Source organism: Bradyrhizobium sp. SZCCHNGR1005 (assembly GCF_032489995.1).
Classification (GTDB): domain Bacteria; phylum Pseudomonadota; class Alphaproteobacteria; order Rhizobiales; family Xanthobacteraceae; genus Bradyrhizobium.
The window spans coordinates 1-56966 of record NZ_JAUEZC010000012.1 but is presented as its reverse complement, the minus strand read 5'-3'; the positions used below and the strand labels follow the sequence as shown (position 1 = coordinate 56966).

Annotated in this window: 50 protein-coding genes, 1 tRNA gene and 1 pseudogene (1 of these 52 running past the window's edge); 15 read left to right on the top strand and 37 right to left on the bottom strand. The window is 64.1% G+C overall.

Annotated elements, in window-relative coordinates:
- A protein-coding gene (parC, locus tag QXZ85_RS31350; protein ID WP_315703356.1) for a DNA topoisomerase IV subunit A crosses the window boundary here: on the bottom strand, positions 1–2086 show its 5' portion. It extends 167 nt beyond the left edge of the window; only the first 2086 of its 2253 coding nucleotides appear in the window; it begins with the start codon at positions 2084–2086; the stop codon falls past the left edge of the window.
- A 590-nt stretch (positions 2087–2676) separates the two neighbouring features.
- Between parC and QXZ85_RS31345 the strand changes: the two genes are divergently transcribed.
- Both QXZ85_RS31345 and QXZ85_RS31340 read left to right on the top strand, forming a co-directional pair.
- The gene (locus QXZ85_RS31345; protein WP_315703355.1) at positions 2677–3507 is read left to right on the top strand and encodes an alpha/beta hydrolase; all 831 of its coding nucleotides are present in this window, start codon (positions 2677–2679) and stop codon (positions 3505–3507) included.
- A gap of 1072 nt (positions 3508–4579) precedes the next feature.
- Positions 4580–4798: a hypothetical protein gene (locus tag QXZ85_RS31340; RefSeq protein ID WP_315703354.1), complete on the top strand. Its 219-nt coding sequence runs from the start codon at positions 4580–4582 to the stop codon at positions 4796–4798.
- A 55-nt stretch (positions 4799–4853) separates the two neighbouring features.
- Here the strand turns inward: QXZ85_RS31340 and QXZ85_RS31335 are convergent, their stop codons facing one another.
- The 12 genes from QXZ85_RS31335 to rpoZ all read right to left on the bottom strand — a co-directional run bounded on the left by QXZ85_RS31335 (position 4854) and on the right by rpoZ (position 15396).
- Positions 4854–5477 (bottom strand): glutathione S-transferase family protein, encoded by a 624-nt coding sequence (locus QXZ85_RS31335; RefSeq protein WP_315703353.1) that lies wholly within the window; start codon positions 5475–5477, stop codon positions 4854–4856.
- A 126-nt stretch (positions 5478–5603) separates the two neighbouring features.
- Positions 5604–6014 (bottom strand): ACT domain-containing protein, encoded by a 411-nt coding sequence (locus QXZ85_RS31330; RefSeq protein WP_315703352.1) that lies wholly within the window; start codon positions 6012–6014, stop codon positions 5604–5606.
- Between the two features lie 25 nt (positions 6015–6039).
- Positions 6040–7026, bottom strand: coding sequence for a glutathione S-transferase family protein (locus QXZ85_RS31325; RefSeq protein ID WP_315729003.1), 987 nt, complete (start codon positions 7024–7026; stop codon positions 6040–6042).
- 34 nt (positions 7027–7060) lie between these two features.
- Positions 7061–7807: a DNA repair protein RecO gene (gene recO / locus QXZ85_RS31320; protein WP_315703350.1), complete on the bottom strand. Its 747-nt coding sequence runs from the start codon at positions 7805–7807 to the stop codon at positions 7061–7063.
- Positions 7808–8019: 212 nt separating this feature from the next.
- Positions 8020–8400, bottom strand: coding sequence for a hypothetical protein (locus tag QXZ85_RS31315; RefSeq protein ID WP_315703349.1), 381 nt, complete (start codon positions 8398–8400; stop codon positions 8020–8022).
- A 2-nt stretch (positions 8401–8402) separates the two neighbouring features.
- Positions 8403–9335: a GTPase Era gene (gene era, locus QXZ85_RS31310; protein WP_315703348.1), complete on the bottom strand. Its 933-nt coding sequence runs from the start codon at positions 9333–9335 to the stop codon at positions 8403–8405.
- Entirely contained in the window at positions 9325–10176 is an 852-nt protein-coding gene (gene rnc, locus QXZ85_RS31305; RefSeq protein WP_315703347.1) for a ribonuclease III, read from the bottom strand. Before rnc ends, era begins: the two co-directional genes overlap by 11 nt.
- Positions 10173–10931, bottom strand: coding sequence for a signal peptidase I (lepB, locus tag QXZ85_RS31300; protein ID WP_315703346.1), 759 nt, complete (start codon positions 10929–10931; stop codon positions 10173–10175). The genes rnc and lepB overlap by 4 nt, the downstream gene beginning before the upstream one ends.
- 309 nt (positions 10932–11240) lie before the next feature.
- Positions 11241–11660, bottom strand: coding sequence for a holo-ACP synthase (acpS, locus tag QXZ85_RS31295; protein WP_315744338.1), 420 nt, complete (start codon positions 11658–11660; stop codon positions 11241–11243).
- A 12-nt stretch (positions 11661–11672) separates the two neighbouring features.
- A complete protein-coding gene (locus QXZ85_RS31290) occupies positions 11673–12425 on the bottom strand; it encodes a pyridoxine 5'-phosphate synthase (RefSeq protein ID WP_315769137.1) in 753 nt (250 codons plus the stop codon).
- Between the two features lie 84 nt (positions 12426–12509).
- Positions 12510–14786 (bottom strand): bifunctional (p)ppGpp synthetase/guanosine-3',5'-bis(diphosphate) 3'-pyrophosphohydrolase, encoded by a 2277-nt coding sequence (locus QXZ85_RS31285; RefSeq protein ID WP_315703343.1) that lies wholly within the window; start codon positions 14784–14786, stop codon positions 12510–12512.
- Between the two features lie 217 nt (positions 14787–15003).
- The gene (rpoZ, locus tag QXZ85_RS31280) at positions 15004–15396 is read right to left on the bottom strand and encodes a DNA-directed RNA polymerase subunit omega (protein ID WP_315703342.1); all 393 of its coding nucleotides are present in this window, start codon (positions 15394–15396) and stop codon (positions 15004–15006) included.
- A 363-nt stretch (positions 15397–15759) separates the two neighbouring features.
- On the opposite strand from rpoZ, the gene QXZ85_RS31275 reads away from it, so the two are divergent.
- Together QXZ85_RS31275 and QXZ85_RS31270 are read left to right on the top strand one after the other, a co-directional pair.
- Entirely contained in the window at positions 15760–16392 is a 633-nt protein-coding gene (locus QXZ85_RS31275; RefSeq protein WP_315703341.1) for an NYN domain-containing protein, read from the top strand.
- Positions 16373–17065 (top strand): uracil-DNA glycosylase, encoded by a 693-nt coding sequence (locus QXZ85_RS31270; RefSeq protein ID WP_315769135.1) that lies wholly within the window; start codon positions 16373–16375, stop codon positions 17063–17065. Before QXZ85_RS31275 ends, QXZ85_RS31270 begins: the two co-directional genes overlap by 20 nt.
- 58 nt (positions 17066–17123) lie before the next feature.
- Here the strand turns inward: QXZ85_RS31270 and QXZ85_RS31265 are convergent, their stop codons facing one another.
- Genes QXZ85_RS31265 through dapA form a run of 4 tightly spaced genes read right to left on the bottom strand, consistent with a single transcriptional unit; the run spans position 17124 to position 19552 of the window.
- Positions 17124–17699 (bottom strand): peroxiredoxin, encoded by a 576-nt coding sequence (locus tag QXZ85_RS31265; RefSeq protein ID WP_315766598.1) that lies wholly within the window; start codon positions 17697–17699, stop codon positions 17124–17126.
- A gap of 22 nt (positions 17700–17721) precedes the next feature.
- Positions 17722–18195: an SsrA-binding protein SmpB gene (gene smpB, locus QXZ85_RS31260; RefSeq protein WP_315703338.1), complete on the bottom strand. Its 474-nt coding sequence runs from the start codon at positions 18193–18195 to the stop codon at positions 17722–17724.
- A gap of 1 nt (position 18196) precedes the next feature.
- Positions 18197–18613, bottom strand: coding sequence for a large conductance mechanosensitive channel protein MscL (gene mscL / locus QXZ85_RS31255; protein ID WP_315744344.1), 417 nt, complete (start codon positions 18611–18613; stop codon positions 18197–18199).
- Positions 18614–18661: 48 nt separating this feature from the next.
- Positions 18662–19552, bottom strand: a complete 891-nt coding sequence (dapA, locus tag QXZ85_RS31250) for a 4-hydroxy-tetrahydrodipicolinate synthase (RefSeq protein ID WP_315769133.1) — start codon at positions 19550–19552, stop codon at positions 18662–18664.
- Positions 19553–19870: 318 nt separating this feature from the next.
- On the opposite strand from dapA, the gene QXZ85_RS31245 reads away from it, so the two are divergent.
- Positions 19871–22153, top strand: coding sequence for a lytic transglycosylase domain-containing protein (locus tag QXZ85_RS31245; RefSeq protein WP_315769132.1), 2283 nt, complete (start codon positions 19871–19873; stop codon positions 22151–22153).
- Positions 22154–22312: 159 nt separating this feature from the next.
- Here the strand turns inward: QXZ85_RS31245 and QXZ85_RS31240 are convergent, their stop codons facing one another.
- Together QXZ85_RS31240 and QXZ85_RS31235 are read right to left on the bottom strand one after the other, a co-directional pair.
- Positions 22313–23857: a porin gene (locus tag QXZ85_RS31240; protein ID WP_315703334.1), complete on the bottom strand. Its 1545-nt coding sequence runs from the start codon at positions 23855–23857 to the stop codon at positions 22313–22315.
- Positions 23858–24580: 723 nt separating this feature from the next.
- Positions 24581–26095 (bottom strand): porin, encoded by a 1515-nt coding sequence (locus QXZ85_RS31235; RefSeq protein WP_316175494.1) that lies wholly within the window; start codon positions 26093–26095, stop codon positions 24581–24583.
- A gap of 382 nt (positions 26096–26477) precedes the next feature.
- On the opposite strand from QXZ85_RS31235, the gene QXZ85_RS31230 reads away from it, so the two are divergent.
- Complete coding sequence (locus tag QXZ85_RS31230; protein ID WP_316175496.1) at positions 26478–27014, top strand: MarR family winged helix-turn-helix transcriptional regulator; 537 nt, start codon at positions 26478–26480, stop codon at positions 27012–27014.
- Between the two features lie 27 nt (positions 27015–27041).
- On the opposite strand, the gene QXZ85_RS31225 is transcribed toward QXZ85_RS31230, so the two are convergent.
- The 4 genes from QXZ85_RS31225 to QXZ85_RS31210 all read right to left on the bottom strand — a co-directional run bounded on the left by QXZ85_RS31225 (position 27042) and on the right by QXZ85_RS31210 (position 33104).
- Positions 27042–27821 (bottom strand): hypothetical protein, encoded by a 780-nt coding sequence (locus QXZ85_RS31225; protein WP_316175498.1) that lies wholly within the window; start codon positions 27819–27821, stop codon positions 27042–27044.
- Positions 27822–28696: 875 nt separating this feature from the next.
- A complete protein-coding gene (locus QXZ85_RS31220; protein WP_316175500.1) occupies positions 28697–29497 on the bottom strand; it encodes a Crp/Fnr family transcriptional regulator in 801 nt (266 codons plus the stop codon).
- 288 nt (positions 29498–29785) lie between these two features.
- Positions 29786–31276, bottom strand: a complete 1491-nt coding sequence (locus QXZ85_RS31215; protein WP_316175503.1) for a porin — start codon at positions 31274–31276, stop codon at positions 29786–29788.
- Positions 31277–32033: 757 nt separating this feature from the next.
- On the bottom strand, positions 32034–33104 hold the full coding sequence (locus tag QXZ85_RS31210) for an alpha/beta fold hydrolase (RefSeq protein WP_410052836.1): 1071 nt from the start codon (positions 33102–33104) through the stop codon (positions 32034–32036).
- 81 nt (positions 33105–33185) lie between these two features.
- Here QXZ85_RS31210 and QXZ85_RS33885 point away from each other — a divergent pair.
- Positions 33186–33941: pseudogene (locus QXZ85_RS33885) on the top strand (LysR substrate-binding domain-containing protein); the annotation flags it as partial.
- A 283-nt stretch (positions 33942–34224) separates the two neighbouring features.
- On the opposite strand, the gene QXZ85_RS31200 reads toward QXZ85_RS33885, so the two are convergent.
- The 3 genes from QXZ85_RS31200 to QXZ85_RS31190 all read right to left on the bottom strand — a co-directional run bounded on the left by QXZ85_RS31200 (position 34225) and on the right by QXZ85_RS31190 (position 37136).
- Positions 34225–34318 (bottom strand) — tRNA-Ser (locus QXZ85_RS31200).
- 217 nt (positions 34319–34535) lie between these two features.
- The gene (locus QXZ85_RS31195; protein ID WP_315703327.1) at positions 34536–35603 is read right to left on the bottom strand and encodes an aldo/keto reductase; all 1068 of its coding nucleotides are present in this window, start codon (positions 35601–35603) and stop codon (positions 34536–34538) included.
- Positions 35604–35678: 75 nt separating this feature from the next.
- A complete protein-coding gene (locus tag QXZ85_RS31190; protein WP_315769214.1) occupies positions 35679–37136 on the bottom strand; it encodes a PLP-dependent aminotransferase family protein in 1458 nt (485 codons plus the stop codon).
- Between the two features lie 122 nt (positions 37137–37258).
- On the opposite strand from QXZ85_RS31190, the gene QXZ85_RS31185 reads away from it, so the two are divergent.
- Entirely contained in the window at positions 37259–38119 is an 861-nt protein-coding gene (locus QXZ85_RS31185) for a DMT family transporter (protein ID WP_315703326.1), read from the top strand.
- A gap of 37 nt (positions 38120–38156) precedes the next feature.
- Here QXZ85_RS31185 and QXZ85_RS31180 read toward each other — a convergent pair whose 3' ends face one another.
- The 8 genes from QXZ85_RS31180 to QXZ85_RS31145 form a co-directional block, all read right to left on the bottom strand.
- Positions 38157–38498 (bottom strand): hypothetical protein, encoded by a 342-nt coding sequence (locus tag QXZ85_RS31180; RefSeq protein WP_315703325.1) that lies wholly within the window; start codon positions 38496–38498, stop codon positions 38157–38159.
- 87 nt (positions 38499–38585) lie between these two features.
- Complete coding sequence (locus QXZ85_RS31175) at positions 38586–38852, bottom strand: hypothetical protein (RefSeq protein WP_315703324.1); 267 nt, start codon at positions 38850–38852, stop codon at positions 38586–38588.
- A gap of 1314 nt (positions 38853–40166) precedes the next feature.
- The gene (gatB, locus tag QXZ85_RS31170) at positions 40167–41645 is read right to left on the bottom strand and encodes an Asp-tRNA(Asn)/Glu-tRNA(Gln) amidotransferase subunit GatB (RefSeq protein WP_316175507.1); all 1479 of its coding nucleotides are present in this window, start codon (positions 41643–41645) and stop codon (positions 40167–40169) included.
- Positions 41642–41941 (bottom strand): hypothetical protein, encoded by a 300-nt coding sequence (locus QXZ85_RS31165; protein ID WP_409977509.1) that lies wholly within the window; start codon positions 41939–41941, stop codon positions 41642–41644. Before QXZ85_RS31165 ends, gatB begins: the two co-directional genes overlap by 4 nt.
- Positions 41938–43413: an Asp-tRNA(Asn)/Glu-tRNA(Gln) amidotransferase subunit GatA gene (gene gatA, locus QXZ85_RS31160; RefSeq protein ID WP_316175509.1), complete on the bottom strand. Its 1476-nt coding sequence runs from the start codon at positions 43411–43413 to the stop codon at positions 41938–41940. The genes QXZ85_RS31165 and gatA overlap by 4 nt, the downstream gene beginning before the upstream one ends.
- The gene (locus QXZ85_RS31155) at positions 43410–43637 is read right to left on the bottom strand and encodes a hypothetical protein (RefSeq protein ID WP_315703320.1); all 228 of its coding nucleotides are present in this window, start codon (positions 43635–43637) and stop codon (positions 43410–43412) included. The genes gatA and QXZ85_RS31155 overlap by 4 nt, the downstream gene beginning before the upstream one ends.
- A gap of 33 nt (positions 43638–43670) precedes the next feature.
- The gene (gene gatC / locus QXZ85_RS31150) at positions 43671–43958 is read right to left on the bottom strand and encodes an Asp-tRNA(Asn)/Glu-tRNA(Gln) amidotransferase subunit GatC (RefSeq protein WP_315703319.1); all 288 of its coding nucleotides are present in this window, start codon (positions 43956–43958) and stop codon (positions 43671–43673) included.
- A 113-nt stretch (positions 43959–44071) separates the two neighbouring features.
- Positions 44072–45148, bottom strand: coding sequence for a nitronate monooxygenase family protein (locus QXZ85_RS31145; RefSeq protein ID WP_315806612.1), 1077 nt, complete (start codon positions 45146–45148; stop codon positions 44072–44074).
- Between the two features lie 152 nt (positions 45149–45300).
- Between QXZ85_RS31145 and QXZ85_RS31140 the strand changes: the two genes are divergently transcribed.
- Both QXZ85_RS31140 and QXZ85_RS31135 read left to right on the top strand, forming a co-directional pair.
- Positions 45301–46191 carry a LysR family transcriptional regulator gene (locus QXZ85_RS31140; RefSeq protein WP_315744355.1) on the top strand — a complete coding sequence of 297 codons (891 nt, stop codon included), beginning with the start codon at positions 45301–45303 and terminating at the stop codon, positions 46189–46191.
- 220 nt (positions 46192–46411) lie between these two features.
- Positions 46412–47359 carry a cyclase family protein gene (locus QXZ85_RS31135; RefSeq protein WP_315703316.1) on the top strand — a complete coding sequence of 316 codons (948 nt, stop codon included), beginning with the start codon at positions 46412–46414 and terminating at the stop codon, positions 47357–47359.
- Positions 47360–47408: 49 nt separating this feature from the next.
- Here the strand turns inward: QXZ85_RS31135 and QXZ85_RS31130 are convergent, their stop codons facing one another.
- Positions 47409–48986, bottom strand: coding sequence for an ATP-binding cassette domain-containing protein (locus QXZ85_RS31130; protein WP_315703315.1), 1578 nt, complete (start codon positions 48984–48986; stop codon positions 47409–47411).
- A 170-nt stretch (positions 48987–49156) separates the two neighbouring features.
- Here QXZ85_RS31130 and ruvX point away from each other — a divergent pair, with 170 nt between their 5' ends.
- Complete coding sequence (ruvX, locus tag QXZ85_RS31125) at positions 49157–49642, top strand: Holliday junction resolvase RuvX (protein WP_315703314.1); 486 nt, start codon at positions 49157–49159, stop codon at positions 49640–49642.
- 9 nt (positions 49643–49651) lie between these two features.
- Here ruvX and QXZ85_RS31120 read toward each other — a convergent pair whose 3' ends face one another.
- Together QXZ85_RS31120 and QXZ85_RS31115 are read right to left on the bottom strand one after the other, a co-directional pair.
- Positions 49652–50431, bottom strand: a complete 780-nt coding sequence (locus QXZ85_RS31120; protein WP_315703313.1) for a type II CAAX endopeptidase family protein — start codon at positions 50429–50431, stop codon at positions 49652–49654.
- A gap of 23 nt (positions 50432–50454) precedes the next feature.
- Positions 50455–52098, bottom strand: coding sequence for an acyl-CoA dehydrogenase family protein (locus QXZ85_RS31115; RefSeq protein WP_315769115.1), 1644 nt, complete (start codon positions 52096–52098; stop codon positions 50455–50457).
- A gap of 374 nt (positions 52099–52472) precedes the next feature.
- Between QXZ85_RS31115 and QXZ85_RS31110 the strand changes: the two genes are divergently transcribed.
- The 4 genes from QXZ85_RS31110 (at position 52473) to QXZ85_RS31095 (ending at position 56892) form a co-directional block, all read left to right on the top strand.
- A complete protein-coding gene (locus QXZ85_RS31110) occupies positions 52473–53426 on the top strand; it encodes an aspartate carbamoyltransferase catalytic subunit (RefSeq protein WP_315703311.1) in 954 nt (317 codons plus the stop codon).
- A 22-nt stretch (positions 53427–53448) separates the two neighbouring features.
- Positions 53449–54750, top strand: coding sequence for a dihydroorotase (locus QXZ85_RS31105; RefSeq protein ID WP_315730188.1), 1302 nt, complete (start codon positions 53449–53451; stop codon positions 54748–54750).
- A gap of 44 nt (positions 54751–54794) precedes the next feature.
- Positions 54795–55394: a glycerol-3-phosphate 1-O-acyltransferase PlsY gene (plsY, locus tag QXZ85_RS31100; protein WP_315730187.1), complete on the top strand. Its 600-nt coding sequence runs from the start codon at positions 54795–54797 to the stop codon at positions 55392–55394.
- A gap of 133 nt (positions 55395–55527) precedes the next feature.
- Positions 55528–56892, top strand: coding sequence for a patatin-like phospholipase family protein (locus QXZ85_RS31095; RefSeq protein ID WP_315769113.1), 1365 nt, complete (start codon positions 55528–55530; stop codon positions 56890–56892).
- Positions 56893–56966 lie beyond the last annotated feature (74 nt).

Sequence of the window (56966 nt, the reverse complement as noted above, 5' to 3'; positions counted from 1 at the left end):
CGTCGGACAGCTGCGCGCTGGTGTATTTCTGCAACCGGACGCCGCGGCCGCGCGCCATCTCCGGCACCTGATCGAGCGGGAAGATCACCATCTTGTGGTTGGTGCCGATGACGGCGACCTGGTCGCCGGCGACCGTGGTGATCGCGCGCGCCTCCGCCGGCGCCGTCACGTTCAACACCTGCTTGCCCTTGCGGGTGGTGCCGACGCAATCCTCCTCGGTGACGACGAAGCCCTGGCCATCGGAGCTCGCCACCAGGAATTTGCGGCCGCCCTTGTTGACGAACATCGACACGATCGAGGCGTCCTGATCGAGATCGATGAACATGCGGATCGGCTCGCCATGCCCGCGGCCGCCCGGCAGCTTGGCGACATCGAGTGAGTAGAATTTGCCGCTGCTCGCAAACAGCAGCAGTTTCGAGGTGCTTTCGGCGAAAAAGGATTGGCCGAGCTGGTCGTCGGTTTTGAAGGCGAGATTGGAGAGATCCTCCACATGGCCCTTGAGGGTGCGCACCCAGCCCTTTTCCGACACCACGACCGTCACCGGCTCGCGCTCGACGAAAGCCTCCTCGATCGCGGCGAGATCATGCTCGGGCGCGTCGGCGAAATTGGTGCGGCGCTTGCCGAGTGGGGTCTTCGGCCCGAACATCTCGCGCACCGTCTTCACCTGCTCACCGACCTTGGCCCATTGCTCGGTCTCGGATGCCAGCAGCGAGTTGATGCCCTTCAGCTCCTTGCGAAGCTCCTTGTCCTCGGTGCGGATCTCCATTTCCTCGAGCTTGCGCAAGCTGCGCAGGCGCATGTTGAGGATGGCCTCGGCCTGCACCTCGCTGAGCTTGAAGGTCTTCATCAGCACCGGCTTCGGCTCGTCCTCGGTGCGGATGATCCGGATCACCTCGTCGATGTTGAGATAGGCGATCAGGTAGCCGCCGAGGATCTCCAGCCGGTTCTCGATCTGCTTCTTGCGGTAGTTCGAGCGCCGCAGCAGCACGTCGCGCAAATGGTCGAGCCATTCGCGCAGGCATTCGGCCAGGCCCACCACCTTGGGGATGCGGCCCTTCACCAGCACGTTGAGGTTCAGTGGGATCTTGCTCTCGAGATCGGTGAGCCGGAACAGCGATTCCATCATCAGCGCCGGGTCGACGTTCTTCGACTTCGGCTCGATGACGAGCCGGACGTCCTCAGCCGACTCGTCCCTGACGTCGCCGACCAGCGGCAGCTTCTTCTCGTTGAGCAGCTCGGCGATCTTCTCGACCAGGCGCGACTTCTGCACGAGATACGGAATCTCGGTGATGACGACGATCCAGGTGCCGCGGTTGCCCTCTTCCTGGGTCCACTTGGCGCGGACGCGGAACGAGCCGCGGCCGGTGGTGTAGGCCTCGATGATCGACTCCTTGGAATCGATCACGGTGCCGCCGGTGGGGAAGTCCGGGCCCTTGACCCAGCGCAGCAGCGCGCGCGACTTGGCCTCGGGCTTCTCGATCAGATGCAGCGCGGCGTCGCAAAGCTCGGCGGCATTATGCGGCGGGATCGAGGTCGCCATGCCGACCGCGATGCCCTGCGCGCCGTTGGCGAGCAGGTTCGGGAAGCCGCCGGGCAGGACCACCGGCTCCTTGGACTGGCCATCATAATTCGGACGAAACTCGACCCCGTCCTCGTCGATGCCCTCGAGCAGAAGCCGCGCGACATCGGTCATCCGCGCTTCGGTGTAGCGGTAGGCCGCGGGGTTATCGCCGTCGATATTGCCGAAATTGCCCTGGCCGTCGACCAGCGGATAGCGCGAGGAGAAATCCTGGGCGAGACGGACCATCGCGTCGTAGATCGCCTGGTCGCCATGCGGATGGAACGAACCCATCACGTCGCCGACGATTTTGGCCGACTTCTTGAACGCGGTCCCCGGATCGAGCCGCAAGAGCCGCATCCCATAGAGGATGCGGCGGTGCACCGGCTTCAGTCCGTCGCGCGCGTCGGGCAGCGCGCGGTGCATGATGGTCGAGAGCGCATAGGCGAGATAGCGCTCTTCCAGCGCCTCGCGCAGCGGCACTTCATGGATGTCGGCCGGTTCCGGCGGAATCAGTTTCTTGCCCATTAGCTCTACGTTTTCAGTGGGTTAGCTCGTCGAATGAGCCTTTTTGATCAACCTTGGATCACGCTTTAGGCGATCGGACGGCGCGGTGCAATGTCGCGCGCCCGGGTCCTTGGGAACTCAAAAAGCCCCGCTGACGCCGCCTCTGGCCCGCGTGGGCCGTTTGATGCCCCGAATCAGTGCGCGCCCAAATTGCTGGGATCGCGGGCCAGTGTCCACCCCGTCCATTGCCGGACCCGTGACGCGCTGGTCCATCGGCGGACGCGAATGCGCCTCCGGGACGGGAATCGCTTGACCCCGCTGCTCAAGATTTGCTCTCGGCACCACGGCCCTGCATCCCGAACGGGCACGTCCCCGGCGTGTCGCACACTGAATGATCGCGGCGGCCAGGAATGCATGACGGGCATCATTTGAATCGATCGTGATCGATTGATTGCGGCATGGCGCCACGATCACGCGTCTGTTGCTGAGAACGTCACCGACCTCAGCTAAGCTGACGACTTCGTCGTTGCCGATCGCGATCGCAGAGGCGACGGCGATGCCACTCCGCTCCTTTAAAGCGGCAGTCAAACAAGCAAGAAAGGCAAGTCCCCATGAGTTCAGGATTCGTGACGACATCGGACGGCACGCAGATTTTCTACAAGGATTGGGGCACCGGCCAGCCCATCGTGTTTCACCATGGCTGGCCGCTCTCGGCCGACGACTGGGACGCGCAGATGCTGTTCTTCCTGGAGAAGGGCTTTCGCGTCATCGCCCATGATCGCCGTGGCCATGGCCGCTCCAGCCAGACCGAGCATGGCAATGAGATGGATACCTATGCGGCCGACGTCGCGGCACTTGCCGCAAAGCTCGACCTGAAGGATGCGGTTCATGTCGGTCACTCCACCGGCGGCGGCGAGGTCGCGCGTTACGTGGCGCGGCACGGCAAGGGCCGGGTCGCCAAGGCCGCTTTGCTCGGCGCGGTGCCGCCGATCATGGTGAAGACCGAGAAGAACCCGGGCGGGCTGCCGATCGAGGTGTTCAATGGCTTCCGCGCGGCGCTCGCCGCGAACCGCGCCCAGTTCTTCCTCGATATCCCGACCGGACCGTTCTACGGCTTCAACCGTGACGGCGCGAAAGTCTCGGAAGGCGTGATCCGCAACTGGTGGCGCCAGGGCATGATGGGCGGCACGAAAGCGCATTACGACTGCATCAAGGCCTTCTCGGAGACCGACTTCACCGAGGACCTCAAGGCGATCGACGTGCCGGTGCTCTTGATGCATGGCGAGGACGACCAGATCGTGCCGATCGACGATTCCGCGCGCATCGGCATCAAGCTCCTCAAGCATGGCACGCTGAAGACCTATCCGGGCTTCCCGCACGGCATGGCCACCACCCATGCCGACGTGATCAACGCGGACTTGCTGGCGTTCATCAAAGGATAGGCCGCGGTTCGCGGCTGCCGTCATTGCGAGCGAAGCGACGTGTCCCGCCGAAACCCGAAAGGCGTAGGCAGAAGCAATCCAGCGTCGATATAGTACTGGATTGCTTCGTCGCCTTCGGCGCCTCGCAATGGCGGCCACAATTGACACGCTCTCCGTCGTCATTCCGGGCGCCCGTAAGGGCGAGCCCGGAAGCCATAACCATGATCGTGAGTATAGATTCCGGGCTCGTGCTTTGCGCGCCCCGGAATGACACTGAGTGTCTTCCACCACCATTGGAACGTAACTCATCGTTCTCGCGGCGCGTCATGCGTCCGAGCTTTGCCAGTTGATCACCCTCTTCTGAACAGAGGGCGCGGGGAAGGCCGGATGTCGGTTGACACCCGCGGCCCGCCTGCAACAAAGAAAGCAGGCGGCAGTCACCACAGGTTCAACCGGATCATCCGGCCTTCCCTGCGCGGCGGGTTACGGCTTATACGAGCTCTCCCCGGTGTCCGGGCTTGTTAGCCACCGTCGCCGCTCGGATCATCACCCGAGCAACTTAGCGCCAGCGTCGGGGCGCCAGGACCACTCGATTTCGTCGTCCTGCCGATGTTGTTCGTCCGCCGCTGATAGCGCGCTGCAACGCCGACAGGCCACCGCATCCCGCACCCAACGTTCGTGACGATCGCGAAGCGTCCCTCTTATCGAGGCGGGACGCGAGAAGGATTGCACAATTTCTGGAAAAGCGAAACATGAATTTTCATCGCGATGGACGTGGCATCACCGATCGCATTGAAGCAGTTGGCGAAATAAGCCGTTACGCGCAGGCGATCTTGCGCCATCTGAGGCGCCATTGTGAACGCGGATGCGTGGCGATCGAACGCAAGGGCTGGGTGTCGGGCAAATCACGTCGGCGCCGCCGATCGCGCAGTGGCGCGCGGAACCCGCACCGTGCTTCCGGGTTTTCATCGATAGATCGTATTGCGTCATCGTCATCGACGGGCCGAGACAACCTTCGTTGCCGTCTCTCCCGTGTTTTGGCCGCGCCGGCGGAATCCGTTGCGGCTCATGCAGCATTTTTGGACGTCGTATCATGCAGGATTTTTCCGACGCAGCTTTTTCGCCGGAGGTGGTCGCGCTGATGACGCAGGCGCTGGACGCCGCGATCGCGGCCTTGCCGGAGCCAGTCAGTTCGACCCATGTCACGCTGCTCGCGGAAGCGGTGCTGCGCGCCGCCAAGGCCGGCGAGCGCAGCGTGACCGCAATGCAGCGTCTGGCGCTGCTCGAGCTGCAGATCATGCCGCGGGTATAGGCCGACTCTCGGCGGGCGTCTCGCCGAGAGATCCGCTTGTCCGATTCTGCATGTCTCAGGCTGCGGCCGATTGCAGCTCCGGCCAGGGTTCGGCCCAGGCCGGCAGGCGCATCAGCCCGTCGAGCCAGCTGACAATGTTGGGAAACGCCTCGAGCGGCATCTCCGCCTCGCGCCAATCGGTCGCCATCGATGCCAAGGCGAAATCGGCAATGGTGAGCCGATCGCAGGCGACATAAGAGCGCGACTTCAAGTGACCGTCGAGCACGGCTGCAAACGTCTTCAGGTTGGCCACCTTGTCGATCAGCGCCGCGCGGTCGGGCGTGCCGAGGCCGAACGTCCGCTTGACGATGTGCTCAAAGTAGAATGGCCCCACCGCGGGCGCCCAGTGACAATCGTTCCAGGAGAGCCAGCGCAGCACCTCGACCTGCTGCTGCGGATTGCGGGCCGGCCACATGTCGCAGCTTTCCCTGATGCAGAGATGGGCCATGATCGCGTTGGACTCCCATAGCACGAGATCGCCGTCGACCAGCACCGGGGCCTTCATGTTGGGATTGAGCGCAGCAAACTCCGGCGTCTTCAGCCCGCCCCTGATGTCGATGAACTCCGCCTGCACGCCGAGATGCTTGACCAGCGCCAGCACGCGGCGCGGCGCCTGAGCCTTGATCCAGTAGATTTTCATGCCGGTTCTCCATCCGTGATGTCTCCAAGACGAACGGGGGCGGACCGGATCGACAGCCTTCCGGGAAAAATTTTCCGGCGGCCCCATGAGCTGCGCTTCCGCAACGGAACGACGCGAACCGCCCACTCAGCTGGAGCTCGCCTGCGCGGACATCTCCTGCAGAAGATGCAGTGCCTCCTCGGCGCTGGCCTCCGGCACGAACAGATGGTCGTGATGGAAGGCCGAGACGGCGTTGGCGCTGATGCCGGCCTGCGCCAGGCGGGTGGTGACGGCAGCGAGGAATCCCACAGCATCGAGCGCGGAATGCACGTCGAGCGTGATCAGGCGCGAGGCGAACTGCGCGGGCAGCCCTACCCGTTCAGCCTCCTCCCGCAGGACGACCAGGGTGAGACCTTCCCGTTCACGGAACCAGAGCCGTGGTGCCAACGCGCTCGGAATGTCAGCATCGCTCGGAAGCGCGCAGAACACGAAAACGCCGTCCTGCAGCTGCGGCGACATGGTCCGTAGCAGCCTGTCCAGATCACGCTCGCCCGACATTCCATCCTCTTCGCCGGCTTCCGCCTCAGGACCGAGACAGGCGCTCCCGCCCGTGCGGCAAGGTGAAATCCTGCAGCGGCCCGGCCGGCACGATGCCGGTCGGATTGATGCTGCGGTGGCTCTCGTAATAATGCCGCTTGATATGCTCGAAGTTCACGGTGTCAGCGATGCCGGGCCATTGGTAGAGATCGCGCGTGTAGGCCGAAAGATGCGGATAATCGGCGATGCGGCGGAGGTTGCATTTGAAGTGGCCGACATAGACTGCGTCGAAGCGGATCAGGGTCGTGAACAGCCTGATGTCCGCCTCCGTCAATCGGTCGCCGAGCAGGAAGCGCCGGGTCGAGAGCCTGTCCTCCAGCCAGTCGAGCGTGGCGAACAAGGGAGCGATCGCTTCGTCGTAAGCGCCTTGCGTGGTCGCGAAGCCGCATTTGTAGACGCCGTTATTGAGCGTGTCGTAGATTCGCGCGTTGATCGCATCGATCTCGCCGCGCAGGGCCTGCGGGTAGTAGTCGCCCGGCGTGGCCCCGAGGCCGTCGAACGCCGAGTTCAGCATCCGGATGATCTCGGCGGATTCGTTGTTGACGATGGTGCGCCTCTGCTTGTCCCAGAGCACGGGCACCGTGACCCGGCCCGAATAATGCGGATCGGCCGCGGTGTAGACCTGATGCAGGAACTGCGCGTGGTTGATGCTGTCCTGCACGACGCCGGGGCCGTCGGCAAAGGTCCAGCCCTGCTCCGCCATCAGCCAGTTGACCACCGAGACCGAGATCAGCTCGTTGAGCCCCTTCAAGGCGCGCATGATCAGGGTGCGGTGCGCCCACGGACACGCCAGGCTGACATAGAGGTGATAGCGTCCGGCTTCCGCCTTGAAACCGCCTGCGCCGGTTGGGCCGGCGCTGCCGTCCGCGGTGATGAAGTTGCGGAAGATCGAGTCCTTGCGCACGAAACGGCCGCCGGTCGCCCCGGTGTCGTACCAGACATCGTGCCATTGGCCGTCGACGAGCAATCCCATATTCATTCTCCACTGAGCCGCGGCTCACGCTTGGTTACGCCTGGGCGAGCCGCGCCCTGGCCCGCGTCACGGCGTTGATGAAGCCCTCGCGCGCGTCGGAATGGCCCTGCCCACGCGGCTCCAGCACATGGCGCAACAGGAACAGGCCGGTCAGACGGAAACCGTCGCGCAGGTCCTGATCGGTCCAGTCATGCGTCTCCTCGTGCTCGCGCAGGAATGGCGGCAATGGCAGCAGCCGGTCGCGCCAGGGCTCGCCCGCCGCGCGCGACACCGCCCCACCCGACTTCGGCGAGACGTAGATCAGTTCCGTGGTCTCGCCCGTGGCGGCGCAGGTCTCAAGATCGAGACCGAAGCCAAGCTCGGCCAGGATCGCAAGCTCGAACCGGACGATATGGGCCGCAGCGCCGCCGGCATCCTCGAAATCATCCAGGGTGTGCTCGAGCCTGAGATAAATGTCCTGGTGCGGATCGCGCTCGGGCAACAGCCGCGCCAGCGCGGCCAGATGGGTGACGCCGTAGGCACCGTGCGAGGCCGACATCAGGCCGGCGGCGCGCAAGATCAGCCCGTCGATCGCGTACATGCCGAGATGCTCATCGAGCCGGGCCCGCCAGACCGCGCGCACGCTGTTGCCGGGCTGCAGCACGGGGCGCATGCGAGCGCCGCTCGCGCCGCGCACCAGCCCGAGATGGCGGCCGTGCTCGCGCGTCAACAGCTCGACCACGGCGGCGGATTCGCCGTGCCGACGCACGCCCAGCACGATGCCATCATCGGTCCATTCCATCGGGCTCGTCGTCTCCACACACCTTGCGCGTCGCAACTACGAGGATCCACGTACAATCGGCGAACTTCGTAGGGTGGGCAAAGGCGCGCTCACGACGGCTCCTCCGCCTTGGTCTACGCCGACGCGCCGTGCCCACCGTGAGGGTAGCATGGCGGAAGATGGTGGGCACGCTTCGCTTTGCCCACCCTACCCTCAATCACTCCAGCGCCGTCTCACGCATTGAACCAGCCGCGGGCATCGCCGGTGAAGGAGTAATAGAGCCCGACCGTGGTCAGCGCGCAGGAGATGATCTCGAGGCCGGCATCCAGCGTCATGCCCTTCTCGCCGATGAAGATCACCAGCGAATAGGCCGACAGCAGCAGCGCCGCCAGCAGCACCCAGCGCGGCCAGTTCTTACGCTGCTGCGCCGCCAGATAAACGAAATAGACCATGAGCAGGATGACGGCGCCGTTGAAGATGCTCTGCGCCATGATCATGCCATCGGTGATCTCGGTCGTCGGTGTCCGGTCCTGCACCGCCACCGACAACGCATCCAGCATCAGCGAGATGTACAACAGGATCTCAAACCAGAGCACGTTCCGGGGCAGGTTCATCGTCATTCCTTGGGGAAGTCGAGCCCCATCTCGCGGTAGCGGTCGGGATCGTCGCCCCAATTCTCGCGCACCTTGACGAACAGGAACAGATGCACCGGCACGCCGGTGATGTCGGCGATCTCCTCGCGCGCCTTCGCCCCGATCGACTTGATGGTGGCGCCGCCCTTGCCCAGCACGATCTTGCGCTGACTTTCCCGCTCCACGAAGATCGTCTGCTCGATCCGGATCGAGCCGTCCTTGCGCTCGGTCCAGCTATCGGTCTCGACGGTCGACTGATAGGGCAGCTCCTGATGCAGATGGCTGTAGATCTTCTCGCGCGTGATCTCGGCGGCGAGGTGGCGCATCGGCGCGTCCGACATCTGGTCTTCGGGATAGTGGAATGGCCCGGGCGGCACCATTGCGGCGAGCGTCTGCCGGAGGTCGTCGACGCCATCGCCGGACAGCGCCGAGATCATGAAGGTGCGCGCGAAAGCCAGCCGCTCGTTGGCCGCGGCCGCCAGCGCCAGCAGCTTCTCCCGCGGCACCAGATCGACCTTGTTGAGGACCAGGATCTTCTGATGCGCGACGCCTTCGGCCTTGGCCAGGATCGCCTCGGCCTCGTCGTCGAGGCCCTTCTTGGCGTCGAGCAGCACACAGACGAGATCGGCGTCATGGGCGCCGCTCCAGGCGGTCGTCACCATCGCGCGGTCGAGCCGCCGCTTGGGCGCGAAGATACCGGGCGTATCGACCAGGATGATCTGCGAACGGCCTTCGATGACGATGCCGCGGATCAGCGCCCGCGTGGTCTGCACCTTGCGCGAGACGATCGTGACCTTGGAGCCGACCAGCGCATTGACCAGGGTCGACTTGCCGACATTGGGAGCGCCGATCAGCGCGACGAAGCCGCAGCGGGTGTCGGCCGGCGGGGCGCCGTCTGCCTTCGGATCATCCATCATTGCTGCCGCCGCTGACGCCTTCGCGCGCAATCATCACGGACGCCGCAACCTTCTCGGCGGCGCGCTTCGAGCCGCCGACGCCCTCGGCCGACTCCAGGCCCGGCAGGTCGACGGCGACGCGGAACTGCGGATCGTGATGCGGGCCGGTGCGCTCGACCTCGCGATAGACCGGTGTCGGCAGCCCCTTGCCCTGCGCCCATTCCTGCAGGACGGTCTTGGGATCGCGCAAGGGCCGCCGCGGCTTGTGCATCCGCTCGGTCCAGTTGCGCTCGACGAAAGCCGACGCTGCCGCATAGCCGCCGTCGAGGAAGATCGCGCCGATCACGGCTTCGCAGACGTCGCCCAGCACGGATTTGCGCAAGCGCGCACTGGCGCCGGCGCCGACCGCGCCGAGCTTGATGTCATCGAGCAGGCCGAGCGACTTCGCGACGTCGGCGCAGCTCTCCTTGCGCACGAGATCGGCGAGCCGCTTCGACAGCTCGCCCTCGTCCGCGTTCGGAAAGGCGCGATACAGCATGTCCGACACGATCAGGCCGAGCACGTGATCGCCGAGGAATTCGAGCCGTTGATAGCTGTCGCCGCGCTTCTTGGAGGATTTCAGTGCGGAGACGTGGGTAAAGGCGGTCGCCAGCAGCGAGGCATCCTTGAACTGATGACCGATGCGCGCCTCGATCGCGGCGGCGGCCGCTTTCTCGGTCGCCTTTGCGCCCTTGGTGCCGGCGCGACTGCGCTTTGCCTTCGGCGCCTCGCGCGCCGTCATGCCCGCAGGACCGGGATCGGACTCGAGGCTTGGCGCGGCGGCCGCTTGTGTTGTCTGGATGTCGGCTTTGTCGTCAATCATCGTACGATTTTGAACAGGCGATTCCAACGCACCGCCAGCGGCCAGCGCCAAAACGCCCAGGCATGTTCGCCTTCAGCAACGGAGAAAAAGATCATCTGGGCGCGACCGACGATGTTCTCGTACGGCACGTAGCCCACCGCCGAGAGCACGCGGCTGTCGGTCGAATTGTCGCGGTTGTCGCCCATCATGAAGAAATGGCCGGGCGGCACGGTATAGACCGCAGTATTGTCGTAAAAACCATTGTCGACGCAATCCAGCGTTTCGTAGCTGACGCCGTTCGGCAAAGTCTCCTTCCAGCGCTTGACCCGCGCCGTCGCGTCGGAGCCGCAGGGATCCTCGCCGATGAAGTCGCTGAGCCGCTCGCGCTGCACCGGCCTGTCGTTGATGTAGAGCAGCCCGTCGCGCATCTGGATGTGGTCGCCGGGCAGCCCGATCACGCGTTTGATGTAGTCGGTGGTGTCGTCCTTCGGCAGCCGAAACACGACGATGTCACCGCGACTGGGCTCGGAGCCGAAGATGCGGCCCGAGAACAGCGGCGGCGACAGCGGAATCGAATAGTGGCTGTAGCCATAGGAATATTTCGAGACGAACAGGTAGTCACCCACCAGCAACGTCGCCTTCATCGATCCCGAGGGGATGTTGAACGGCTGAAACAGGAAGGTTCTGATGACCAGCGCGATCAGCAGCGCATGAACAACGACGCGAACGGTTTCGCCGAGGCCGCTCTCAGTCTTGGTGCCGGATGTCACGCTCATCGCTCTTTCATTGTCCCTCTGACGAATCGCTTCGTGATTCGCCCGCGCCGCGGCAGAACACCCCGCCGCGAACAGCTGATCGGTTCGCGGCTTTGAGGATTCTGTCCTGATTCTGGTGATTAAGGCCAATTCCGGCCGGAACCTGAATTCGCCCTTGGCTAAGCCTCAAACCTACCCGCTCGATCTGCGCTGGTTTTAGACGTTTGTTCTCGCGCGCGCAATCAATCGCCCGATCAAAACCAACTAAGCCACTGGCAGATATGACATTTTAGTTTTTGATCAGTTTTACCGGAGATTGAGCCGAGCGCCTCAGGATGTGTCGGGGCGGTCGGCCGAAATTATGACGAAGGCCTGGGCGAGCGGCCAATCATCGGTGATGGACAGGTCGATTCGCGCCTCATAGCCCTGCGGCGTCAGCGCCTCCAGCCGGGCCAGCGCCCCGCCGGTCAGCTGCATCGTCGGCCGGCCGCCGGGCAGATTGACGACCCCCATGTCGCACCACCAGACCCCGCGCCGAATCCCGGTGCCGAGCGCTTTGGAACAAGCCTCCTTGGCCGCGAAGCGCTTGGCGTAGGTTGCAACCACCATTTTTTCGTTCTTGGCGCGCCGCTCGGCCTTGGCGCGCTCGGCTTCGGTGAAGACGCGGTCCAGGAACCGCTCACCATGGCGCTCGATGACCTTGGCGACACGCCTGATATCGATCAGGTCGGAACCGATGCCGATGATCATTGGCTTGCCCCGTTACAGGCCGCGGCCGCGGTCCATGGCCGCCCGCATCGCCCTGATGGTGTCGCCGAGGCCGACGAACAGCGCTTCGCCGATCATGAAGTAGCCGATATTCAGCTCGACGATCTCCGGCAGCGAGGCGATCTTTTCCGCCGTATCGTAATCCAGGCCATGGCCGCCATGGACTTCGAGCCCGGCCGAATAGGCCAAGGCGGCGCCCTTCACGATTCGCTGCCATTCGGCCTCGGCCTTCTCCCGGTTGCCTTCCGCCACCGCATCGCACCAGGTCCCGGTATGGATCTCGATCACCGGTGCGCGCAGTTTCGCCGCCGTCTCGATCTGCTTGGGATCGGCGGCAATGAACAGCGAGACCCGGATGCCGGCGTCGTTCAGGCGGGCGATGGCCGGCGCCAGGGCGTCGTGCTGGCCAACCACGTCGAGGCCCCCCTCAGTGGTCAGCTCCTGGCGCCGCTCCGGCACCAGGCAGCAGGCATGCGGCCGGGTGGCAAGCGCGATTCGCAGCATCTCGTCCGTCGCAGCCATCTCGAAATTGAGCGGCTTGTCGATCTCGGCTTTCAGCCGCGCCATGTCCTCGTCGCGGATGTGCCGGCGATCCTCCCGCAGATGCGCGGTGATGCCGTCCGCACCTGCCTCGATCGCCAGTTTGGCGGCACGCACCGGGTCCGGATTGCTGCCGCCCCTGGCGTTGCGCAAGGTGGCGACGTGGTCGACATTGACGCCGAGACGCAGCTTCGGGGCTTTGGACATGGCGGACTCGCAAGACTTCGAAAGACAACGGCCGAGGCAGCTCTAACCCATCGCGGCGCAGAACGCTGCGCCAAAACCCACAGATCAGCCATTCACCCGGTCGACCCTGGCCACGATGGTCTTGGCGCGCAACTGGTTGATGATGGCGGACAGATGCTTGAGGTCGTAGACCTCGAGATCGATCGTGAGCTCGGTGAAGTCGGGCGAGCGACGGCTCATGCTGATGTTGTCGATGTTGCCGTCGTGCTCGGCGATCACGGTCGCGACCTGGGCGAGGCTGCCGGGTTCGTTGACATTCTCGACCCGGATCCGCGCCGGGAAGCGCCGCGGCGAGGTTTCATCCACGTCCCAGCGCACATCCAGCCAACGCTCCGGCTCTTCCTCGAAATCCTTCAGCGCGGGCGACTGGATCGGGTAGATGGTGATGCCCTCGCCCGGGGTCACGATGCCGACGATTCGGTCGCCGGGCACCGCGCCGCCATTGGGCGCGAACTTGACCGGCAGGCCGGAATTGATGCCGCGAATCGGAATTGCCGAAGGCGCGCGCGCCGGCTCGGCCGCCGGCTTGCCAGTTGGGCCTTTCTTGGCGCCGTAGCGCACCACGCGCTCTTCCTTGTAGTCCGGATACATCGCGCGGGCGACATCGGAGGCCTTGATCTCGCCGCGTCCGACCGCCGCCATCACCTCCTCGATCGAGGCGCGCGCCAGCCGCGGCAGCGCGCCCTTGAGCTTGTCGTCGGCATATTCGAGCTTGGCTCGCTCGAACAGGCGGTCGACGATGCGCCGGCCGAGCCCGGCATATTGGTCGCGCATCGCGGTCCGGGTGGCGCGGCGAATCGCTGCACGGGCCTTGCCGGTGATCGCGAGCGATTCCCAGGCCGACGGCGGCGCCGATTGCGCCTCCGAGGTCAGCACCTCGACCTCGTCGCCGTTCTGCAACTCGGACGAGAGCGGCGCGAACTTGCCGTTGATCTTGCAGCCGACCGCGCTGTTGCCGACATCGGTATGCACGGCATAGGCGAAATCGATCACGTTGGCGTGGCGCGGCAGCGCGATCAGCTTGCCCTTCGGGGTGAAGCAGAACACCTGGTCGTGAAACAGCTCGAGCTTGGTGTGCTCGAGGAACTCCTCCGGATTGGCGCTCTCCGACAAGATACCGATGGTATGGCGCAGCCATGCAAATGCGTTTGATTCGCGCTTCAGGAGTTCGGTCGGCGAACCGATGCCGTCTTTGTAGAAGGCATGTGCGGCGATGCCCAGTTCGGCGATCTGGTCCATCTCCTCGGTGCGAATCTGCAGCTCGACGCGCTGCTTGCCGGGACCGATCACCGTGGTGTGGATGGAGCGGTAATCGTTCTGCTTCGGAGTCGAAATGTAGTCCTTGAAGCGCCCCGGCACGACCGGCCAGGTCGTATGCACGATACCCAGCGCACGATAGCAGGATGCGAGATCGGGCATGACGACGCGGAAGCCGAAAATGTCGGACAGCTGCTCGAAGCCGACCGACTTGCGCTCCATCTTGGTCCAGATCGAGAATGGCTTCTTGCGGCGGCCGATGACCCGCGCCGTCAGCCCGTTCTCGCGAAATTTCTTGGCAAGCTGAGCCTCGATCTCGCCGATCAGGTTGCGGTTGCGGTCGGCCAGCGCGTCCAGCCGTTGCATCACGACATTGTAGGCATCGGGATCGAGGGTGCGGAAGGACAGGTTCTCCAGCTCCTCGCGCATCTCCTGCATACCCATGCGGCCGGCGAGCGGCGCGTAGATGTCGAGCGTTTCCTCGGCGATTCGCCGCCGCGAGGCCTCCGGCACGAATTCCAGGGTGCGCATGTTATGCAACCTGTCAGCGAGTTTTACCAGAAGCACACGCACGTCGTCGGCGATCGCCAGGAGCAGCTTGCGCAGGTTCTCCGCCTGCTTGGCCTCCCGCGAGACCAATTCCAGGCGCTTGAGCTTGGTGAGCCCCTCCACCAGCGCGCCGATCTTGGGGCCGAACAAATGATCGATCTCGGCGCGGGTCGCCTCGGTATCCTCGATGGTGTCGTGCAGCAGCGCAGCGACGATCGTCGCATCGTCGAGCTTGAGGTCGGTCAGGATCGCCGCCACTTCGAGCGGATGGGTGAAATACGGATCGCCGGAGGCGCGGGTCTGCGAGCCGTGCGCCTTCATCGCGTAGACATAGGCGCGGTTCAGCAGATCTTCGTCGGTATCGGGATTATACGACCTGACACGCTCGACAAGGTCATATTGCCGCATCATCCGGGAGCGCGGCTTGTGCGATTTCGGTGCGGCGGCCACGGTCGCCAGCGTGGCCGAATCGGCCGCCGCCTGCATCTGTGGTGGACTCGGGCGCGAAGCCGCCATGGGAGAAACCTTCGACCACGTCGTGGATTGGGAGCTGGGCTGGCGAGCCATCTCGGCGCCCTCGCCACAACATATGGTAACCACGAAAGCACGATCAAATGCAAAGGCCGCAAATGTTAAGGCCCGGACATGGTCCGGGCCTTAACATTCCGAAAAGGTGGTTTACACATCTGCAGCGTCGCGTGATCTCCGCCCGCGATCGCCTGCCGCGCGGATTTTATTCGTCCTCTTCGGGCTGCTGCTCCGGCGGAGCCAGCCCCTCGAGACCCTTGAGAAGCTCTTCCTCGGTCATCCGCTCGACCGCCACCTCGGTGTCGTCGGCATCGACGCTGGCGCCCGCCGAACCGATCAGCGGCACGGTGTCCGGCTCCGGCTCGTCGACCTCGACGAACTTCTGCAGCGAGTGGACCAGCTCTTCTTTCAAATCCTCGGGGGAAATCGTCGTATCCGCAATCTCCCGGAGTGCGACAACAGGATTCTTGTCATTATCCCGGTCAATCGTAAGCTGTGACCCCGACGAAATCATACGGGCGCGATGCGCCGCGAGCAGGACGAGGTCGAATCGATTGTCCACCTTGTCGATGCAATCTTCCACAGTGACGCGCGCCATCGATTGTCGCTCCGGTCTTTTGTGTGCTTAATGGGCTGATTATCTAGGGCTAGTTATAGAGACTGACCGGTTTCCGCAAGGCCGATCTGGCGTCCAGTCTCCGTATCGAGCTAAAAGTACCGGATTCCGGACCCCTGCCGGGCCTCCGGATCGCTGGAATGCAGCTTTTGGCCAACAAAACGCTTCATTGCCTCGTCAGAAGTGCGGCTTTGTTGCCCTGACTACTCCTATTGCGGGAGCGTCACTACCGGACGAGTCCGCTCGAGCATCGGCAATGCCTTGGAGTAGTGCCTTGGATATGGAATGCGCGGCCTTTCGAGAGCGGCGCCAAGAACAGAAATCTAACTGAACGCGAGAAACTGAATGTCATCTTCGACCAACAAGATTGCGCTCTTCATTGACGGCGCCAACCTTTATGCAACCGCCAAGACGCTCGGTTTCGATATCGACTATAAACGCCTGCTCAAGGAGTTTCAGAGCCGCGGCACGCTGCTGCGCGCCTTCTACTATACCGCCATCATCGAAGATCAGGAGTACTCGTCGATTCGCCCGCTGATCGATTGGCTCGACTACAACGGCTACACCGTCGTCACCAAGGCGACGAAGGAGTTCATCGACGCAAGCGGCCGGCGCAAGGTGAAGGGCAACATGGATATCGAGCTTGCCGTCGATGCCATGGAACTCGCCGAGCACATCGACCAGATGGTGCTGTTTTCCGGCGACGGTGACTTCCGCTCGCTGGTCGAAGCGATGCAGCGCCGCGGCGTTCGGGTCACCGTGATCTCGACCATCTCCAGCCAGCCGCCGATGATCGCCGACGAACTACGCCGTCAGGCCGACGTCTTCACCGATCTCGTCGAATTGCAATCCAAGCTCGGCCGCGACCCCTCCGAGCGCCCCGCTCCGCGCGAGCCTCGCCACCATGCCCCGCAATTCCTGCAGCGGACGAGCCCCGTGGCGCCGCGTAACACGAGCGATGACGATTTCGAGGATTAAGGGCGCGCCCGCAAGCCGCGCCGAGGCCGCACCAGGCGCCCTCCCCCCGAGCAATCCCGACCACGACTGCCCACTCTGCCCGCGCCTTGCGGAATTCCGCAACGCCCAGCGCGCACGAGAGCCGTCCTGGTTCAACGCGCCGGTGCCGTCGTTCGGCGATGCCGACGCGCGGCTCCTGATCGTCGGTCTCGCGCCGGGATTGCAAGGGGCCAACCGCACCGGCCGCCCCTTCACCGGGGATTATGCCGGCGATCTGCTGTACGGCACCCTGCTGCAGTACGGTTTCGCCCGGGGCCACTATCAGGCGCGGCCCGATGACGGATTGACGTTGATCGACTGCCGAATCAGCAATGCCGTGCGCTGCGTGCCGCCGCAGAACAAGCCGCTGCCGGCCGAAATCAATCAGTGCCGGACCTTTCTCAACGCGACGATTGCGACGATGCCGCGCCTGCGCGGTATCGTCGCGCTTGGTCGCATCGCGCATGATACGCTGTTAAAGACACTCGGCATGCGAGCCGCGGCGGCCCCGTTCGCGCACGGCGCGGTGCATCAGGCCGGTTCCCTCAAGCTCTACGACAGCTATCACTGCTCGCGTTACAACACGAACACCGGCGTGCTCACGACCGAGATGTTTCACGCCGTGTTCGGACGGGTGCGGGCCGATCTGGGCTGATGCACACTGCAGGCGCGCAGGGGGCGCGACGCTGGAGTAAGAATTCCGAACCGGTAGGTTAGACCGGGTTGCCCTTGAGCCAGTCCAGCACATCGGCTGCATTCCGGTCCGGCGGAAAGACCGGATAGAACACGTGGGTGATGCGCGCATCATCCACGATCAAGGCCAGCCGCTTGATCATGGTGAGCCCCGCGATCTCCATCGTCGGCAAGTGCAGCGCCTCGGTCAATTCGAGCTTCTCGTCCGACAGCACCGGAAACGGCAGGTGCAGGCGCGAAGCCATCTCGGTTTGGTAGGCGTTGCTTTGGGTCGAAAGGCCAAATACGGAAGCGGCACCCGCGGCCTTGAGCTCGCCGAACAGATCGCGGAACGCGCAGGCGTGCGGCGTGCAGCCGCGCGCCCCCGGGATCATGTCCCAATCCTCGACCAGCGACACCTTGCCGGGCTCACCGGTGCGCGGATAGGCGAAGATGACGACGCGCCCCGGCAGTTCCGACAGCGTGACCAGGGTGTCGTCGGTCGCGCGCAGGCTGACCGGGGGAACCTGCATTCCCTCAAGGTGGTCAGCGGCCCCATCATCGGTCGGCGCCGGAATCTTGCTCCAGTCGACTTCTAGCAGGTTCTTCTGATTCATAGGACTCCGTCCTGCCGATCGCTTACCCGCGGGCACGCAAGAGACGGCCCTTCTCGCGGCCCCAATCGCGCTTCTTCTCGCTCTCGCGCTTGTCATGCAGCTTCTTGCCCTTGGCCACCGCCAGCAAGAGCTTGGCGCGCCCGCGCTCGTTGAAATAGAGCTTCAGCGGGATCAGCGTCATGCCCTCGCGGTCGACCGCGCCCAGCAGCTTGTTGATCTGCTTGCGATGCAGCAGGAGCTTGCGCGGCCGCTTCGGCTCGTGATTGAAGCGGTTGGCCTGCAGATATTCGGGAATATTGGCATTGATCAGCCAGATCTCGCCGTCACGGCTATCGGCATAGGACTCCGCAATGGTCGACTTCCCGCTGCGGATCGACTTCACCTCGGTGCCGGTCAGCGCAAGCCCCGCTTCGACAGTGTCCTCGATCGCATAATTGAACCGCGCCTTGCGGTTCTCGGCGACGACCTTGATGGCGCGTTCGTTCTTCTCTGCCACGTCAGGCCTTCTTCAGGAGGTCGCGAATTTCGGTCAGCAGCTCGACCTCGCGCGACGGTTTCGGCGCAGCTGCCGGCTGGGTCTCCTGCAGCCGCTTCAACTGATTTATGAAGCGGATCACGATGAACAGCACGAAGGCGATGATGATGAAGTTCAAAGTAAGGGTGATAAAATTGCCGTAAGCCAGCACCGCGCCTTGCTTCTTCGCATCGGCAAGATTGGTGGCGCTGACCGATTTGGAGAGCGGGATGAAGTAGTTCGAGAAGTCGAGACCGCCGGTGACGGCACCGATGATCGGCATGATGACGTCGCCCACCAGCGAACTGACGATGCCCCCGAAGGCCGCGCCGATGATGACGCCGACCGCGAGGTCGACGACATTGCCCTTCATCGCGAAGTCACGGAACTCCTTCAACATGCCGATTCCCCTCGATTTGGCGCCACGCGACGCCACCAACGACCGAGCTCAGTTGATCAGGCCCGCATGCACCATCGCCTCGCGCACCGCGCGGCGGGTCGGCTCGGAGACCGGCACCATGGGGAGCCGCAACTTCTCCTCGATCTTGCCGAGCAGCGACAGCGCATATTTGATCGGCGCCGGGTTGGACTCAATGAAAAGGTTGGTGTGCAACGGCATCAGCTTATCATGGATCTTCAGGGCGGTCGCGACGTCGCCCTTCTGCCAGGCGGCATGGAAGTCCGAGCAAAGGCGGGGGGCCACGTTGGAGGTCACCGAGATGCACCCGTGCCCGCCATGCGCCATATAGCCGAGCACGGTGGCGTCCTCGCCGGAAAGCTGGTTGAACTCCTCGCCCATCGCCGCGCGCTGCTGCGACACCCGCACCATGCTTGCCGTGGCGTCCTTCACGCCGGCGATATTCTTCAGATCAAACAGCCGCTTCATGGTGTCGACCGACATGTCGATGACCGAACGCGGCGGGATGTTGTAGATGATGATCGGAATGCCGATCGCATCGTTGATCGCCTTGAAGTGCTGATAGAGGCCTTCCTGGGTCGGCTTGTTGTAGTAGGGCGTCACCACCAGCACGGCGTCGGCGCCCGCCGTTTCCGCATGCTGGGCGAGCTCGATTGCCTCCTTGGTCGAGTTGGACCCCGCGCCGGCGATGACCGGCACCCGTCCCTTCGCCTCGGCGATGCACCATTCCACCACCTGCTTGTGCTCGTCATGGCTGAGCGTCGGGCTCTCCCCGGTGGTGCCGACCGGCACCAGGCCATTGGTGCCCTCGTCGATCTGCCAGCTCACGAGCTTGCGAAACGCGGCTTCATCGAGGGAACCGTTCTTGAACGGCGTCACCAGCGCGGTGAAAGAGCCCCGGAAATTCGTCTTGGCCGCCATAACACTCCCTCCCCAACGCTGGTTGTGGTCTTCCCACGGAAAAGGCACTCATACCGGGTCCGAGAACGCCGCGGAAGGGCCGCCACCCGCTGAGATGCCTTCTCAACAGGCACCCGCCTTTTCCCGGTCGTGATTTTGCCGTGCTCCTGGCGCAGAGTGCAATTGTGAGCGGTACATTTAGTGTTTGTTCACCTTTTCGATAGACCAAGACCAGTACCGTCGATTTGAAGGTGGTCGCGCGAGGCACAGCCCGCCCCCAGAAATGTCAGGTCGAGACGGTAGGAGTGGGGTCGAAGTCATCCGCCGCAAAGGAACGCCGTGCCCTATTTTGCCCGTGCAGCCGCATTGCGATCGACCGCCCTGGTGACCAGCCTGACGCTTCTGTTCGGCTTGGTTGCCTTCGACGGCGCGTCCGGGGCGAGCGACAAGGCCGCCCTATCCAAAGTTCCCCTGCCAAAGGCACGGCCGATCGCGCCGAGTGCAGCCCCCAAGGCCGCCGCGGCCGGTACTGGAACCAAGGGCAAGACGGAGGCAAAGGCCGAGCCCAAAACGACCACGGTCACGGTCGCGAACCACAAAGCGGGAAAGGACGCGCTTTCAGCGTCCGCAAGCATCCCCCCAGCGCCGCGCCAGCACGCCGCCCTGCCCCCGCCGCGCAAGCCGATAACACCCGCTGCCGTGGCCGCGACGTCGTCGACCTCGCAGTCGGACCGGGACGCGCTCGAGAACGTGATCGAGCTGGTCCGCAAGCACAAGCCGGACGATGCGACCCAGGTCGAAGCGGCGATCTCCGATCCGGTCGCGCGCAAGCTCGCCGAATGGATCGTCCTGCGCAGCGACAACAACAACGCCAGCGCCGAGCGCTACCGCGCCTTCATTACGGCCAATCCGAGTTGGCCGTCGCAGACGTTCCTGCGAAGGCGGCTCGAAGCCGCACTGTGGGACGACAAGCGCGAGGACGCCGTCGTCTGGTCCTGGTTCGAGAACGAATCGCCGTTGTCCGCCAAGGGCCGGTTTACGCTGGCGCGTGTGCTGCTCAACCGCGGCGACCGAGCCAATGCGGAGCGGCTGGTGCGCGAGGCCTGGCGCAACGACGCGATGTCGGAGGAAACCGAGAACAACGTGCTCGATCAGTTCGGCGCGCTGTTGTCCGGCGGCGACCACAAGGCGCGGATGGACACGCTGCTCTATGGCAGCGAGCACGAAGCGGCGCTGCGGGCGGCGAAACGGCTCGGCACGGGCTACGTGGCCCTGGCCAAAGCGCGAATCGCAACCTACCGCAAGGCGCCGAACAGTCGCGCTCTGCTCGAGGCGGTGCCGCACGAGCTGCACGGCGATACCGGCTACCTCTTCAGCAAGATCCAGCTCCTGCGCCGCGAAGAGAAATTCGAAGACGCCGCCCAGCTGATGCTGAGCGCACCGAAGGATCCGGGCCGCCTCTATAATCTGGACGAGTGGTGGATCGAACGGCGCCTTCTGGCGCGCAAGATGATCGACGCCGGCGGGTATCGCACCGCCTATCTGATCGCACGCGATGCGGCGCTGCCCACCCGCGACATCTACAAGACCGAGCAGGAGTTCACGGCGGGCTGGATCGCGCTGCGCTTCCTCAACGATCCCGCGACCGCTGCACAGCATTTTGCCCGCATCGGCATCGGCAGCGTCAACCCGACCACGCTCGCCCGTGCCGGCTATTGGCAGGGCCGCGCCGCCGAGGCGATGGGGCGCATGCAGGAGGCGCGCGCGGCTTATGCCGCGGCGGCGGAGCAATCGACCAGCTATTACGGCCAACTCGCGCGGGCCAAGCTCGGATTGCCGCAGCTTGCGCTTAATCCTACCCCCAGCGGCCGGGGCCGCGGTATCGAGCGGCTCGAAATCGTGCGCGCCGTGCAGCTGCTCTACGACCTCGACGAGGGCGAGTTCGCCATCCCGATCTTTGCCGATCTGGGCGACAATGGTGATCCCGATGCGCTGGTGGGGCTTGGCGAGATCGCAGCACGGCAAAGCGATGCCCGCGCCATGCTCCTGGTCGGCAAGGCCGCGCTCAATCGCGGGCTGCCGTTCGATCATTACGCCTATCCGGTCAATGGCGTCCCTGCGTTTCGCTCGATCGGCCCCGAAGTTGAGCAGAGCGTGATCTTCTCGATCGCGCGCCAGGAGAGCGCATTCAATCCAGCCGTGGTGTCGCCGGCCCAGGCCTACGGGCTGATGCAGGTGACGCCGGAGGCCGGACGCTATGTCTGCAAGCGCGCCGGCGTCGGCTTCGACCTCACGCGGATGAAGACCGACCCGGTCTACAACGCACAGCTTGGCGCAGCTGAGCTGGGCGGCCTGCTGGAGGATTATCGCGGCTCCTACATCATGACCTTTGCCGCCTACAATGCCGGTCGCGGCAGCGTGAAGAAGTGGGTCGAACGCTACGGCGATCCACGCGATCCCAAGGTCGACGCGATCGACTGGGTCGAACTGATTCCGTTCTCGGAGACCCGCAACTACGTGCAGCGGGTGATGGAGAACCTGCAGGTCTACCGCGCCCGTTTCGGCGGCGGCTCAAGGCTGCAGATCGAGGCCGACCTGCATCGCGGCGCGATCGTGGAATAAAATAAGCGAATAGCGAATAGCGAATAGCGAATAGCGAATAGCGAATAGCGAATAGCGAATAGCGAATAGCGAATAGCGAATAGCGAATAGCGAATAGGATGATGGAAGATGGGGTTCTTCCGTCAAGCCTATTCGCCACTCCCTACTGGCTACTCGCCTCTAGAAGTTGCGCTGAGCGCGCATCAGGAGCGAGACCGAGTCCTGGTCCTTCAGCTGGTAAACGGCGGCCGGTTTGGCAATCGCGCCAACAGCGGGAGCCGTCGCATTTCCCGTGAACTTCTGATCCAAGCGGGTCCAAGCCACGTCGGCCGAGAAGGTCAGGTTCTTCACCGGCGTCCAGCGGGTGATCACACCCAGCGTGGAGATGTTGAAGTCCGGATTGCAGTTCGCCGGTGTGATGCCCAGCGCGACGATGCCGGCCCCGTTGCAGATCAGTCCCTTGGCGGTGGCGTTATACTTGACGGCACTCCAGGATCCGTAGACCGCCGTATTCCAATAGGGATCCCAGTTGTGGGTGAAGGCGCCGCGGAAGCCATAAGTCGTCGTCAGCTGCTGCTGGGTGCCGACGCCGAACACGGAATCGGACACGCCGGCGAAGCCGAGACTCTGGAAGGCGCCGGCGACGTTGCTGCCGCCGTACATTGCGTAGTTGATCGGCGCCAGGCTCTGGAAATTGTAGCGGCTCGCACCGTTGGTGTAGACGCCTTGAATGTTCAGGGTATCGCCAGGGCCTGTCGGGATGTTCTTGATCGACAGGGCCAATTGACCGGCAAAGCCCCATTTGTCGGCCGGATGGCCCGTGGTCTGATTCGCACCGTAGTAGGCGGCATGATTGTCGTGCGCCGCAACGGACGCCTGGAACAGACCCCAGGCCTGGTCGACGCGGACCGCACCGACGATGTCGGGTGCGACGTTGCCGCCGAAATCGCTGGCACCGTATGCACCGGTCAGGACACCAGCAGCCGTCTGCAGCGAGGTATTCCATATGTTGGACTGCGAATACGCCGTCGCATCCTGGGCCGAGATCGAAGCCGTGATACCCTGCCCGAAGTCCGCCGTATAGGAGAACTGGTTGACGCCGGTGACGGTGCCGCTGCCTCCGGTCAGACCATCGAAGTTGTTGCCGGGATAATTGGTCCAGGGCGCGTCGAACTGCGACACGGCCTTACCCATCGTGAATCCGGCGAACTGAATGAACGCGTAGAAGACTCCGAGCGTGCCGCCTGCGATAGCGCCCGCATTGGCATTGTTCGGCGCAGTGGCGCCAGTAGCGCCGAGCTGCGAATAGACCGTGGCTCCGGGGGTGGTGCCGCTACCGGTGTAGCTGTCCGTCGTCCATTGAAACACGGCATCGAAATAGGTTCGCACCACACCGTATTCGGTGGCGGTGCGGGTGTCGATGTTCAGGTCGGCACGCGAACGAGTCGTATAGTAGTTGCTCAGCCGGTTATTTGCGCCGCCGGGACCGTTGGTCGCGTTCTGAAAGACGGCGTTAGTGCCGAATGCAGCTTCGGCGCGCAGATAGCCGCCGAGCTTGACGCAGGTGTCGGTGCCGGGGATGTAGTAGAAGCCAGCGCCGTACAAAGAGCAGACCTTCACATACTCCACCGGTTTTGCCTTGATCGGCAGATCGGCCGCCTGTGCTCCCCCCACCGCGAGCAACACCGCCGTCGAGCCAAGAATAAGGCTCTTCCCCATATTCATTCCAACCTCCAAACTGCTCTCTTGCTCAGGACCCTTGATCACGATCCGAAGTTTCTCTGCCCACAGTGCCAACCCGATCACCCGGAGACACGGTGACCGCCATTAGAGGTGCAGTCGCAACAATGATGGGGCGCCTTTCGTGTTTTATCGGACCATTATCGTGACGAGCCCCAACGGTGCTCGGGTTGCGCTTCGGACACGCACACGGTCTCGCCCGGCGTGAGACTTCAATAATCCTCGGATTTGTCGCCGTTGATCCCGATCGCCCGCTTTGCGCCAAATAGGTGTGGCCGCGACGAAACAGCGCGTCTCATCCCGCGACGAGCGTGATCGGCCCTTTAAGGCTGCTCGCGGCACGAGGCTCTCGTTGCCGGACATAGTTCAAAGCTGCTGCGACAAGGAGTTGGCGAGCAGAACGCCCCGGCTCGCCGCGGGCGTGACAAAGGTTTGGCCCGCCCCGCCACATGCTGGGCTTGGCTGCCACGAGGTCAACGCGAAAGCAAAATCAGATCAGCACGGACCGTCCACGAGCTCTCCGCAATGTTGGACGATTTGGCAGCGACGCTCTCCAGTGAGATTTCGAGTTCGCTGACCGGAAGAGACAGCGCGCAATCGGAGAGAACAGTGGCCGTCGCTGCGATACCCTCGAAGCGATCAACGCAAACAAAAGCCTCCGGCAGTTTCCTGCCGGAGGCTTCTTGGATCGTTGTCAGGCGACCGGGATTACCAGTTGCGCTGAGCGCGGAGCAGCAAGCTGACGCTGCTCTGGTCCTTCAGCTCGTAAGTCGCACCAGGCTTGGCGACAGCTGCCACGCCGGCCGCATTCACAATGGCGCCCGAGTACTTCTGGTCAAGGAACGTCGCGGCAAGGTCAGCCGAGAAGGTCAGGTTCTTGACCGGGGTCCAGCGAGTGATCAAACCGACCGTACCGAGGTTGAAGTTCGGGTTGCAGGTGGAGCCTGCGGTCAGGAAGGGCCTGATGCCCGCACAGACCAGGTCCACGCCCGTCCCGCCATACCTCAACTGCGCATACGAACCGTAGATCGCAGTGTTCCAGTAGGCATTCCAGTTGTGGGTGTAACCACCGCGGAAGCCCCAGGTCGTGACCGACTGCTGCGAGGTGCCGGGCCCGTAGACCGTATCAGCAACCGAAGCAAAGCCGATGCTCTGATACGCGCCGGCAAGGTTAGTGCCGCCGAACATCGCAAAGGCGGTCGGAACGAGGCTCTGGAAGTTGTAGCGCGTCGCAGCATCCGTGTACGTGGCCTGCAGGTTGATCGTGTCGCCCGGACCGGTCGGGATGTTCTTGATCGACAAGGCCAAAGAAGCAGCCCAGCCCCACTTGTCCGACGGATGACCGGTCGGCTCAGTGGCGCCGTAGTAGGCCGCGTGGTTGTCATGCGCCGCGAACGATGCCTGGAACAGACCCCAAGCCTGATCGACACGAAGCGCTGCGACCAGATCAGGCGAGCGCGTGCCACCGATGGCGGAACCACCATAGACGCCGCTCATGACGTTTGCAGCCGTGAATGGGACTGCGGTGTTCCAAACGTTGGTGGTCTGGTAGGCTGTCGAGTCCTGCGCCGAGAACGACGCCGTAATGCCTTGACCGAAGTCGGCGGTGTAGCTGAACTGGTTGATGCCAGTGACCGTGCCGCCGCCGCCGGTGAGACCGTCGAAGTTGTTGCCGGGATAATTGGTCCAGGGCGCGTCGAACTGCGACACGGCCTTACCCATCGTGAAGCCGGCGAACTGGATGAAGGCATAGTAGACGCCGAGCGTACCGCCGGCGACGCCGTCGTTGTTCGGAGTACCTGCTGCCGGGTAGGCCGTGGCGCCGGTGCCGGTGCTCGAGTAAGTACCCGTGGTCCAGCTGAACGTCGCATCGAAGAAGGTACGGACCACGCCATATTCGGTCGCGGTGCGGGTGTCGATGTTCAGATCTTCACGCGAGCGGGCGGTGTAGTAGTTGCTCAAGCGGTTCTGTGCACCGGCGGCACCGTTCACCGCATTGTTATAAACGCTGTTGCTGGCAATGGCCGTCTCGACGCGCAGATAGCCACCGAGCTTGATGCAGGTATCGGTGCCGGGAATGTAGTAGAAACCCGCACCATACAGGGAGCAAACCTTCACATACTCGACCGCTTTGGCCTTGATCGGAAGGTCGGCCGCCTGAGCCCCACCCATGGCGACCAGAGCCGCCGCTGAGCCGAGGATAAGGCTCTTAACCGTCTTCATGCTAAACCTCCAAGTTGCTCTCTGAGAAAGAGCCGGACCAAGATCCCCCAGGACGCTCCGGCCTTTCCCATCCCGAAAAACCGCTTCAGCCGCCTCGCGCCATCGGACACACCCGCATCACGCGAGGGACTTCAGCGAAACATCTGTCGCGGGACGATCGAGTACCCCCCACCGTCGTCAGGAACTATGCCTTCGCTCATTCCGTAATCAAAATAGTTTATGAGATCAGCTAATTGAATGAGCGGATGATGTGTCCTGGCCGCAACACCTGCCCAGACATGGTGCAGTGCATGGCAGGCCAGCGCGCGGCTCCTAGATAAGTGATTTCGCTATGGATTTGTTTAAACTAGGGTTGTGAGCGAAAATTGGATGATTGCGAGCTATGGCGCCCATCAGGAAACCCAAAGGCGAGACGCCAACTACGGCTCCCCTGTCATCTCTCGTAACAGCCGACGAGAATCAGGATGCGGTTCGCCGATTCACCTGGGAAATCGCTTCCATCAGCGTGCATCTGGAGGAGCTTCGCTACTTCTGGGCCAAGGCACTCGGCGTCAGCGGGCCGCAATGGATGATTCTGATGGCGATCGCCGACCTTAATCAGGGCGACGGTATTCCGGTCAACGCCGTCGCCAAAATGCTGCATGTCGATCCTTCCTTCGTCACCACCCAGTCGAAGCTTCTGGAGAAGAAAGGCTTCATGCGCAGGAAGTCAGCGCAGGAAGATGCGCGTGTGGTCAGGATGTCGCTCACCGAAAAGACTTACGGGCAACTCGCCACCCTGGCCGCCCAGCAGGACGAGATTCACCGCTTCATTTTCGAGGAGTTCGAGGAGCGGGACCTGGGGGCCTTCACCGACAAGCTCGCCGCACTCAAGCAACGAATCGAAAAAGCCTGCATGAAGCTGGCATTGGGTCTCTAACCGGACCAGCTTACCACTTCCGCGCAATCAGCTTTGCAGGCACTTGCAATCGCGAAGACGTGCTGCAATCCAATCGAACGCGAACTCATTGGCAACCGCCGCAAACTCGGCGCTGCCGGACTCGCCGGAGAAGATCTTGAGCGTGACGTCCGGGTGCTCGCGTTTCATCTGCGCGACCAAATCGGTGGCATGATCGGGGCGCAGCCAGCCTCGGTTTGGCAGCGCGATCAGGACGGGACACATGATGTGGCGCGTCACCCTGCTCGCCCCCATGCTCAGCGCAATTGCGCTTCCGCCCGGCATACACCGACGCGTGACAAACGCCCGCTCATGCATGTCCCATAGCCCGGCGTCGCAGACAGCCGCCGCATAGCGCTGGTCCAGCGCGATCCCGCGCGCGACGAAGGAGGATCCCCAATCGTCGGCCAGGATGGCGATCCGCGCGTCGTCAACATCATCGCGGGAGGCGACATAATCCATCGCGCTGCCGACCGCGGATTCGAGATCGCGGCTGCCCACCAGCTCCTCGAACCGACCACCTGGGTCGGCGCCGAGCAGATCGACGACCAGAAGGGAGAGGCCACGATCGATGGCGTAGCCGGCATGCTTCAACAGCGCCGGCTCCTTGCGGCGCCCCGGTTCAACGAAACAGACGACCGTTGCCGCCTTTCCGGATTCCCCTCTCGCCGGAAGAAAATAGCCCTGGAGCGGATAATCCACACGCCAGGGAATCGTGACGACCGCGCCCTTTGGGTCGCTAGCGCGCAGAAAAGCCTCAGCACAGGCCCGCAAGCGCGCGAGCACCACCTGGTGCCGATCGCTCGAGCTGTCGAAGGGAAAGGCCGCAGCTTCGTAGTAGTTGATTGCGCGGAGCCAGCCGCTACGGGCGGCTTCGCCGCAGCAATCGGCGGACGTCTCCGCGATCAAACGCGCCTGATCGCCGATCCGCATCCATTCGCGGTACCAGGAATCGTCGTCAGCGATATCGATGCGGCCCGCCGCCGCCATGCATTCGGCGATATCATCGCCATCACCGGGCAGGCTCCCCAAGAGCCGCGCGAACTCGTCGGAAAGATACTCCCTCCCCGGCCAGAGGCTCCACGCACGCCTCAAGATGTTTTCCGACCTCATAGAAGATCACTTTCCCGCTCGGCGGTTCCCCACGTCATAATTCTATATTTTGACGCAGAGTGACCGACGGGAGAATTTCCCGTCAAGATAACGGACCGCCCTTTGTTGGTACGATATCAGACAGAGGGCTGTAGCAATGGACGGCTCGGACTGGACGCTCTCAGCACGACCGATCGCTCATATGCAAACGAGGTCTCAAAAATAGACGTAAAAAATCAACGCTTTAAATCAACGCTTTCAAGAAAGCCAACAAGCTCTCCTGCGAGAGTCGCGCATTACTCAGACGGAGAAACCTCCAGCGGGGCATCGCCGGAGGTTTCGGAGATCTAACATCAGAGAGACTCGCCTCTCTAACGGTCCGCTCTTCGGTGAGCCACGATACCACAGCAAATTAGCTTATCAACTCATATGTCTTCAATATCTTTTTGAAGGTGATTGCGGTTTTTTCTTCCACCACCTTCGCGCAACCATCAGAGGGCTACAGCAGAGAGCGGATCTTGGCGACAGCCAGCGCTTCCAACGTCACTTGGATCAGCTTCGCTTCGCGCAGTTTAATCCGGTTCAATCTTGGTGAGACCGCGACTCGCTTGGAGCGAGTGCTCGTGCCGGGGCATGTCGGTAAAGAGCCGAAAGCGGTCCCGGACAAAGCGATGACAGTCGCAGCCACATCGCCTCAATCCATCCAGATCCAGGATTCGCAGCGCGCCACGCGTTCGCGCCACAATCCCCTGGGCTTCAAGTTCCGCAAGAGCAACGGAGACGCCCGGCCGCCGGACTCCCAAGGCATCCGCGAGCAAACCGTGGGTCACCGGCAGCACGTCTGTCTCGACCAAATCATGCGCAAGCAGCAGCCATCGCGCGAGCCGCTCGGACAGTTCGTGCTTGGCGTTGCACATTGCGATCTGCGCCTTCAGCGCCATCAGCACCTGTACATATCTCAGCAGATGCTCCTTGATGGACGGTCGCTCCGCCATCACCGCACGGAGTTTCTCGGCCTCGATTCCAAGCGCCAGCCCCGGCACCAGCACGACCGTGCGCTGGATCGCGATCATCGTCCCGAGCACGACCGAGACGCCGATGAAGCCGCAACGTCCGATGCTGGCGACTTCGACCGCGCCATCCTTTGGGCTGCGGATCACCCGGGAGATCAGACCGCTCTCGATGAAATAGACCGCATTCGGACAGCGGAAGGCGTCATACACGACGTCGTTGCGCCGCAGCGGCACGGCGTAGAGATGAGGACGGAGCAGCGCAAAATCCGGTTCCGGAAGAGTAGCCAGAATCCAATTCCGAACCTTGTGCGCTGACTGCGATGGCGAAGCGGATGACGTCGCCGGAGCCAATTCGAACATCGTCCTCCCAAATCCGCCTGTCTGCAAACACACGCGGCCGCGTTTTTAGACTCCCATCCTGCAAGGCCTCGCGCGCGAGGTAAAGAACAAAAAGCCTGGCGCGCCAACAGTGTTGCTTGTCTTCGCCGACCGATTTTTGGTTCGCCGCGCATGAAACACAACCAACACAACGCTGTTAGTCGAACCAACGACTTTGACGAGCGCAACGAGGCTCGCCACCCGCGCCGCAAAAAAAGCCCCCGGCAGTCGCCTGCCGGGGGCTCTTGATCGCGTGATTAAAGGATCAGATCAGAAGTTGCGCTGAGCGCGCAGCAGCAGGCTGATCGAGTTCTGGTCCTTCAACTCGTAGAGGCCAGCCGGCTTGGCAACGCCGGCGACAGCCGGAGCGGTGGCAAAACCGGAGTACTTCTGGTCGATGTTGGTCCAGACCAAGTCACCCGAGAAGGTCAGGTTCTTGACCGGGGTCCAGCGGGTGATGATACCCAGCGAGGAGATATTGAAGTCCGGATTGCAATTCGCCCGCGCGATGCCCAGCGCGACGATGCCGGGGCCAAAGCAGATCAGATCCTTGGCGGTGGAGCTGTAGCTCACAGCGGCCCACGAACCGTAGATCGCCGTGTTCCAGTACGGGTTCCAGTTGTGGGTGTAGGCACCACGGAAACCGTAAGTCGTCGTCAGCTCCTGGCTGGTGCCGTTGCCGAACACCGAGTCAGCCAAGCCAGCGATACCGAGGCTCTGATAGGCGAGCGCATTGCCGCTGCTGCCGTAAACGGCCATGGCGGTCGGCACGAGGCTCTGTGCGTTGTAACGGCTCGCGCCGTTGGTGTAGACGCCCTGGACGTTGATGGTGTCGCCAGGCCCGGTCGGGATGTTCTTGATCGACAGAGACAGCTGACCAGCCCAGCCCCACTTGTCGCTGGGATGACCGGTCGGCTCGGTTGCGCCGTAATAAGCAGCGTGGTTGTCATGCGCAGCGAACGACGCCTGGAACAGACCCCAGGCCTGATCGACACGAACCGAAGCGATCAGGTCGGGCGAACGCGTCCCGCCGTAATCGTTGGCGCCGTAGGCACCGGTGAGAACGCCGCCGGGGGTCGACAGAGACGTGTTCCAGATGTTGGTCTGGTAGTACGCAGTCTGGTCTTCTGCCGAGAACGATGCCGTGATGCCCTGACCGAAATCAGCGGTGTAGGCGAACTGGTTGACACCGGTGACAGTGCCGCTGCCGCCCCACAGGCCGTCGAAGTTGTTGCCCGGATAGTTGGTCCAGGGCGCGTCGAACTGCGACACGGCCTTACCCATCGTGAATCCGGCGAACTGGATGAAGGCGTAGTAGACGCCGAGCGAACCGCCGGCGACGCCGTCACCAGCATAGGTCGACGGCGAAGAGCCCGTCGTGTTGCCGGTGGTCCAGGTGAAGGTGGCATCGAAATAGGTGCGGACCACGCCGTATTCGGTGGCCGTGCGCGTGTCGATGTTCAGGTCTTCGCGCGAGCGGCTGTAATAGTAGTTGCTCAGGCGATTGTTGGCGCCGGAGGCGCTGGAGAGCGCACTGCTGTACTCGCCACCGCTACGCATCGAGGTCTCAGCGCGCAGATAGCCGCCGAGCTTGATGCAGGTGTCGGTGCCGGGGATGTAGTAGAAGCCGGCGCCGTAGAGGGAGCAAACCTTCACATACTCGACCGCCTTGGCCTTGATCGGAAGGTCAGCTGCCTGAGCCCCAGCAACGGCAAGCAGAGTCGCCGCCGAGCCCAGGGCAAGGCTCTTGATCACGTTCATAATGTTAAACCTCCAAGTTGCTCAGTCAGGGAAGGTTCCGCCTCCGCTGGGTGTGAGACACCCTTGGATTTCGTACCCCGATCCCCTTCGACCCGTCGCTCAGCCGCATCGCGCACTCGGACACCCGCGTGAACGCGAGGAACTTGAGCGAACGACCTAAACGGGACGACGCAGGGATGCCCCCCTCCGTCGCATCGCCAGAATTACCGAACCCCATTGCACACGCAACAAAGGAACCGCCACAGTGAAGGCAATGCGGCTCGTTTTTGAAATGGTGTTGCACAAATAGCACTCGGCCGTTTCCGCGAGGGCTCCTGACAAGATTTTGTTTTCCTTAGTTTTTCTTTCACTTCGGCAGAGCGACCGAAGTCCTTGTGGCCCGACCGTGCTCTTTGGGTCGATCCGCCACCGCGCGCGTCTCGCCGCTCTCACGTTCCTTTTTTGGCGAGAATCGTCCGCCGCCCGCCACACCTTGGTTGGATTCGAAACCTCGCAGCCAGCGCGCCCGTGCCGCAGCGCAGCAAGACGAGGACCGACGCAAGCTGCGATCGGCGAAGCGCGATCGCACACACCAATTCAGATTTTAGCTAGTCGAGCATCGTCACCGCGCCGACGCGGTCGCGTTTGGCGCTAAGGACTTCTGCTACACTCGTTTTTCCGAATCCTGCCCCGAGCGACAATGGTACGTCGCGGCGGAAGCGATGCAGCTGGGCCGACACCGCCCCTCGTCAACGTCGGAATGGGCGGCGCCTTTCGATCAAGAACGGTCTCGGAGAAAGGCGATCGCGTCGGACAACAACCTGTCGCGCCCGCGCTCCGGCCGGTCGAGATGGACGTAATGGGTCGCTCCCTGCAGCGTTTCCGCCTTCACCGACCGGGCTTGGGTCAGATCGCGACGGAGATTCTCAAGGTCCTCCGGCCGGCTCCAGAAATCATGGTCGGACCGCAGGACCAGCACCCGCGCAGTGATCGCGGAGGCGTTCCACAGCTTTCGCCCGGACGCGAGTTCGAAGGAATCCGCGATCGCCCCCATTGGCGCGCGGAACGATGGCGGCTCGCGTTGCGCGCTCGTGGGATCGGAGGCGAGCGCAGCAGCCTGATAGGCCCGCAGGACCGCCGGGTCGCGCCACGCCGGCTTGTCGGCAAGCGGAATCGAGGCGTCCCATGACGGTGTGAGAGAGGCCGCCGTGCTGAATCCGAAGGCCCCGACCTTGGTCCCATCAAGGCGCGACGGGTCGGCGGAATCGGTGAGCGGACCGCCCGGCCCCAGCGTCGGGTGGCCGACATGCCCGCCATACAGGCTGTTGAGGATGACGAGGTGACTTACGGCGTCCGGATGAAGGCTTGCGAACATTCCCGCCCAATGGCCGCCCGTCGCCCATCCGAGCAGGGCGACTTGATGCGCGCCGGTTCGCCTTTGAACATCTTGCACGACCGCCGCGATGTCGCGCACGACCTCGCCGGAACGGACGAGAGGCGGCCGGCCGGCCGGATCACCCTCCTGCCCCGTCCGCGTCGAGCCGCCGTAACCACGCACGTCCATAATGAAGACATCCAGCCCTGCGGCGGCAAAATCGGCGGCGAGCGATCCATGCGGCGCGTCCAGATCGAACGAGGCGATGCCGGGCACGCGCGCACCGTGGACGAGGATCAGAGGCGGCCCCGCCGGCGCCGCGTCGGACGATGCGACCTCGCGCACCGCGAGAGTTATCCCGGCATCGCTAGCGACCTTGAAATCGTTTCTTCTCACTTCAATGCCTCCAGCCTCGATTGGACCGGCCGTGCCCAGCGCGCAACAGACGACAGCCAGAAAGCAGATCCGACGCATGCCGCACCTCATCAAACCAATTCCCGACCTAACTGGTCTTCCAAATTGATCCGATCTACATCCTGGATCATATTGTTTGATATGGCAGACATATCGAACGTCGAATTCCGCCACCTTCGCCATTTCATTGCGGTGGCTGAAGAGCTGCATTTCCGGCGTGCCGCGACCCGCCTCGGCATGACCCAGCCACCCCTGTCGCAATCGATCGCCGGGCTGGAAGCTGCGCTCGGCGTCGAGCTCTTCGATCGCTCGCGCCGCCAGGTCAGCCTCACCGAGGCAGGGCACGCATTCCTTGGCGAAGCTCGCCTCATCCTCGATGCGATCGGGCGGGCAGCCGCGAAGGCGCGCGCCGCGGCCGACGGACATTCCGGCATCCTGCGCCTCACCCATGTCGGCACCGCGAGCTATGCCTTGCTGCCGCGCCTGATCGCTTCCTATCGCGCGCTTTTTCCGCGGGTCGCGATCGACATCACCGAACGCACGACCGCGTCACAGATCGAAGCGCTGTCGCGCGGGGAAGCGGACATCGGCCTGGTGCGGATGCCGGTGCCGGAAGCCCCCGACCTGCGTTTCGAAATCATCGACAGCGAGCCGTTCCTGGTCGCCCTGCCCGACGGACATCCACTCTCGCCGCGCGACGTCATCGGCCTCGGCGAACTGGCAAGCGAACCCTTCGTCATGTTTCCTGCGCGCGAGGCGCCGGCCTTCTACGCCCGGATCATCTCCGCCTGCGAGGAGGAAGGGTTCGTGATGAATGTCGCGCAGGAGGCGACCGAGATGCATACGCTCGTCAGCATGGTCGCGGCCCGGCTCGGCATTGCGTTGGTGCCCGCCTCGCTTCGCCACCTGCATCAGCCCGGCGTGGTCTACCGCCGCTGCGATCCCGCCCCCGCCTCACTGCGCGCCGACATGGCCCTGGGCAGATCCGTCGTCGGTCGTCACGGCTTTTCTCGAGGTCGCCCGGACGGCGCGTGGCGCTCAAGGCCATCCATGACTAAAGGCCGGAATCGGTCGCCTTCGACCATCCAAAGCGCCAGTGGCAGGGTGATGCAATACCGCGCGATTCACCCGGAACTCGACCTACAGCGGGGGTCAAGAGGACCTTGGTCGGACGGGGAGCTGGCGGAGACGGAGGGATTCGAACCCTCGATAGGGCTTTACAACCCTATAACGGTTTAGCAAACCGCCGCCTTCAGCCACTCGGCCACGTCTCCGGCTGCGGTCGGTATGCCCGACCCCGCGCCGCGCCGCAAGCGGCAGATTGTGGACGAAATCGATTTCCTCGATCTCCCAATCGGTCCGAGCGCGCCGGAGCATGGCCGTCAGGGCGGCGAGCCGCACAACCCGCCGCATGGCAGGTGCAACCAAGAACCGAGGGTCGGAAATCCTCCGGGACGCAGCGCCGCACCGAAACGGAGCCCGATATTCCGTCTACATGCCGACCGTTCGGCGATGACCTTCAAGATAGATGCGCTCCGATGGGCTCGGCCGATCCATGCCCCACATGGCGCGGTGCCAGAATGGATAGAGCGGCCAGGGCCGGCCAGCCGCCTCGATATGCGCCGCCTGGTCCGGCGAAAGCTTAAGGTCGAAGGATGCGAGATTGTCGGCGAGTTGCTCGGCGGTGCGCGCCCCCAGCACGATCGAGTTGACGCCGGAACGGCCGCGCAGCCAGGCCAGCGTCACTTGCGGAATCGAGCGCCCGGTTTCGGCCGCCACCTGCTCGACCACTTTAAGCACACGGGCGAAACGATCCCAGTCGGAGACGAACGGCTCCTTCCAACCCTCTGCCCCCTGGCGCGTGCCTTGCGGCGCCGAGCCGTCCGCCTTCACCTTGCCGCCGAACAGCCCCTGGCCGAGCGGGCTCCAGATCATCGCGCCAATGCCGAGATCTTCACCCGCCGGGATCAATTCATATTCGGCCTCGCGCGCCTCCGGGGTGTAGTAGATCTGATGCGCGACCGGCGGCACGAAGCCCGGCTCTTTCGCGATCATGGCCGTCTTGGCCAGCGCCCAGCCGCTGTAGTTGGAGACACCCCAATAGCGGATCTTGCCAGCCTTCACGAAGCTCGACATCGTCTCGACCGTCTCCTCGATCGGGGTGACGCCGTCCCACTGATGGATGAAATAAAGGTCGAGCCAGTCGGTCTTGAGCCGCGACAGTGATCCATCGAGCTGGCGCGTGAGATGAACGCGTGAGGCGCCGCCGCCATTGGGCCCCTCCTCGACTTCGGAACGGCCCTTGCTGAACAGCAGCACCTTGTCGCGCCGGCCGGTCAAGGCCTCGCCAAGCACCCTTTCGGCATCGCCCTTCGAATAGAGATTGGCGGTATCGAACGCATTGATGCCGGCGTCGAGCGCCATGTCCAACAGGCGCCTCGCGTTCGCAACGTCGACATTGCGCAAGGCTTCGAAGCCATGGGTGCCTGCAAAGGTCAGCGTGCCCAAGATGTAGCGCGAGACCTTCATGCCGGAACGACCGAGGGGAACATAATCCATAGCGAGACCTTCCGCTGCTCGTGTTGACCGGGACATCCAATGCACGAGCGAATGCCGAGTTCGTTGAATTGTCACTCAACGAAAACTTGAGCGCAGGTCAGCCGGCTCAGGTTCCGTGCCTGTCACAGCGGGTCGCTTCCCCATCGCCCGGCGCATGACGTCCCAGACGCGCGGATCGCCGCATTGCGCGACGTTGAAGCGCAGGAAGGCTGCGGCGGTCTGCGACACGCTGAAGACATTGCCGGGCGCAAGCAGCACGTCCTCCGTGAGCGCGGCCTTTGCCAGGGCGGCGGAGTCATATCCATCGGGCAAACGGCACCAGAGGTGGAAACCGCCGCGCGGCGTGAGCCAGGGCTCGATGCCGAACGCGTGCAGCAGGCGCGTGGTCTCACGCTGCGCGCGCGCAAGCTTCCGCCGCAGCTCCTCCATGTGCTTGCGGTAGCCTCCGCCGGCCAGCACATCGGCGACGACAGCCGTTGCGACCGGGCTCGGACCGCCGAAGCTGGTGGCAAGCTGAAGATCGATGAGCCCTTCGATCCAATCGGCCCGCGCGGCGATATAGCCGCACCGCAGCGAGGCAGAGAGCGTCTTGGAGAAGCTGCCGATCCGGATCACCCGGTTCAGCCCATCGAGCGCCGCAAGGCGCGGCGAAGACTCCGGCTCGAAATCCGCGAAGATATCGTCCTCGACGATGGTGAGATCGTGCGCGGCCGCCGCGATCAGAAGCCGATGAGCGGTCGGCAACGATAGCGTTGCGCCGGTCGGGTTATGCAGCGCGGAATTGGTGACGTAGAGCCGTGGCCGCTCTGCGGTGAGGATCGCTTCGAAACGCGCGAGGTCGGGCCCCGATGCCGTGTAGGGCACGCCGACGATCGTCACTTGATGCGCGCGCAACAGCGCCCTGAAATTGAAATAGCAGGGGTCGTCGACCAACACCGTATCGCCCGGACGAAGCAGGAAGCGGCAGATCAGATCGATCGCCTGCGTGCCCGAGCCGGTCAGCAGCAACTGGTTGGCCGAAACGTCGAGCCCCTCTTCAGCGAAGCGGGCCAGCAGCAAGCGGCGGAGCGGAAGCGAGCCACGCGTGCCGCCGTAGTCGAGGAGCAGCGCATCCTCGGCACGCGCGAGGGTGCGAAGGCCTCGGCGCAAGAGCGCACCCGGCATCCACTCTGGCGGCAGCCAGCCGCAGCCGGGCTTGAGAACCGCAGGCTCCGCCTCGAGCGACTGACGCGAGACCCAGAACGGATCGACGGCGCGATCGCGACGCCACTCTGTTTCGGCAAGCTGCAGCGGCAGCGTAGCCGCCGTCGCTGACACGTAGAAGCCGGAGCCGCGGCGGGCGCGGATCAATCCTTCCGCGGCCAGGCGCTCGTAAGCCTCCACTACGGTCGAGGGCGCGACGCCCATGGTCGCGGCGAAGCGGCGGACCGACGGCAGCCGATCGCCGGCCGCCAATGTGCGGCCAGCCACACGCGAGCGGATCACCTCCATCACTTCGAGGGTGCGCGCTCCGCCCCGCCCTCGCCTGTCCATGCTGCTCATCGAAAGTGTATTGGCTTCCATATCAATACAGTTCTGCCAGATTGTACTGAATTGTGGCTGGTCCCGCCACTCATCAGACTCCACGATCGCCTCGGAACGCGCGAGGCGACGACATGACGAGCACGACGGACGGATGGAGGAGCGGTCTCCTTGGAGTGATCATTTTCAGCGGCTCGCTGCCGGCCACTCGCGTGGCCGTCGCCGGCTTTTCTCCGCTGTTCCTGACATCCGCGCGAGCGGTGATCGCGGCGCTGCTGGGCGCGGCGATGCTACACTTGCTGCGCCAGCAGACTCCGGCGAAGCGGGACATCGGCTCGCTCGTGATCGTCGCGCTCGGTGTCGTGATCGGCTTCCCGCTCCTGACCGCGCTGGCGCTTCAACACATCACCTCGGCCCATTCGATCGTCTTCATCGGCCTGTTGCCGCTGGCGACGGCGATCTTCGGCGTCCTGCGCGGCGGTGAGCGGCCGAAAATGCTGTTCTGGCCGTTCTCCATGCTCGGCAGCGCCGTCGTCGTGGGCTTCGCGCTGATCGGCGACGACACGGTCTCCATCACGGGCGACCTCCTGATGGTGGCGGCGGTCGTGCTCTGCGGATTGGGCTACGCCGAAGGCGCCACGCTCGCCCGCCGGCTCGGCGGCTGGCAGGTGATGTGCTGGGCCTTGCTGCTCGCACTGCCGGTCATGCTGGTCCTCGCAGCCACGGCGCGGCCTGCCTCATGGCAGGCGATCGGCGGCGGCGCCTGGACCGGGCTCGCCTATGTTTCAGTCTTCTCTTCGCTGATCGGCTTCATGTTCTGGTATCGCGGGCTTGCCGTCGGCGGCACCGCGAGCGTCGGTCAGCTGCAACTGCTGCAGCCCTTCCTCAGCCTCGCGCTCGCAGGTCTCGTGCTCGGCGAGCCGGTGGCCTGGACCATGATCCTGACGACGGGTCTCGTGGTTCTCTGCGTCGCCCTCGCCCGGCGTTACGCGTAGCCGGCCAAATATCCGCGACGAATGGCTCGGCGCGATATCAATCGAACAGGCTGCGGCTCACATTGACGATGAAGGCCGCGGGTACGCCGATCACCGCGCCGATGAAGCCATAGGACAGCGCGCCCCACCAGGAGGCGATGCCACCCGGCGCCATCACCGCGCCATAGGCGGCGCCGATGGCGCAGCAGATCAGGGTGACCGTCACGAGCCGGCGATCGTTCATCGCCTCGGCCCGCAGCTTACGGCGCTCGCGCGCATTCTGAATGTACGGACCGCCAGGCTCGGTCGAGCCGCAATGCGGACAGGACGCTGCGGAGAACGAAACCTGCTCCCCGCAATCATGGCAGCCGATCAGCTCCCGACGTTTATTCTGTCCCATCCGCTCGACGTCCGTGGCGCGCTCGCATCGAGCCACAGATAGGTCATTTGACGGCGGCCGGCGAGAGTGCCGGCGGCGCCAAAGCCGTCAGTGCGCCGTCATCCAGGCGCGCGCTTCGCGCAGGGCCTTGGTGATCTCAGCCGCCGACATCTGCTCGGCGATCTCGCGGCGCATCTCGATCGCATCCTTGCGGCCCTTGAGCGCGGCAAGATTGAACCATTTGTGCGCGGCGACCAGGTCGACCGACCCCAGCCGGCCGCTCGCATACAGCAAGCCCAGCTCGTACAGCACATCGCCGCTCGCCGCCTGCTCCACGGCCGTCACGTCATCGAGATTGAGTTGTCCTTGAAACATTGTCGCTCTCCATCCTTGGAGGCGTTGCGTCACCGCGCGCGGCCCCCGTCCACTGTTCGTCGTCCCCATGCCGTTTGCCGGCTTATGGAGGCAGGATGACCGATCAAGTTTGAAAGGCAGTTTAAGCATCGTGCTGAACGGAAACTGAACCGTCTTCGCCCGCAGGCGACCGCAGCAGATCAAAGATCTCTGATTCTATTCAGCTTTTCAGAGCCGATCAGGATTGCTTCACCGTACCGATTGGCGAACCCCTAACCATCGCGGCAAGAGCGCGGCGTGCTCCGCCGATCGCATGAGGCGACCGCGCAGGTCGGGTCGAAGAGAAAAAAGTGAATGGGGGGACAGTCGGGCGACGCCGCAAACGCGTCTTCAAAAAAACAACGAGGGCGTCGGCGAACACGTCAGGACCGGATCTCACCTTGGCAACGAGGCCATCCATGAGATTGCAGACCGAACAACGGATCTGCACCGAACGAAGAAAACTCGTTTCTTCTACCGGACCGGCCTGCCGAAGCGCATAACGCTCCCGAAAGTTCGATCCGGCCGTCGACCTGATGTCTCGCCGACACCCTCTTCGCCAGTTGGGACACCTTGGCCTGAACCACTCATAACGAGCAAACAGGCCGGACGTTCCAACGACGTGCCGGCATCAAGCTGCCGGCTCATCTCGCGAGGCGCGAGAGTTACTTCTTCTTGGCGACCTTCTTGGTCTTCTTCGCAGTCTTCTTGGCCGCGGTCTTCGCGGTCTTCTTCACTGCCTTCTTCGCCTTCTTCGCTTTCTTCGCCATGTTGCCCTCCGATGAGTTTGGCTTAGTCGCTGCGTGCATTCGGGAATCGAGATGCACTCCTTCTCGAATACACCAACGGACGAAAAAAAACAGCTTCCGGCTTAAGGAAGTGTTGACACGCGAACGCGCACGCGCGCGACGCAGTTCGCCGGATGCGCCGACGCGCAACACCGTCGATGATGCGGGCTGCGCATGAATGCCGAACGATCGAACTAATAAAGTGCGCAGGAAAGGCCTTCGCTGCAGGCATTTCCTGCACGCGATCAAAATGCCGAGGCAGCGCGCGCAACACGACGGCGATCGACGGACTCAGACGAACGGAGCGTCGGACGGCCTCCGAGTCGGGATTTTTGGCGGTGAAAAAAAATTTCGTTGATAGCGTCCGCGCGGACGATCCGGGCTTGATCGGAGCGTTGTCAAAGGCGGCTTTTTTGAGAATCGCGCGAAAACGATTCGCACCGGAGCGGTGCCAAGACCGCGGCGCGCACCGTGCGCACCGCGGGAACGAAGACGGCGTGATCTCGTTTCAGATGCCGAGCTTGCTCTTCAGCAGGTCGTTCACCGCCTGCGGATTGGCCTTGCCGCCGGACGACTTCATCACCTGACCGACGAACCAGCCGACCATCTGCGGCTTCGCCTTGGCTTGCGCGACCTTGTCGGGATTGGCCGCGACGATCTCATCGACCACCTTCTCGATGGCGCCGAGGTCCGTCACCTGCTTCATGCCGCGCTCTTCGACGAGCGCGCGCGGCTCGCCGCCTTCGGTCCAGACGATCTCGAACAGGTCCTTGGCGATCTTGCCGGAGATCGTGCCCTCTCCGATCAGGTCGATGATCGCCGCCAGCTGCTCGGCCGACACCGGCGAGGACGCGATGTCGCGGCCTTCCTTGTTGAGGCGGCCGAACAGCTCGTTGATCACCCAGTTGGCGGCGAGCTTGCCGTCGCGGACGCGGTCGGCAAGCTTCGCCAGCACCGCTTCGTAGAAGGCGGCACTCTCCCGCTCGGCCACCAGGACGCTGGCGTCATAGGGCGAAAGGCCGAGATCGGCGATGAAGCGCGCCTTCTTCTGGTCCGGCAGTTCCGGCAGATGCGCTTTCAACTCATCGACAAAGCTCTGAGTGAACTCGAGCGGCAGCAGGTCCGGATCCGGGAAATACCGGTAGTCATGGGCCTCCTCCTTGGAGCGCATCGAGCGGGTCTCGCCCTTGTTGGGGTCGAACAGCCGCGTCTCCTGGTCGATCGTGCCACCATCCTCGATGATCTCGATCTGGCGCCGCGCCTCGTACTCGATCGCCTGGCCGATGAAATTGATCGAGTTCATGTTCTTGATCTCGCAGCGGGTGCCGAGCGGCCCGCCCGGCTTGCGCACGGAAACGTTCACATCGGCGCGCAGGCTGCCCTTCTCCATGTCGCCGTCGCAAGTGCCGAGATAGCGCAGGATCGAGCGCAGCTTGGTCACATAGGCCTTGGCCTGCTCGGAATCGCGGATGTCGGGCTTGGAGACGATCTCCATCAGCGCGACGCCGCAGCGGTTGAGATCGACAAAGGACATCGACGGCGACTGGTCGTGGAGCAACTTGCCGGCGTCCTGCTCCAGATGCAGCCGCTCGATGCCGATCGTCGCAGTCTTGCCGCCGTCGAGCTCGACCGTGATCTCACCCTCGCCGACCACCGGCGACTTGTACTGGCTGATCTGGTAGCCCTGCGGCAGGTCGGGATAGAAATAGTTCTTGCGGTCGAACACCGAGCGCAGGTTGATCTTCGCGTTCAGCCCGAGCCCCGTGCGGACGGCCTGGCGCACGCATTCCTCGTTGATCACAGGCAGCATGCCGGGCATCGCCGCGTCGACCAGCGAGACATGGCTGTTGGGATCGCCACCGAACGCGGTCGAGGCGCCGGAGAACAGTTTCGACTTCGAGGTCACCTGGGCATGGATCTCCATGCCGATCACGACCTCCCAGTCGCCGGTTGCGCCCTTGATCAGCTTGCCGCTGGTTGCCGTCATGGCTCTAAACTCCCAAGCAGTGCGGATGCGATCCGCTCCCATTCCATATCCAGCGCGTCCTTTGCGACCGGCTGGCTGGCCTGCCGGTACCAGTAGGATGCGTTGCCGAGATCGCCTTCGACCCGGTGCAGATGCGCATGCACCCAGGCCGCCTCGCGCGCATCATCGTCCTGGACGATCTTGTGCGCCCGGTCCCAATCGCCCTTCGCCATCCACCACAGGCCGGCGAGCGGAGGCGAGAGCGTCGGCGCGGGTGCATCGCCCGCCAAACTTGCCTTGAATTCGGTGAGGCTCACCACCACCGGACCGGCGTGAAGCGTCCCGCCGCCTGCTCGATCACCTCGCCGAGCGAGAACAGCGTTTCCTCGTCGAACGGGCGGCCGATCAACTGCAGGCCGAGCGGCAAGCCTTGCGCATCCTTGCCCGCGGGCACCGCGATGCCGGGCAGGCCCGCCATGTTCACGGTCACCGTGAAAATGTCGTTGAGATACATCTCGACCGGATCGGCGCCGCCCTTCTCGCCGATGCCGAAGGCGGCCGACGGCGTCGCAGGCGTGAGGATCGCGTTGACGCCCTTGGCGAAGCAATCCTCGAAATCCTTCTTGATCAGCGTGCGGACCTTCTGCGCCCGCAGATAATAGGCGTCGTAATAGCCCGCCGACAGCACATAGGTGCCGATCATGACGCGGCGGCGCACTTCGTCGCCGAAGCCCTCGGCGCGGGTATTCTCGTACATCTCGCCGATCGAGCGCCCGGGCACGCGCAGGCCGTAGCGCACGCCGTCGTAGCGCGCGAGGTTCGACGACGCCTCCGCCGGCGCCACGATGTAATAGGCCGGCAGAGCGTATTTGGTGTGCGGCAGCGACACCTCCACGAGCTCGGCGCCGGCGGCCTTCAGCCAGGCCGCGCCCTCGCTCCACAGCTTCTCGATCTCCGCCGGCATGCCGTCGAGGCGATACTCCTTGGGGATGCCGATCTTCATTCCCTTCACGGACTTGCCGATCGCCGCCTCGTAGTCCGGCACGGCACGATCGACCGAGGTCGTATCCTTCGGATCGTGCCCGGCCATCGAACGCAACAGGATCGCGGCATCGCGGGTCGAGCGTGCGATCGGCCCCGCCTGATCGAGCGAGGAGGCAAAGGCCACGATGCCCCAGCGCGAGCAGCGGCCGTAAGTCGGCTTGATGCCCACGGTTGCGGTGAAGGCAGCGGGCTGGCGGATCGAGCCGCCGGTATCGGTCGCGGTCGCGCCCATGCAGAGCAGAGCCGCCACCGCCGAGGCCGAGCCGCCGGACGAGCCGCCCGGCACCAGCGTCGTGTTGGAGCCCTCACGGCGCCAGGGGTTGCCGACTGGACCGAAGCAGGAGGTCTCGTTCGACGAGCCCATCGCGAACTCGTCATTGTTGAGTTTGCCGAGCAGCACCGCGCCATCGCGCCAAAGCTGGGAGGTGATGGTCGACTCGTAGGTCGGCACGAAATTGCCGAGGATCTTCGAGCAGGCCGTGGTGCGGACGCCCCTGGTCGCGAACAGATCCTTGATGCCGAGCGGGATGCCGGCGAGCGGGCCGCCCTCGCCCTTGGCGATCTTGGCGTCGGCCTCTTGTGCCATGCTGCGCGCCTGGTCCGGCGTTTCCAGCACGAAGGCGTTGAGCGCGCGCGCCTCTTCCATCGCCTTCAGATGGGCGTCGGTGAGTTCGAGCGAGGTGAAAGTCTTGGCCGCAAGACCCTTTCGGGCCTCGGCGAGCGTCAGCGAAGTCAAATCGGTCATTTATTGATCGGGCTGCAGAAGAATGGAGAAAGCGTCTTGTCGTCGGCCGGGTCGTCGGCGAAGAAGTTATTCTTCTTGGCCCGCGCCTTGTCGGCCGCCTGGAGTTCGTCGAGCACCGCATCGACCGCCTTGTCCGGGTCAACATTCTTGCCCTGGCGCTCCATCGCGTCGAGATAATTCATGTAGGCCTGATAGGCCTTTTCGTCGTCGCAGAGCAGGCACATGGCTGGACTCGTCGGTTCCTTACGGCGTTGCGGCTATTCCACCACCTTCGGCACCAGGAAGAAATGGTTTTCGGTCGCCGGCGCATTCTTGACGATGTCGTCGGCGATCTCGCCGTCGGTGACCACGTCCTGCCGCTTCTTCATCTCCATCGGAGTCACCGAGGTCATCGGCTCGACGCCTTCGATGTTGACCTCCGAGAGCTGCTCGACGAACGCCAGCATGGCGTTCAACTCGCCCTGCAGGTGCGGAACCTCTGCCTCGGAGACAGCGATCCGCGCCAGATGGGCGATACGGCGGACGGTGGCGGCATCGACGGACATTATATAAGGCCTCAGGCGGGAATTAGGAACCCGCCGTATAGCAGAGGCCGCTTTCGCGCCGCAACCGCGCCGGCCGGTGCGGCAGGCGAGATCGCGCGCGAGTCGCCCTGGCGTCAGCCCGCGATCCGGCGCATCCGCGCCTGCGCGTCGGCGGCCAATTTGCGCGTCAATTGAGCCGCTGGCAGCTCGCTACCGAGCGGCAGCGCCTGCCCTGCCCAAAGATTGGTGAAATCGACCCGGCCGAGCTTCTCGGCCGCGGCCTTCAGCGGCGCCAATGCAGTCGCTGCATAGGGAAAGGCCGGCGCATCCGGCGAGATCGGTCCCACCTCGCGCATGACGCGATTGGCCACGCCTCGTGCGAGACGGCCGGTCATCACATTGGTGATCACGGTCGTTTCATCGCTCGCCTGAGCCAAGGCCGCACGCGCCAGCACGCTGACTTTGGATTCGGGGCAACGCAGGAAAGCACTGCCGATCTGGACGCCGGCTGCCCCAAGCGCCAAGGCCGCCGCGATGCCGCGTCCATCGGCAACGCCACCCGCCGCGATCACCGGCACCTTCACCGCATCGACCACCTGCGGGACCAGCGCAAATGTGCCGACCTGTTCGGCTAACTTCTCGGTCAGGAACATGCCGCGATGGCCGCCGGCCTCCGCACCCTGCGCGATGATCACGTCGGCGCCGTTCTGCTCCAGCCATACAGCCTCACGCACCACCGTCGCCGAAGCCAGCACCAATGCACCGGCCGCTTTGACGCGCTTGAGCAGCGCGCGCTCGGGCAGACCGAAGTGAAAGCTGACGACTTCCGGCTTCAGCTCCTCCACCACGGCGCACATCGCCGCATCGAAGGGCGCCCTGTTGGCAGCGTTGACAGGCGCAGCCGGATCCACGCCCAACTCATGGTAATATGGCGCGAGCCGCTGCTTCCACCCGCCTTCGCGCGCCGGATCCGCTGCCACCGCCTGGTGGCAGAAGAAGTTCATGTTGATTGGGGCAGAAACGCGCTGGCGGATGATGTTGATCTGCTCGCGCGCTTTCTCGGCCGAGAGCATCGCGCAAGGCAGAGACCCAAGTCCTCCACCCTCGGCGACCGCGATCACCAGCTCGGCATCCATGACGCCGGCCATCGGCGCCAGCACGATCGGATGTTCGATCTTGAGAAGGTCGAGGAGACGGCGGTCGGGCCACATGGTCTGATCCTGCTGCTGAGGTCGCGGCTGGCGGGCACGGCGTGAGACGCCGAAGCACCGAGCCTGCGCTGGACGCCAAGTGTAGGCGGGTTTAGCCTTCTCAATAAATGAATTGTTGAGAACGCTGCCATCACGAAAAGAAAACGAGCGCCATGGAACTGAACGATCTCCTCACTTTCGCGACCGTGGCCCGCACCGGCAGCATCACACGAGCCGCAGAGGCGCTCAACACCGTGCAATCGAACGTAACCCAGCGCGTGAAGGCGCTGGAGGCCGAGATCGGCACCGTGCTGTTCGAACGTCACAGCCGCGGCATGACGCTGACCCCAGCCGGACGGCGGCTGCTCCCCTACGCGCAACAGATGGCCGCGCTCGCGCGCGAAGCGCTGCTCGCAGCACGGGACGACGGCACGCCCAAAGGCCCGCTGGCGATCGGCTCGATCGAGACCACCACGGCGGTCCGCCTGCCGACGCTGCTCGCCGCCTTCCATCGCACTTATCCCGAAGTGGCTCTCAGCCTGCGGACGGCCACGACTGCGGACCTCGTCACGGCGGTGATCGAGGGGGCGCTCGACGGCGCCTTTGTCGTGGCTCCGATCGATCATCCCGAACTCGCCAGCGTGACCGCGTTCAGCGAGGAGCTGGTGATGGTGGCACCAAGGCAGTTCGACAGCCTCGCAAGCTTGCGCGCCGGCACACCGGCCTCAGGTCCGACCGCGCTGGTGTTCCGCACCGGCTGCACCTACCGGCAACGGCTGGAGCAGATCTTCAACGATTTCGGTTGGCCAACGGCCGCCCGCTTCGAGCTTGGCACGCTCGACGGCATGATCGGCTGCGTCGCCGCCGGCATGGGCGTGACCCTGCTGCCGCGCGCCGTGGTCGAGCACAGCGAGCTCATCAAAGATATCAGCCTGCACACGTTGAAGCCCGCCTATGCGCGGGTCGAGACATTGTTCATCCGCCGGCGCGCCGCCCATCCGTCGAGTGCGCTTGCGGCCTTCATGGCCGGCCTGGCCAACAGGGATCACGAGATTGCGGCGTGACGCATGCGGCAACGACTTCACATGGAGAATGAGGCTGGCATTCCGCAACGTGAAATGCCGCCGACAGTTTTGTGACGCGCCGATGCGTGTGTCGTGCGGCGTTCCAGCGCAGTGCAACGCACACGCTAAAAACATTTTGGCTCGCGCTCCGACACTACGTTAGGATGCAGCGCTGGCCAGCGCGAACCACAAGCATATGTCCACATCGGGAGGATTAGCGATGCGCAACACGTTGGTGTTGTGCTGTTCGATCGCCTTGTTGGCTGCGGTCGGAACGGCAAACGCGCAAGAGAAAGCACAAGACTGGACCAAGTCGAAATGGGGCGCCGACGACGAAATCGGCGCCGCGAACAACATGACGCCGGACCTCGTCGTCAAGGCGGCCTCGCTGGTGAAAACCGGCAAGACCTACCCACTCGGCATGATCGTCGACACCAAGACGCCGGCCTATCCGCCGCGCAGCTTCAAGATCACGATCGTGCAGCCGGGACAGGCCGGCAGCCCCGGGCTCGGACCGAACAAGGCGACCTATAACGACGACATCATCGACACCTGGGTCGGCATCGGCAGCCAGATCGACGGGCTCGGCCATCTCGGCGTCGAGCACGTCTACTACAATGGCAACAAGCTTGCCGATTTTGCCGACCCGACCGGGCTGAAGAAGCTCGGTGTGGAGAAGATACCGCCGATCGTCACCCGCGGCGTGCTGCTCGACATGGCGGCCTACTACAACACCGACGTCGTCAAGGAAGGCACCGCCTTCAACAGCAAGGAGATCGAGGAGGTCGCGAAGAAGCAAGGCGTCGAGATCCGCCAGGGCGATGTGGTGATCTTCCATACCGGCTGGCTCGGCCTGGTCGGCAAGGACGACAAGCGCTACAGCGCCGGCGAGCCCGGGCTTGGCGTCGACGGCGCCAGATACCTGACCTCCAAGGGCGTGGTGGCGATCGGCGCCGACACCTGGGCACTGGAAGTGCTGCCGTTCGAATCCCCGAACATCTTCGAGGTACACCAGATCCTGCTCGCCATGAACGGGACCTACATCCTGGAGAACATGGATACCGCCGCGCTTGCCAGGGACAAGGGCTACGAGTTCCTGTTCGTACTGGGCCAGCCGCGCTGGCGCGGCGGCGTGCAGGCCATGATCAACCCGATCGCGATCCGCTGATCCTCTTAATCCCACTTTGCTTGGCGGGCATGGCACATCGCCGTGCCCGCTAGGTCGCGATCGTAAACGTCCAGTCGATCCCGATCGCGGCCAGGAATGCCGGATCGTGGCTGACGACGACGAGTGCGCCGTCAAAGTCGCGCAGCGCCCGCTCGAGAATTTCGATGGACTCAATGTCGAGATGATTGGTCGGCTCGTCCAGCAGGAGCAGCCATGGCGGCCGTTCGCCTGCGAGCACGCAGGCCAATCCCGCCCGCAACCGCTCGCCACCGGACAAGGTGCCGACCGCCTGCAGCGCATCGGCGTTGCGAAAGGCGAACCGCGCGCACGCGGCGTGAGCAGCCTGCGCGTCGAGGGCCGGATTGAGCCGGCGGACGTTGGCGAGAATACTCTGCTGCCCGTCAAGCAGCGCCACGTGCTGATCCAACATCGCTCCTCGTCCCTCGACATGGCGTACCGTCCCGGCTGCGGGGACGATCCGACCCATCGCCAATTTCAGGAATGTGGTCTTCCCGGCACCGTTGGGTCCACTGACCGCGATCCGGTCGGGGCCGGTGATGCTCAACGTCCACGGACCAAAGGTCCGATCGCCGATCGCTACGGTGACTGCCTCCATCGCCAGAACCTCGGTTGATCTGCCAAGACCGGTTGGCGGCATGTCGATGGTCAGTGGCGTCAAGATTTCGATCTTCGCCTGCGCCTGCTCCGCTTTCTCGGCAGCATCCGAGACGATCCGCTCGGCAAGACGCTGCGCACGGCCACCGCTGTTCTCGGCGTGCTCCGCGCGGGCGCCGAGCGCAATGCGCGGCGCCGATCCCCGCGCGGCGGCCGCGCGTCCGGTCCTATCCCGCCTGTCCTTGGCTTCGCGCTGGCGTTGAATTTCCTCCCTGGCATGACGCAGTTGCGTGTCGGCCCGTTCACGTTCGGCGGTGGCACGCGCTCGGGCCGCAGCCCGCGCTTCTGCGAACATCGACCAGCCGCCACCGACGATCCGTACGCCGATCGGCGTCAGCTCGACGATGCGGTCCATCATTTCCAGCAATTCGCGATCGTGGCTTGCGACCAGCACGCCGCCTCGCCAGCTCCGGATCAGCGACTGGATCGCCGCGCGCCCGGCCGCATCGAGATTATTGGTGGGCTCGTCGAGCAGCAGCAGATCCGGCGCCTCCAGCAGCAAGCGAGCGATGCCGATCCGCGTCCGCTCGCCGCCACTCAACGTTCCCATCGCGCGATCGAGAGCGATCGCGGCCAGGCCGACATCGCGCAGCGCGGCCTCGATCCTGGTCGAGAGCATCCAATCCGCCGCATCCAAATCGGCGTCTTGTGCTTGTCCGGCCAGGACGCGCTCGACCACCTTAAGGCTGTCGGCGACGCCGAGCGCCTCGGCAATGGTCCAGCGCTCCTCCCAGCCTTGCGCGAGCGAGCCGATGGTTCCGAAACGGGCGATGTGCCCCGCCGACGGCTCTGCCGATCCGGCGATGATCCGCAGCAGGGTCGACTTGCCGGAGCCGTTGCGGCCGACCAAACCGACGCGTTCGGCGCCGATCGAAAGCGTGAGATGATCGAAGAGAGCTTGCCGGTCAGGGCTGGCGGCGGCGACCGCCTCGAGCGTGAGGAAGGTTGGCATGGATGACCGTGGGTTCGGAACAAACAAGGCGGCTTGCGATGTTGATCCGGATATCCACGGCACCACTCCTCTTCAGGGTTCGACATATAATGTAAGCCGATCCGGACACTGGAGCAACCGGGCGGCGTACAAGCTGGCTCGCCACGCGCCTGCGTGCTAAGCGCATCGTCATGCCCGCTCCCATTCTCCCCCTCGTCGAAGCCGCCGCGCTCTGGCCCGAACGCGGCGCGCTGATCGGTCTCGATCTCGGCACCAAGACCATCGGCGTCGCCGTTTCCGATCCGGATCGCAAGCTCGCCACCGGCGTCGAGACCATTCAGCGCAAGGCCTTCAAGGCCGATGCGGCGCGGCTGCTCGCCCTGGCATCCGAGCGCAAGGTGGTCGGTTTCGTGCTGGGCCTGCCCATCAACATGGATGGCAGCGAGGGCCCGCGCGCGCAATCGACCCGGGCCTTCGCCCGTAACCTCGCTGGCCTCACCGACCTGGCGATCGGGCTCTGGGACGAACGGCTATCGACCGCGGCGGTCGAGCGCGAACTGATCGGCATGGACGTCAGCCGAGCCAAGCGTGCCGAGGTGATCGACACCCATGCGGCGATCTTCATCCTGCAGGGCGCGCTCGACCGCCTCGCAAAGTTGCGGAACTCCGGGCTGTAGGACCGCGGCTCAGCTATGGCCGCTCGCAAGCCACATGGTCTGCACCACGGCGGCGAAGTTGTTGAGCCCATGCAGCCCGATCGTCAGCAAGGTCGAATGGCTCAGGTAGCGCAGATAGCCGAACCACAGGCCGAGGCAGAACACCTCGAAGAAGAAGTACCAATCATACTGCAGATGCAGTGCCGTCCACACCAGCGATGACAGGATGATCGCGCCTGGCACGCGCAGCGCAGAATCCGTCCAGCCGCGATACAGGAATCCGCGCGCGAACAATTCCTCCGAGATCGGCGCGGCGATACAGAAGGCGATCACCAGCAGCCAGACGGTGCCGTCGCCCTGCGCCGTCTTCAGGACGTCCAGCATGAAGCCCGGCGAGACCTCGTGACCCGTGGCGCGCGACATCAGGTCCCAGCCCATCACGATGGCGATCATGCCGGCGATGCCGAGCGCGAGATATTTCCACGAGGTCCGGCGCAGCCCAAGGTAATCGGCGAACCGCGTTCGGGTGTGGCGAACCGCGAGATAGACCGCGAGCAGCACCGCCGGCACGCCCATGATCACCGACAGCGAGATGGTGAGCCCGCGGCTCACGACATGGATCAGCGCACTGCTGTCGACCGGGCCATCCTGCACCAGCAGGAAATAGCCGACGACAGCGACCTGCCCGGCAAACAGCGCGACGAAGATCGCGACGCCCCACAATGCCGTGAGCCAGAAGCCAAGCGTCCGCGGCTGCCGTTCGGCCTGGGCGACGATGGCAGGCTCATTCGAGGGCGTGAGTGAATCCATAACAGCACTTTCGGGCGTGTTCATCACGGCAGCGCACGCTCCAGCAGCGCGCGGATATCGGCGGGATCGAGATCGATGGCGCCGTACATGCTGGGATGGGTGGCGGCAAGGCGGGTTGCGGCGAACAGCTCGGCGTGCCGCGGATTGATGGGGTTCAGCGCGGCGGCGGCCGCCAGCAGAGCGAGCTTCTCCACCGCAAGCCGCGCCACGCGCTCGCTATCGGGCCGCCGGAAAGACTGCGCGATGAAAGCGACGGCCTCCGCAGCGCCGGGAAGGCCATGGGTCTCGCCGGCCAGCGATGTGAGGATCGCAGCGGCAGCCTCAGCCTCGCGCGACAGCGCGCGCAGGACATCGAGGCACATCACATTGCCCGAGCCTTCCCAGATCGCATTGACCGGCGACTCCCGGAAATGACGAGCAAGAATTCCGTCTTCGACATAGCCGTTGCCGCCGAGGCATTCCATCGCTTCGTAGAGAAAGGGAGGCGCGCTCTTGCAGACCCAGTATTTGATCGCCGGCGTCAGCGGCCGCATGTAGGCCGCCTCGGTCGCGTCCGCCGGCGTGCGGTCGAACGCGCGGCACAACCGCATCACCAACGCAACGCTCGCCTCGACATGCAGCGCCATATCCGCCAGCACCGACTGCATCAGCGGCTGATCGGCAAGATGCTTCTGGAATACGCTGCGATGTCGCGCGTGATGCAGCGCATGTGCCAGCCCCGAGCGCATCAAGCCGGCTGAGGAGATCGCACAATCCTGCCGCGTCAGCTGCACCATCTGGATGATGGTCCTGATCCCCTTGCCCGCCTCACCGACCGGCTGCGCATAAGCACCGACGAACTCGACCTCGGAGGAGGCATTGGAGCGGTTGCCGAGCTTGTCCTTCAACCGCTGGAATTGGATCGCGTTCACCGATCCGTCGGGCGCAAAGTGCGGCATGAAGAAGCAGGTCAGCCCCTCCTCCGCCTGAGCGAGCACCAGGAAGGCATCGCACATCGGCGCCGACATGAACCATTTATGCCCGGTGATGCGATAGCCGTCGCCCGCACGTTCGGCCCGCGTCATGTTCGAGCGCACGTCGGTGCCGCCCTGCTTCTCGGTCATGCCCATGCCGAGCGTCATGCCGCGCTTGCCCCACCACGGCGCAAAGCTTGGATCGTAGCTGCGGGTCGCAATCACCGGCATCGCTTTGGCCAGAAGGTCCGGTTGCGAGCCTAGCGCCGCGACCGCGGCGCGGGTCATCGTGATCGGGCAGAGATGGCCGCTCTCGACCTGCGAGGCGATGTAGAACTTGGCCGCGCGGATGACCTCGGACGCGCCGCCCGCCGGCCGGCCCTGTTCCGTCCAGGTCGAATTGTGCAACCCCGCATGCGCCGAATGCGCCATCACCTCGTGATAGGCCGGATGAAACTCGACCACGTCGCGGCGAAAGCCCTTGGAGTCATAGGTGCGCAGCTTCGGCGTATTCTCATTGGCGAGCCGGCCGCGCTCAGCCATCGCAGCCGAACCCCAGTGACGGCCGAAATCCGACAGCTCCTGCTCGGCGCTGATACCGCCATTGGCCCTGACCGCCGCGACGAGCGGCTGGTCGGCAGTATACAAATTCACGTCCTCGAACGGCGGCGACTGGTTGAAGACCTCATGGGTCGCGAAGGGAGACTGGGTCATGGCCGTGTCCTCGATCGGATCAATTGCGGCGTGGCAGACACTCGCAAATGCCTACCAGACCGGACGCGAATGTTGGCGCCGGAACACCGGCATAGTTCACAAAGCCTTGCCGCGCCATCGCGGCCCTCGATCGTGGTTCGCCGGCGCGGCTTGCGACAGCGTGATACCTTTTGCCGCGGCATGGGCATGCTCGCCCCGGGTCGACCGTCCCCTTTCCGAGCGACTGGGCGTGAGCATGAAGCCGCGCTCGGACCCGCCATCAGGAAGCAACAAGCGAGCCGTCGGGGCCGCGCACGAACCGAACCGGGGATAACTCGGAACCGCGGCTTTCGCCCTTGCCCCATGTGGAAACCGCGCCTATAGCTCTGGCTTTAATGACAGCCTCATCGAAATCCACATTCGTCCTCGGACACCGGCATCTGCTGGGCATCGAGGGCCTTTCCGCTACCGACATCACCGGTCTCCTCGATCTCTCCGAGGAATATGTCGAACTGAACCGCCAGGTCGACAAGAAGCGCACGGTGCTGCGCGGCCGCACCCAGGTCAACCTGTTCTTCGAGGCCTCGACAAGGACCCAGTCCTCGTTCGAGATCGCGGGCAAGCGGCTCGGCGCCGACGTCATGAACATGTCGGTGTCGTCCTCGTCGATGCGCAAGGGCGAGACCTTGATGGACACTGCGGTCACCTTGAACGCGATGCATCCGGATATTCTGGTGGTGCGCCACCACGCCTCCGGCGCGGTGGAACTGCTCGCGCGCAAGGTCGACGGCTCCGTGATCAATGCCGGCGACGGCGCGCATGAGCATCCGACGCAGGCGCTGCTCGACGCGCTCACGATCCGCCGCAACAAGGGCCGGATCGAAGGTCTCGTGGTCGCGATCTGCGGCGACGTGCTGCATTCGCGCGTGGCGCGATCCAACATCCTCTTGCTCAACACGATGGGCGCGCGCGTCCGCGTCGTCGCCCCGTCCACGCTGCTGCCATCCGGCATCGAGCGGATGGGGGTGGAGGTCGCGCGGGACATGCGCGAGGGCCTGAACGGCGCCGACATCGTCATGATGCTGCGGCTGCAGCGTGAGCGGATGAACGGCTCCTTCGTGCCGTCGTCGTCGGAATATTTCCAGTATTTCGGGCTGGATCAGCGCAAGCTCGCTTACGCCAAGCCCGACGCGCTGGTGATGCATCCCGGTCCCATGAACCGCGGCGTCGAGATCGACTCGATCGTCGCCGACGGCGCGCAATCCCTGATCCGGGAACAAGTGGAAATGGGCGTGGCAGTGCGCATGGCGGTGCTGGAAGCACTCGCCCGCAACCTGCCCAACGCGTAACAGCTCAATCGGACGAAATGCCATGCTGACCGACCGTCGCCCGATCCTGCTCGCCAACGCTCGCGTGATCGATCCATCCCGCGACTTCGATGGTCTTGGCGACGTGCTGATCGCCGACGGCGTGATCCGCGATCTCAAGCGCGGCATCGGCGCGGCCGGCGTTCCCGAAGGGACCGATGTCATCAACTGCTCCGGCAAGATCGTCGCGCCCGGCCTGATCGACATGTGCGCCTTTGTCGGCGAGCCCGGCTATGTGCATCGGGAGACCTTTGCCAGCGCGAGCCAGGCCGCAGCGACCGGCGGCATCACCACGATCATCTGCCAGCCCGGCACCGAACCCGTGATCGACAATTCGGCGACGGTCGACTTCGTGCTGCGCCGCGCCCGCGACACCGCGATCGTCAACATCCAACCGATGGCGGCGCTGACCAAAGGCCTGCACGGCGAGGAGATGACCGAGATCGGCCTGTTGAAGGCGGCCGGCGCAGTCGCCTTCTCCAACGGCGAGACGAGCGTCACCAATGCGCTGGTGATGCGGCGCGTACTGACCTACGCACGTGATTTCGATGCGCTGATCGTGCACCACACCGAGGATCCCAATCTCGTCGGCGAAGGCGTGATGAACGAAGGCGAATTCGCTTCGCGGCTCGGGCTGTCGGGCATTCCGGCAGCCGCCGAAGCGGTGATCCTGGAGCGCGACGTGCGCCTGGTCGCACTGACGCGCGGCCGCTATCACGCGGCCTCGCTCAGTTCGAGCGACTCGCTCGACGTCCTCAAACGCGCCCGCGATGCCGGGCTTGCCGTCAGCGCCTCGGTCTCGATCAACCACGTCACATTGAACGAGAACGACATCGGCCCCTACCGCACGTTCTTCAAGCTGTCGCCGCCATTGCGCTCCGAAACCGACCGGCGGGCGCTGGTCGAGGCGCTGGCCTCCGGCCTCATCGATGTCATCATGTCGGACCACAATCCGCAGGATGTCGAGGTGAAGCGGCTGCCGTTCGCGGAAGCGGCGAGCGGCGCGATCGGGCTGGAAACCATGCTGCCGGCGGCCTTGCGCCTCGTGCACAATGGCGAACTGACCTGGACCGCGCTGATCCGCGCGATGTCGACCCGGCCGGCGGAACTGTTGGGCCTGCCCGGCGGAACATTGCGGGCGGGGGCGCCTGCCGATATCGTCGTGATCGATCCGGACGTGCCGTGGGTGCTCGATCCCGCCGATCTGAAATCCTCGTGCAAGAATACCCCCTTCGACGAGGCGCGGTTCACGGGACGCGCGGTGCGCACGATCGTCGGCGGCCGCACCGTGTACGAGCATGTCTGACACGAGAGCCTGCACAGGAGCGTTGAACAAGGGAGTGCTGTGTCATGGGAGCTGAGGCGTTTCTCCCCGTTGCCCTGGTCATCGGCTACCTCCTGGGCTCGATCCCGTTCGGGCTGATCCTGACGAGGCTTGCCGGCACGCAAGACCTGCGCAGCATCGGCTCCGGCAATATCGGGGCAACCAACGTGCTGCGCACCGGGCGCAAGGGGCTCGCCGCGGCCACATTGCTCGGCGATGCCCTGAAGGGCACGGCTGCGGTGGTGATCTCGGGCTATCTGGGCGGCCCCAATGCGGCGATGCTCGCCGGTCTCGGCGCCTTCCTCGGCCACCTCTTCCCGGTCTGGCTGAAGTTTCGCGGCGGCAAGGGCGTCGCGGTCTATATCGGCATCCTGCTCGGCCTGTTCTGGCCCGGCGCAATTTTCTTTTGCCTGGTCTGGCTCGCAACCGCCTTCGCGTTTCGCTACTCGTCGCTCGCGGCGTTTGTTGCAAGCCTGCTCACGCCGATCATGCTGTGGGCATTTGGCCACACCGCACTCGCAGCGTTGTTTGCACTTCTGACGCTGCTGTTGATCTATATGCATCGCGAGAACATCAGGCGTCTGCAGGCCGGCACCGAAAGCAAGATCGGCGCAAAGAAACAGTGACCCGCATTGTTACGGGCGACGTACATTTGACCCCGTAAATCACAGCGGCAGCGCAGCAACACCCATAGCAGATCCGGACTCAAATCCGCGCGGGACTCTGGCGGGAATCATCATTGCCTGTCATGATTCACGCATGTGGTTTCGCAAGCCCAATTCCAGCGGTTCATCGGCCACACCCGATCACCGTACTGAGCAGGAGCCGGTGCCGCAGCAGGCGGTGCCCGTGCGCTCCAGCGCCAGCGCGCTTCTCTCGGCCGCCCAGATCTGGTCGACCGGGGACGCCACGAGCCCTGCCGCGCAAGTGACGGAGCCGGCTGCGGCCACCAACGTGCCACCATCATCCCAACCGTCGCAGCCGGAGACCGTGGTCGCCGAAATGATCCTGGCGACGGGTGCGAAGCCTGCGCTCGCGGCTGAACCGAAATCGGCCGCAACGGACGCCAAACCCGCGGCGACGCCGGAAAAATCGCTCGCCGAGACGATCGCAACCCCGGCCCTCTCGCCGGCACCGCGGATCTGGCCGCCGCGCAAGCTCTCGCTGGCGCTGCAGGGCGGCGGCAGCTTGTCGGCATTTGCCTGGGGCGTGCTGGAGCGCCTGTTGGAGGAGCCTGCCTGCGATTTCGACACGATCAGCGGCGCCAGCGCCGGCGCGATCAATGCCGCCCTGCTCGCCAGCGGCCTGGCTGAAGGCGGCCGCGAGAGGGCGCGAGAACTGCTCGCGGGTTTCTGGAATGGCATGGCCAGCGAAGCCTCGTTCCGCTCGGTGATGCTGCTCGGCGGCTTCTCGCCGGCCGGCAGCTCGGTCGCATTCGGCCAGCATCTGCGCGCGGGACGGTTCAATCCGCTCGACATCGAGCCGCTGCACGATCTGCTTGCGGGCATCATCAATTTCGGCGCGCTGCAGAGCGCTGCCGCGCCGCGGCTCATAATTGCGGCGACGCGGGTCCGCGACGGCGGCCAGCAACTGTTCCGCAATACCGAGATCACGCCGGACGTGCTGCTGGCTTCGACCTGCCCGCCCCAACTTCACTGCGCGATCGACATTGATGGCGACGCTTACTGGGACGGCGGTTATGGGGCGAATCCACCGGTCGTGAGCGTCGCGCACGAATCCAGCGCAGCCGATCTGCTCGTGGTCCAGGTGACGCCGGCGCGCGACGCCTATGTCCCGGTGACTTCGGCCGCGATCGACCGGCGGCTCGACCAGATCACGGCCAATGCCGTGCTCAATGCGGAGCTTGCGGCGCTGGAATGGGCCCGCCATGACGGCCTGCATCCGCCGCGGATTCATCGCCTGGCCGCGGAGGACGAGATCGACGGCCTCGCCCAGCACAGCGCCACCGACCTCGGACACAGCTTCATCGCAATGCTGCATCAGCGCGGTCGCGATGCTTGCGAGCGCTGGCTGCAGCGGGCGCCGGCCGGCACGACGCTCGTTGCGCAGGAGATGCGCCCGGCCTTCCCGTCCGAGGAGGCTATCGAGGACGTGCTGGCCTAGGTTCTGTACTCATAAAGGGATTCCGTTAGCTGGCGAACAGTGATTCACTCCCGCAGAGATTTGGGGGGTGGGAT

Excerpts from the sequence above, each read along its gene's own strand:
- QXZ85_RS31120 (WP_315703313.1), bottom strand. The coding sequence starts at position 50,431 with ATGGATTCACTCACGCCCTCGAATGAGCCTGCCATCGTCGCCCAGGCC.
- QXZ85_RS31265 (WP_315766598.1), bottom strand. The coding sequence starts at position 17,699 with ATGAATCAGAAGAACCTGCTAGAAGTCGACTGGAGCAAGATTCCGGCG.
- QXZ85_RS31230 (WP_316175496.1), top strand. The coding sequence starts at position 26,478 with ATGGCGCCCATCAGGAAACCCAAAGGCGAGACGCCAACTACGGCTCCC.
- QXZ85_RS31240 (WP_315703334.1), bottom strand. The coding sequence starts at position 23,857 with ATGAATATGGGGAAGAGCCTTATTCTTGGCTCGACGGCGGTGTTGCTC.
- QXZ85_RS31110 (WP_315703311.1), top strand. The coding sequence starts at position 52,473 with ATGACAGCCTCATCGAAATCCACATTCGTCCTCGGACACCGGCATCTG.
- QXZ85_RS31235 (WP_316175494.1), bottom strand. The coding sequence starts at position 26,095 with ATGAAGACGGTTAAGAGCCTTATCCTCGGCTCAGCGGCGGCTCTGGTC.
- gatC (WP_315703319.1), bottom strand. The coding sequence starts at position 43,958 with ATGTCCGTCGATGCCGCCACCGTCCGCCGTATCGCCCATCTGGCGCGG.
- QXZ85_RS31140 (WP_315744355.1), top strand. The coding sequence starts at position 45,301 with ATGGAACTGAACGATCTCCTCACTTTCGCGACCGTGGCCCGCACCGGC.
- QXZ85_RS31220 (WP_316175500.1), bottom strand. The coding sequence starts at position 29,497 with ATGTTCGAATTGGCTCCGGCGACGTCATCCGCTTCGCCATCGCAGTCA.
- QXZ85_RS31190 (WP_315769214.1), bottom strand. The coding sequence starts at position 37,136 with ATGGACAGGCGAGGGCGGGGCGGAGCGCGCACCCTCGAAGTGATGGAG.
- QXZ85_RS31155 (WP_315703320.1), bottom strand. The coding sequence starts at position 43,637 with ATGTGCCTGCTCTGCGACGACGAAAAGGCCTATCAGGCCTACATGAAT.
- QXZ85_RS31290 (WP_315769137.1), bottom strand. The coding sequence starts at position 12,425 with ATGTCCAAAGCCCCGAAGCTGCGTCTCGGCGTCAATGTCGACCACGTC.
- QXZ85_RS31185 (WP_315703326.1), top strand. The coding sequence starts at position 37,259 with ATGACGAGCACGACGGACGGATGGAGGAGCGGTCTCCTTGGAGTGATC.
- QXZ85_RS31325 (WP_315729003.1), bottom strand. The coding sequence starts at position 7,026 with ATGGGATTGCTCGTCGACGGCCAATGGCACGATGTCTGGTACGACACC.
- era (WP_315703348.1), bottom strand. The coding sequence starts at position 9,335 with ATGATGGATGATCCGAAGGCAGACGGCGCCCCGCCGGCCGACACCCGC.
- QXZ85_RS31210 (WP_410052836.1), bottom strand. The coding sequence starts at position 33,104 with ATGCGTCGGATCTGCTTTCTGGCTGTCGTCTGTTGCGCGCTGGGCACG.
- QXZ85_RS31105 (WP_315730188.1), top strand. The coding sequence starts at position 53,449 with ATGCTGACCGACCGTCGCCCGATCCTGCTCGCCAACGCTCGCGTGATC.
- gatB (WP_316175507.1), bottom strand. The coding sequence starts at position 41,645 with ATGACGGCAACCAGCGGCAAGCTGATCAAGGGCGCAACCGGCGACTGG.
- QXZ85_RS31135 (WP_315703316.1), top strand. The coding sequence starts at position 46,412 with ATGCGCAACACGTTGGTGTTGTGCTGTTCGATCGCCTTGTTGGCTGCG.
- QXZ85_RS31130 (WP_315703315.1), bottom strand. The coding sequence starts at position 48,986 with ATGCCAACCTTCCTCACGCTCGAGGCGGTCGCCGCCGCCAGCCCTGAC.
- QXZ85_RS31145 (WP_315806612.1), bottom strand. The coding sequence starts at position 45,148 with ATGTGGCCCGACCGCCGTCTCCTCGACCTTCTCAAGATCGAACATCCG.
- QXZ85_RS31340 (WP_315703354.1), top strand. The coding sequence starts at position 4,580 with ATGCAGGATTTTTCCGACGCAGCTTTTTCGCCGGAGGTGGTCGCGCTG.
- rpoZ (WP_315703342.1), bottom strand. The coding sequence starts at position 15,396 with ATGGCGCGCGTCACTGTGGAAGATTGCATCGACAAGGTGGACAATCGA.
- QXZ85_RS31285 (WP_315703343.1), bottom strand. The coding sequence starts at position 14,786 with ATGGCGGCTTCGCGCCCGAGTCCACCACAGATGCAGGCGGCGGCCGAT.
- QXZ85_RS31275 (WP_315703341.1), top strand. The coding sequence starts at position 15,760 with ATGTCATCTTCGACCAACAAGATTGCGCTCTTCATTGACGGCGCCAAC.
- QXZ85_RS31215 (WP_316175503.1), bottom strand. The coding sequence starts at position 31,276 with ATGAACGTGATCAAGAGCCTTGCCCTGGGCTCGGCGGCGACTCTGCTT.
- QXZ85_RS31270 (WP_315769135.1), top strand. The coding sequence starts at position 16,373 with ATGACGATTTCGAGGATTAAGGGCGCGCCCGCAAGCCGCGCCGAGGCC.
- QXZ85_RS31195 (WP_315703327.1), bottom strand. The coding sequence starts at position 35,603 with ATGGATTATGTTCCCCTCGGTCGTTCCGGCATGAAGGTCTCGCGCTAC.
- recO (WP_315703350.1), bottom strand. The coding sequence starts at position 7,807 with ATGGAATGGACCGATGATGGCATCGTGCTGGGCGTGCGTCGGCACGGC.
- ruvX (WP_315703314.1), top strand. The coding sequence starts at position 49,157 with ATGCCCGCTCCCATTCTCCCCCTCGTCGAAGCCGCCGCGCTCTGGCCC.
- QXZ85_RS31175 (WP_315703324.1), bottom strand. The coding sequence starts at position 38,852 with ATGTTTCAAGGACAACTCAATCTCGATGACGTGACGGCCGTGGAGCAG.
- QXZ85_RS31345 (WP_315703355.1), top strand. The coding sequence starts at position 2,677 with ATGAGTTCAGGATTCGTGACGACATCGGACGGCACGCAGATTTTCTAC.
- QXZ85_RS31315 (WP_315703349.1), bottom strand. The coding sequence starts at position 8,400 with ATGAACCTGCCCCGGAACGTGCTCTGGTTTGAGATCCTGTTGTACATC.
- mscL (WP_315744344.1), bottom strand. The coding sequence starts at position 18,613 with ATGTTGAAGGAGTTCCGTGACTTCGCGATGAAGGGCAATGTCGTCGAC.
- QXZ85_RS31330 (WP_315703352.1), bottom strand. The coding sequence starts at position 6,014 with ATGTCGGGCGAGCGTGATCTGGACAGGCTGCTACGGACCATGTCGCCG.
- rnc (WP_315703347.1), bottom strand. The coding sequence starts at position 10,176 with ATGATTGACGACAAAGCCGACATCCAGACAACACAAGCGGCCGCCGCG.
- plsY (WP_315730187.1), top strand. The coding sequence starts at position 54,795 with ATGGGAGCTGAGGCGTTTCTCCCCGTTGCCCTGGTCATCGGCTACCTC.
- QXZ85_RS31095 (WP_315769113.1), top strand. The coding sequence starts at position 55,528 with ATGTGGTTTCGCAAGCCCAATTCCAGCGGTTCATCGGCCACACCCGAT.
- lepB (WP_315703346.1), bottom strand. The coding sequence starts at position 10,931 with ATGAGCGTGACATCCGGCACCAAGACTGAGAGCGGCCTCGGCGAAACC.
- acpS (WP_315744338.1), bottom strand. The coding sequence starts at position 11,660 with ATGATCATCGGCATCGGTTCCGACCTGATCGATATCAGGCGTGTCGCC.
- QXZ85_RS31180 (WP_315703325.1), bottom strand. The coding sequence starts at position 38,498 with ATGGGACAGAATAAACGTCGGGAGCTGATCGGCTGCCATGATTGCGGG.
- QXZ85_RS31115 (WP_315769115.1), bottom strand. The coding sequence starts at position 52,098 with ATGACCCAGTCTCCCTTCGCGACCCATGAGGTCTTCAACCAGTCGCCG.
- QXZ85_RS31335 (WP_315703353.1), bottom strand. The coding sequence starts at position 5,477 with ATGAAAATCTACTGGATCAAGGCTCAGGCGCCGCGCCGCGTGCTGGCG.
- gatA (WP_316175509.1), bottom strand. The coding sequence starts at position 43,413 with ATGACCGATTTGACTTCGCTGACGCTCGCCGAGGCCCGAAAGGGTCTT.
- dapA (WP_315769133.1), bottom strand. The coding sequence starts at position 19,552 with ATGGCGGCCAAGACGAATTTCCGGGGCTCTTTCACCGCGCTGGTGACG.